The organism is Helicobacter sp. NHP19-012, from assembly GCF_019703325.1.
Classification (GTDB): Bacteria; Campylobacterota; Campylobacteria; order Campylobacterales; family Helicobacteraceae; genus Helicobacter; species Helicobacter gastrofelis.
This window is the reverse complement of the sequence record NZ_AP024819.1, coordinates 1,085,297-1,140,935: the sequence shown is the minus strand read 5'-3', so window position 1 is coordinate 1,140,935 and position 55,639 is coordinate 1,085,297. Positions and strand designations below refer to the sequence as shown.

The window sequence follows — 55,639 nt, the reverse complement described above, 5'->3', positions numbered from 1 at the left end:
CAACTCTTTAAACAGCTCTTCATTGTGCACGAACACCACAAGATAGTGCCATAGGCGGTAGTAAAGCGCCCTAGCGTGGATTAAATCAACTTCCATGCGGGCTCTCTAAATGGTTGTAAACGGGGTTAATTTGCCGTCGCACGCGGATAAAAATCGCCCTTTTAGGCAACTCCTCTAAGTTGGTCGCGCCCACATAGGCGCAGGTGGAGCGCAGTCCCCCTAAAATCTCTTGCAAACACGCCGCTACAGCCCCCCGAAAGGGCAAATAGACTTCTCTGCCCTCACTGGCCCGGTAAGAGCGCACCCCCCCGTGGTGCTCTTGGGCGGTGTATGAACTCATGCCATAAAACAAGGCATAGGGTTTGCCCTCTTTTTCTACGATTTTGGCCTCAGATTCAGCATGCCCTGCCAACATCCCCCCCAGCATCACAAAATCCGCCCCCCGCTATCGCCTTGGCGATGTCGCCCACACAGGCACAGCCCCCATCCCCACACACAAGAGCGCCTAAGGCGTGTGCCGCCTGGGCACACTCCACGATCGCCGAAAATTGTGGCACGCCCACGCCTGTCATTTTGCGCGTGGTGCACACACTACCCGGACCAATGCCCACCTTCACAATATCCGCCCCCGCTTGCACGAGTGCCTCGCTCATCTCTGCCCCCACCACATTGCCCGCCATCAGCACCTTATCCGGGAACTTCTCGCGCACCCTAGCCACATGGGGCAAGAAGTGCGCGCTGTAGCCATTGGCAACATCTACACAAATGTTTGTCAAGATGGGGATCGTTTCTAAAATACGCTCGAGATTTTCTAGCTCTGCCTCACTGGTGCCTATGGTGACGAACACATAGGGCAAGATTGCGGCATTATCCCTAGCAAACTCCACCCACTGCTCTAGGGTGTAGAATTTATGCAGGGCGGTGAACATTTTTTCTTGTGCAAGGGCTTTGGCCATGCTAAAGGTCCCCACCCCGTCCATATTTGCCGCCACCACCCCCACGCCATTTAACACAAGCCCACTTTTTGTTTTAAAAGAACGGGTTAAATCCACTTCTTGGCGGGAATTAATGGGGCTGCGCCTAGGCTTGATCAACACATCCTCAAAATCCAAATATTCATGTGTATCCATGTGCATGGCAAATCCTTAATACTCCAAAAAATACCGCTGGAGGGTTTTTAAGTCATGGGTCTTTGTGAGCCCCACCATTAAAAGGATGCGGGCTTTGGCGGGGTTTAAATTGTCGCTGGTCAAAAATTTATACTTGGCATCGTTGATTTCGCCCGGCTGGGTGATCTCCCCACTGCTCACCCGACTAGAGCGCACCACCACCACGCCATTTTCTGTAGCAGTGGCCAAGGCATTTAACACAGAGGGAAAGAGATTGCCATTGCCCATGCCAGCACTGATAAGCCCCTCAGCTCCCTTAGCCAACGCCGCTTGCACAAATTCGGGGCTGTCGTTTTCATGCGCATAGAGGATGTCCACTCTAGGCAGGCTTTTGATATTGGCGATGTTAAATGCGCTGTTAAAAGTGTGCTTTCTTAAGGGCTGCATGTAAAAGTGCACTTGCCCGTAAATCACAGAGCCGATAGGACCCGTGTTTAAAGATTTAAAGGTATCCGTGTGCGTGGTGTTGGTTTTGCTAACCTCCCTAGCAGCGTGGATCGCATCGTCCATCACCACTAAAACCCCCTTATCCTGCGCCTCTTTGTTCACCGCCACCGCCATGGCATTGTAAAGATTGAGCGGTCCGTCCGCACTAAGAGAACTGGCATTACGCATTGCCCCCACAAACACAATAGGCTTTTTGCTGTGCACCACAAGGTCTAAGAAATACGCACTCTCTTCCATTGTGTCGGTGCCGTGTGTGATGACAACCCCCTGCACTTCGGGCTTGTCTAGCAGGGCTTGGGTGCGTCTGGCCAGTTTCAACAAAGTGGCGTTGTCCATCTCTTGCGAGCCGATGTTGCTGATTTGTTCGCCCTTCAAAGTGGCGAGCTCTTGCAACTGGGGCACCGCCTTTAAAAGCACATCCACGCCCACCACCCCCGCTTTGTAAGCACTGCTTAAATGGCTGTTAGAGTTGCCCGCAATCGTCCCGCCTGTGGCAAGCACATAGATCAAAGGTTTTGCCCAACACACCCCCACAAACAGCAAAGACCAAAGCAAACGCATAAAAATCCTTCAAAAACACTAAATGCCCCGACTTTAGCGTGGTTTTCTACACGCTGGGTAAATGTGCCTAGATTAAGCTAAAAACACGGCTTATTTTGCTAGAATGGGCGGTTTAGACTTCAAGTAAGGACGCGCATGCAAACCCTATCTATCATCAAGCCCGATGGCGTGAAAAAACGCATCATCGGCAAAATCATCACTCGCTTTGAAGAGGCGGGGCTAGAGGTGGTGAAAATCAAACGCCTGCACCTAAGCCAAGCGCAGGCTGAAGAGTTTTATGCCATCCACCAAGATCGCCCCTTTTTCAACGATCTCATCGCTTTTATGACCAGCGGTGAGGTGGTGGTGATGGTGCTAGAAGGGCCCAATGCTGTAGAGAAAAACCGCGAGTTGATGGGTGCGACCGACCCCAAAGCCGCTAAACCCGGCACCATTCGGGCGGATTTTGCCGAAAACATTGATGCCAATGTTGTGCATGGCAGCGACAGCGAAGAAAACGCCCACAGAGAAATTGCCTTTTTCTTCAGCAAATAGTGCGCCTAGAAATGCAAAAAATCGGGCATTCTGCGAAATCCGTGGCGTGCGCCTTTGAGGGTGTGCGCTTGGAGGGGCAGGTGCGCCGAGTCGCCCCGAAGTTCTTTGTGCTCGAGGGGCGTTTGCACGGAGAGGTTGCCGTTGTGTGCGCTCGAAGTGCGCAAGTCTTTAACAAAACCATGTCCCAAGATTTAAAACTCCTGCTCTGCGATGGGGTGTTTGACCCTAAGCAGAGTTTGGAGGGCTGGGGCGTGGATGCTCTAGATGCCGTTGAGTGTTTCGGCGGTGTCATTGATTTAGAGGATATTTTGCGCTCGGAGGTGCAGAGTATCCAAGCCGATTATCACTATTTAGACCAAGCATAAAGGATGAAAAATGGCAGTACCTGATAGACGCGTGAGTAAAACAAGGGCGCGAAAACGCCGCACCCATTACACAGCCAAGTTGGCCACGCCTGTTAAGGGCAAGGATGGTAGCTGGAAATTGCCCCATTTTGTCAATCGATTCACAGGCAATTATAAATAGGTAGCGATGAAAATCGTTGTTGACATGATGGGGGCAGACCTTGGGGTCTTACCCATTATTGAGGGCGTTTCTAAGGCGTTAGCGAGCAGGGCGTTTGAGCCCATTTTAGTGGGCGATGCCAAGAAGGCAAAGGCGTTCATTTCTAAGGATTTGGCTTCTAAAGTGGAAGTCATTGACTGCCCCGACTTTATCCGCATGGAGGAGCAGGCCACCGAGGCACTCAAGCGCAAAGAGGCTTCGATCTTCGTGGGAATGGATATTTTAAAAAACGGGGCAGATGCCTTAGTCTCGGCCGGGCATAGCGGGGCGACAATGGGGCTTGCCACGCTCAAGCTCGGGCGCATTAAGGGCGTGAGCCGCCCCGCTTTATGCACACTCATGCCCTCCGTGGGCAAGAGGGCGAGCTTGTGCCTAGACGTGGGCGCGAACACCGATTGCAAGGCGGAGTATCTGCTGGACTTTGCCATTTTGGGCTATGAATATGCCAAAAGTGTGTTGGGCTATGACAACCCCACGGTGGGGATTTTAGCCAATGGTGAGGAGGACAGCAAGGGCGATAGCCTCACCAAAGAGGCGTTTAAGCTCATCCACGACTACCCCCTATTTGCCGAAAATACATCCATTTTCAAGGGCAATGTGGAGGGCAACGACATTTTCGTTAATAGCGTGGATGTCGTGGTGTGCGATGGCTTTGTGGGCAACATTGTGCTCAAAACCACCGAGGGGGTCGCCAGCGCGATCGGCAGCATTTTTAAGACCACGATTAAAGAGCATTTTAGCGCCAAAATCGGGGCGTTTCTCTTAAAAGAGGCCTTTGATACGCTTAAGCAAAAGACCGACTACGCTGAATATGGCGGTGCGCCGCTTTTGGGCGTGAATAAGGCGGTTGTTATCAGCCATGGTAAGAGCAATGCACGGGCGATTGAATGCGCCATTTATCAGGCGATTCGGGCGAAGGAAAGCGGCGTGGCACAGAAAATGGCGCAAGCCTTCAGCCATAAAAATGTGGGCACGCAAAGCCCCCCTGTCTCTTAAAGGAAATTTATGCCCTATGCAATGTTGCGCTCTGTAGCGGCTTATGTCCCCCAAAATTGTGTCCCCAACAGCGCCTTTGAGGGGCTTTTAGACACCACGGACGAGTGGATACAAAAGCGCACGGGGATCAAGACCCGCTATTTTGCGTCCCCAGAGGAAAAGAGCAGCGATTTAGGCGTGCAGGCGGCCAAGCTTGCCATTGAGCGGGCGGGCTTAAAAAAAGAGGACATTGATTTGGTTTTGGTGGGCACCTTGAGCCCGGATTATGTCGCCATGCCCTCTACCGCCTGCGGTCTTAGCGCGAAATTAGGCCTAGAGAACACGCCCAGCATGGACCTCATTGCCGCTTGTAGTGGGTTTATTTACTTGCTCGCCACCGCTAAGGCGTTTGTGGAGAGTGGGATGTATCAAAATGTGCTGATTGTGGGGGCGGAGAAGTGCAGCAGCGTTTTAGACTTTAGCGACCGCTCCACTTGCGTGCTCTTTGGAGATGGGGCGGGCGCATGCGTGATCTCACCCACGGATGACCTTAAAAAGAGTATTTTAGATGTGAAAATTGCGGCCAATGGCAACTTTGGCGACTACCTTTACACCCCAAGAAACATTAAAGCCAGTGCCTTTTGCCCCGGGTATGAGGACAGCCAAGCGTTGCACATGAAGGGCAATGAAATTTTTAAGCTTGCGATTAAAACCTTGCTTAAAGATGTGGAGGAAATCCTTCAGGCCAACACCATCACCCCCGAGCAGGTCGCTTACTTTATCCCCCACCAAGCGAATTTGCGCATCATCCAAGCGGTGCAAAACCAGCTCGCCTTCAAAGAGGAACAAGTGGTCTTGACCGTGCAAAAATACGGCAACACTTCAGCCGCGAGCATCCCTATGGCGATGAACGAAATTTACGAGCAGGGCAAGCTCAAAACGGGTGATTTAATGCTCTTGGATGCCTTTGGTGGCGGCCTCACTTGGGGCTCTGCGCTAGTGTATTTTGGAGAAAAGGCGTAGCCTTTCTCTAGCCAGCCTAGCTAGCCCTTGAAAGTGCAGACTCTTCTTGAGAGACTGCCTTTTTCTTAAGAGGTGTATTCTGCCCCATTGCGTGGTGAGCTCTAATTTCTCCATGTCTTATGGCTTTTTGTAGATACCCAAGACCTCTTGCAATGTTTTGCTTCACTCCCCTGCCACGCACATACAAGGCTGCCAGTTGATAGTATCCCCTAGCATCCCCAGCCTTTAAGGTTTAAGCATTGTGGCGGTTTCTATATAAATTTATTACTCTTACAAAAAATTAAGATTCTTATGCGCTTTTTGTGTTTTTGTGTGTATAAAAATACCCCGCTTAACCTAGCTTCATGCTAATCACTTCCTCCGTTGTTTTAGGTTTTTATCTTAGGTCTTTTAGCTTTTTCTTAATGTAGCTACTCCATAACCCATATTCTAAAAACTAATAACATAATCGATAAAAGCAGCTATATCACGCCTGAAAGTCAGGGAATCATTAAGCTCGACTTTAACAATGTTGTGTTCCAAAAAGGCACCCTTACTGACATAACCAGGAGTGTTGATGGTAGGGATACGCACCCCCACTTCAAGACCTTGGTGTTTAGTAAAATTAAACCTAAACCCAAGATTCACGACAGCTTGCACAAAAGCAAATGAGGAAGAGGTTTTAAATTCAGGGTAGTATTCGCTATCGGTGTGCAACAGCTGTTGGAAAAATTTATTGGTCGACACGCAACCCCCATCAAATCCACCAGGGCTATAAATAGCAGTCCCCGCACATTGCTTGCTCTCACCCATGGACCAAGAGTTCCACCCAACCATCAAACCTGCAAAGACTCCAAAAGAGCGGTTATTCTTGTCATAAAAGTTATAAAGTGCATCTACACCCCCAGCGTAGAAAAAAATTAGAAGTGGGTTGGTCTTTTATGACGAAGTTAGAATCTGGATCTTTGCTGTGGGTAGAATTAGCATTGCCTGCTTGCCCACTAAAGAACCCATAGAAACGCAATCCAAAGCGTCTTGTTTGGCCAAAGAATAGCTTAAAACCTGCTTGGATATTCCCTCCAAAAAGATTGCCCTTATAGAAGTTTGTGGATTGAACTACTAGACTGGGCACCCCTGGTATTGTGAATTGATCTGCTGCATATTATTTAAAAACCCCCGAACCATGCGAATACTCAAATCCACCCTCTATAAACACTCCACTCTTTTCTGCCTTCAAAGGGAGTAAAGAGAAAAACTCTAGGGTGCCAAATAAAAGCGCACTAGCTAGTTTTCGCTTAACAGCCATATCCACCTCCTTGCGAAGATTCGGTATGTGTCTGCCTAGTTTTACGACTCTCTAAACCTCTTTATGAACAACAGAGGAATCTAAGTCCCTCATGTTGCCGTTGCTATTTCTCAGCTAACAGATTGCCTAGGAATTATACACAAAATAATCCACACATACCGCTACATTGCTTTTATAAGTGGTCTCTAGGCTAGAACCACCTAATCCCCTTTGGAATAGCAGTTCATGGCTAGAGAAATATGCAAGCCCACTTCAAATCCATTGTGTTTACTCACATTGGTTCTAAACTCAATCCCAATTTGAGAGGGATTGAGAGAAAAGTAGAGTGTATTTACTTTTTATAAGATTATCAAATTGATTCATTTGTGTCTTTGCCTACGATGTAGTTGTTCTTAGTTGCTCTTACGATCCCCTACAACCGCTTTTAACTCTCAAACCACAGCTCAAACCTTTGAACTCCTAACCCCTAAACTTTCGCTCTATGACCACTCAAAAGCTCTCTAAACGCTATCTTTGTTTTATGGCTTCTCTCTATTTTGTTATCCAAAGATATAATTGTCCTAATTGACCAGTTTTTCACCCTCTCCCCAAGAGACATGGTTACACATTCATAGATACTTCAAGACCAAAAATCTAATCCTCACTTCAAAACCCTCTCTTGGGGGTTTGGTGGGCTTAAGCCGTGTTATGCTTTTGCATCTCATCCAAAGACTGCAACCCAAAACCCAATTTCTTTAAGACTCTTGCAAACTTAGGGGCATCCCCCTCAAAAGGGGGCAAGTCAATGCCTTTAGACTCGGCAATGACTGCTAAAGTATCTTTGAGTTCTGCCATGTCGCCATCCTCTAAAACGGCACTAAGATGACTTAAACGCACTTGATCGGAGTCTAAGAACTCGGCTGCATTAAAGGGTTTAAAGGTTACGGACATGGATAATCTTTTAAGATTTTTGTGCCTTGATTATATCTTTTTGCTGTGTGCTTTTGTCGCCTTAAGCGCGCCACTGTACGGCGCGCCACAGCAAAATCACCAACACCTCGCCCCATTTATCCATATACAAGCGGTAACTTGCACCCATGTGGATACGCATTTCAAAGATTTAACCCGTAATGTGTTTATGATCACCAAAGTGTCCGCTCTTTTTTAACTCTGTATGCGGCGTGTAAGTACACCTTTTCCGTTTAAATCTTTGAGGTTTTAGCCACTTTTTAAATTCGCTCGATGTCTGTATCTCCATACCCTATTTTAACGCAAAAACACCTACTACGGGGTGCTAAGGGGGTATGAAAGTAAATTCAAATATTTAAGCGACTGAATGGATAAACTAAAAGAGTTTAATGCACCTGAACTTGCAACAAATACTCTAAGTTTCCAGTCTGTCATCTCTTGCGCAAAGGAGGTTATCAAATTGTAGATTTACAAGCACAACAGACACAACAAACCAACCAAGCACCACAACCCACAGAAGTCAAGGTAGAGATGTAAAAAGGCAAGAATGGTTTCAAAACTTTTCTAGGCAGAGACATCTATATGGGCAATAATGGTGCGCCTGCTGTTCCCAAGATTCAAGACATCTATTTTACTGAGGATGGAAAGATTAGGGTAGATATTCAAGACATAGATAAGATCTACAAGATTCTAACTCTTTCATCTTGGATAATGCCAAGCACTTTAAAAGTTGGTTTAAGAAGCATATGGAGCGAGCCAAGGGTGTAGAAACACCTCGCAACACGCTAACCAAAGCACCACTAGCGATAAAAAGACGCTACATAGACTGCACAAAACAATGCAAGAGTGAATAAATTTTCACCACCCAAATAACCAAATATACCTAAACCTTCCTTTACAGAAAACCCTACAATCGCTTTGTGATCTAAAACATATACATTTATGTACACTGTCTCAAAAATCTTAGAATATTTTAAATTTAAATAATACATTTAGCCCCCGTGGCGTTTGAGTGGCAAATTCTCCAAGTGAATTATCCAAGTGAACTTGTGAGCGTCCTATCATAGACAGGTGGCTAAATTTCTTACCACCTACCACTACTATATGGTAGGACACAGCGCAAGTTTATTGAGCATGTTTGTATCATTAATTTTACATTTAAAAATTGAGAAAACATGTCCTCAATGATACACTTTAGAGTTTTTATGATGAAGGGGTGATGATGTATTGATAGGTTGTTCATATGGAGAGTAAAATGGTTGCAGGATAGTATAGTGATTTAATGCAGAATAAAAGCATTGGTTAGTTTGTTTTACAAGGAACAAATACACAAAAAAGCCCATTCTATGTATGAGTCTTTTGTATATATTTATTTTTTATGCTACTCGCACTCCCTTATAATCCATACACAACTCCATGTCGCTGTTGATTTTGGTAATTGTCTGTGCACACAACTAAAGCAACACTCGTAGCTGTTACGAACTGGTTTGACACAGAAGCTTAAATTTTCTGCTATAATCGCACTTTATCTTTGACCTGTTTTTGCCTAGGGCTATGTTATGCAAGATGTTTCTTATTTTTTACGCCATAAAAAACGCCTCAAAAGAGAGTTATTAACTGGGGGGGGGAACTCCTAAGAAAATAGCCCTCCTGGGGGCTCAAGCACCGCTGAACTTAAAGACCTTTTAGAGGTCTGCCTTTTAAAGGCGGGGATTGTGCCTAGCTTTTATGAGAGCGATTACAACCGCTACTACGAAGAAAGTGCGTTTGAAAACCCCGCTTTAAGGGACTTTGCTCCCGATCTCATCTACCTACACACTTCCAGCCTCAACATTGAGCGTTTTCCTGAGCTCAACGCCTCAGCAGAAGAGATCGCCAAACTTGTCCAGCAAGAGATGGGCAAATTAGAGATCATGCTTATCTCTTTAAAAACCTGCTATTCTTGCGCGGTCATTGTCAATAATTTTGACTTGCCCCAGCACCGTTCATTGGGTAATTTAGATGCCTTGAGTGGTAAAACCCACTTCATCAACACCTTAAATACTGCCCTTGTAGCTCTTGTCAAAGAACACCCCTCTGTGTATATACAAGATTTGCTGTATCTGTCCGCACAGGTGGGGCTGTCTAAGTGGTTTGATTCTAACTTATACTACCGCGCCAAATACGCCATGAGTTATGAAGGCCTGGCTTGTGTGGCTTTTAATCTCTCTAAAATTCTTTGCGCCCTCTTTGGGCTTTCTAAAAAAGTTTTGATCCTAGACATGGACAACACCTTATACGGCGGGGTGATCGCCGATGATGGCTTGGCCGGCTTGGTGATTGGGAGTGAGAGCGCTCTAGCAGAGAGTTACACCACTTTTCAGCGCTACATTTTAGAACTCAAAGAGCGGGGGGTGTTGCTCGCCATTTGTTCTAAGAACACGCATGAAAACGCGCTTTTAGCTTTATCCCATGAAAACATGCTTTTAAAGCCTGCGGATTTTGCGTGCATTAAGGCCAATTTTGAGCCCAAAGATCGCAACATTGTAGAGATCGCTAAAGAATTGAATTTGGGCTTGGATAGTTTCGTCTTTGTGGATGACAACCCGGCAGAGCGGGCTTTAGTTTCTGCACAATTACCTAGCGTGGCTGTGCCAGATATAGGGCAACCCGAGGAATACATTACGAGGCTAGATAAAGCGGGGTATTTTGAGCCCATTTCTTTAAGCCAAGAGGATTTAGCCCGTGCTGCCCAATACCAAGCTAATGCCCAGCGCCAAAGTGCACAGCAACAATTTGGATCTTATGCCGAGTTTTTACAAAGCTTAGAAATGCGCGCCACTATCGCCCCTTTTAACCCCAATATCTTTGAACGCTTGACCCAACTCATCAACAAGACCAACCAATTTAACTGCACCACAAAGAGATGTACCCTAGCGCAAGTGCAAGAGTGGGCGCAAAGTCCGGCTTATATCACGCTTTATGGACAGCTTGTGGATAAATTCGGGGACAATGGCATCGTGGCGATCAGCGTGGGGCGCATTGAGGGGGAGATTTGCCATTTAGAAATTTGGCTGATGAGTTGTCGGGTTCTTAAAAGGGATTTAGAATTTGCCATGCTCAACTTTTTAGCCAAGCGGGCTAAGGATTTGGGCATAAAAACCCTCAAGGGCTATTACCACCCCACGCCTAAAAATGCGATGGTCGCCCAGCTTTATGCCAGCTTTGGTTTCGCTTTGGAAAGCCAAAACGAAACCGGGAGCGTTTTTAGTTTGGATTTAGAGAAACACACAGACAAACCCCACTATATAAAGGTAAATGATGGAAACAACACAGATTTTTAGCCAGTTGCAAGAGATTTTTAGAGATATTTTTGACGACTCGAGTTTAGTCATCAATGAGAGCACAAACGCTAACGACATTGAGGATTGGGATAGCCTAAATCACATTAGTTTGATCAGTGCCATTGAGAAACATTTTAAAATCAAGTTCCACTTAAGCGAATTGCAAGGGCTTAAAAATGTGGGTGAAATGGTGGCGTTGATTGAACGCAAACTTGAGCATGCTTAAAACCTACCGCTTTGCCGACCTCTTTGAGGGCTTGGAAGAAAGTTTTAACCTCACCTTAAACCCACAAAACCTGCAAGAGTTTAGCGCACTCAGTGGGGACACCAACCCCCTACACACAGACCCCAGCTATGCCCAAGAAAAGGGCTTTAAAGATTGCGTGGTGCATGGAATGTTACACAGCGCATATTATTCCCGCTTGGTGGGGATGCATTTGCCCGGCAAATACGCCCTCTTTCAGGGGATCAAAGTGGCGTTTAAAAACCCTCTTTACGCCCCTGCAGATTTGCGCGTTTGGGGCAAGATCACCCATTGCAATGCAAGCTTTAAAACGATCGAGATCAGCGCAGGCATTGATGCCCTCATCGGGGGGGGGCTATGTGTGAGCCGCGCCAAATTACAGGTGGGGCTGTTGGTCTAAAGCATGCGTATAAGTTTCAAGAATTGCGTGTGGGCATGTGTGGCGGGTTTAGCGTTGTGGTGACTGCAGAAATGTTGGAAAAATTCAGGGTCCTAAGCGGCGATGATAGCCATTTGCACGCCAACACGGATTACATGCTTTCAAAGGGTTTTAAGGGGGTGCTCTTGCACGGGGCGGCACTGGGCATGTTTTATTCTAGGCTAGTGGGTAAGCACTTGCCCGGGGAATATGCCATGTCTTTAAGTTATGACCTACGCTTTAAAAAACCCGTCTATGTGGGGGATTGCTTGCAGGTGAGCGGGCGCATTGTGCATTTGAATGAGGCTTTCCAAGTGGCAAGTTTAAAAGCGCGCATTGAGAATATCAATGATGAACCCTTTTTAGTGAGCACTGCAGACATTTTAGCCAAGGTCTTAGAATGAAAGATACCTATTTAATCTTAGGGGCTTCCTCGGATTTGGGGCTAGCCCTTTTGGAGGCATTGCCAAGAGAAGCCATTATTTTAGCCCACAGCCACAAAAGCCCCCTGCCCAACAAGCCTAATTTACACCCCCTCAAGGCGGATTTAAGCTCTTTGCAAGAAGTGCAAGCCTTGATTGAAAACATTAAGGCTAACCACCCCACGCCTAATAAAATCGTGCATCTAGCCCACCCCAAGTATGCCTACACCCGTCTTAAAGACATCTCCCCCCAAGCCTTGCAACACGACTTTAGCGCCAGTGTGCAAAGCTTCTTTTTGATGTTGCAAGCTTTTTTACCCCCCCTCGCACGCCGAAAGCAGGGGGGTAAGGTGGTGGCGATGCTCTCAAGTTTTGTGTGCAACATCCCCCCCAAACACACCAGCGTTTATACCACGATGAAATATGCCTTGTTAGGGCTCATGCGTTCTATGGCAAGCGATTACAAGGAGCACAATATCCAAATCAACTGCCTTTCTCCCTCCATGATCGAAACCAAGTTTTTAGAAAGCATCGACCCTAAAATCGTGCAGGTGGCAGCTGAAAACCACCCTCTAAAGCGCAACGCTACCCCAAAGGACATTGTGCCCATGTTGCTCTTTTTGCTCTCTAGTGGGAGCGATTACATGACAGGGCTAAACATCCCCATCACGGGCGGGTTGGGATTTTAACAGAAAGGTTTTTATGCTTTTTAATTCTGTAGAGTTTATTTTTATGTTTTTGCCTTTGAGCTTTTTAGGCTATTTTGTTTTAAGCCGTTGGAGTGCTTTGGGGGCGAAGGCGTTTTTAGTGGGGGCGAGCTTGTTTTTTTACGCCTATTGGAATGTCAAATACCTCCCCCTCATTTTAATTTCCATTATTTTTAACTACGCCATTGTGCAAGCGATGTGGGTGCGCCCTAAGCAGGCTAAAGCGTGGCTTGTTTGTGGGATCATCGCCAATGTGGCTTTGCTGGGCTATTTCAAATACGCCGACTTCTTTCTTAGCAACTTCAACGCGCTCTTTAGCACCTCTGTAAATCTCTTGCATTTAGCGTTGCCTTTAGCCATTAGCTTTTTCACCTTGCAACAACTCACCTTTTTGCTCGACAGTTATGCCAAAATCGAAACAGAGAAAAAACCCCAAGCTGGCTTTTCTAATTTCTTAGACTATACCTTGTTCGTAACCTTCTTCCCTCAGCTCATCGCGGGTCCCATCGTCCACCACCAAGAGATGATGCCCCAATTTGCTAAAGACAGCAATAAACGCATCTCTTTAGATAACATTGCTAGTGGGATTTTTATCTTTGCCATCGGGCTTTTTAAAAAGGTGGTGATCGCCGACAGCCTCGCCAAAGTCGCCACTATGGGTTTTGACACCTCTAAGGTGCTCTCTGCTTTAGAGGGGTGGATGACTTCTTTAGCCTACACTTTCCAACTCTACTTTGACTTTAGCGGGTATACAGACATGGCAATCGGGGCAGCTTTACTCTTTAATATCCGCCTGCCCCAAAACTTCAACAGCCCTTACAAGGCAACGAGCATGGTGGAGTATTGGCAAAGATGGCACATGACATTGAGTCGCTTTATTTTTGATTATCTCTATGTATCTGTGGCGCGCATGTTTTCTCAAATCACTTTCCACACCTCAATGCTAGCTATTTTCATCGCTTTTTTGATCGCCGGGCTTTGGCATGGGGCGAGCTGGATGTTTGTTTTCTTTGGGCTCTTGCATGGGCTAGGCGTGGTGGTCAATCACTACTGGTCTAAGAAAGTGCGCAAAAAATACAAGCTTAAGCCCCTCCCCGTGTGGTTGGGGTGGTTTATCACCTTTAACTATGTGAACATTACAGAAGTGTTTTTTAGAGCAAAAGACTGGGGGGACGCGCTTAAAGTGCTTAAGGCGATGTTTTTGATGAGTGGATTTAAAAATTATTTCTTTAGTAGAGAGCTAGATTATACCAGCAAATATTTCATTGGAACTGCGGCTGTTTTAGCCCTTGTGATCACCTTTTGTTTTAAAAATAGTTGCCAAGTTTTAGAAAGTTTTAAACCCTCTTTATGGCGTTTAGGCTGGACCTATGCCACAATTTCTTTTATTGGGTATTATGTGCTGGTTTATGTCAACCGCGTGTCTGAATTCATTTACTTTAACTTTTAGGATAAATCGTGTCGGCTAAAACATATCTTTGGGCGGTGTTTGGGTTCATGTTGTTTGGATTTGGATCCGTCATGCTCTTTAACTATATTATGGATCCTTTTCAGCAATTTAGGAAAGCGACCATGTATGGAGTGGATTTCACAGGAGGCGATGAGCGCATGCTCATTGCAGGTATGGCTAGGACTTATGATTATGACAGCATCTTAACTGGATCGAGCACAGAAGAGAAGTTTAGTATAGATTTGCTTTCTTCAATTTTGCATCTAAAGAAACCACTTAAATTTGTCATGGCAGGAGAGACAAGTTATGATCTTTACCGCGCTTTGCGCCTGGCCTTTGCCGTACACAAGAACATTAAAACGGTTGTCTATGCGATTAATCCTCTAGCTTTAATGCCTAATTACAACCAAGCTGATCTTGAGATGGTAGGTAACATTTCCTTTTCTTTCCCTGATTATCTCTACAGAACCGACAATCGATTTACCCAACTCCTCACTTATCTTTTTAGTTCCAGAGTCTCAGAAAAATCCCTTTTTTATTGGCATTCCATAAGGGATCACAAGGATCGTCGTGGTCCTTGTAGCCACTACAATACGATGTTTGCTCCTTATTGCAAACCTGGAAAAGCTGATCTGAAGAATGTGATCTCTGATTACCTTAACTTTTCTAAACCTTCTTCATGGACACAACAAATTCTATTCTCCAGGCAAGTTGTGCTTCAAGAAACCCAAAAACATCTAGAAAGCCTTATTAAAAGCCACCCTAAAACCCATTTTATTTTTTACTATGTGCCCCATAGTGTCTTGTATTACTATGTCTACAAGGCTAAGAATACACCCTTTAAAGATTCCTTAGAAGAGATGTTCTTACAAACCCCACAAGCTGTTAGTTTGCGGCTTTTGAATTACCCTAATGTCGAACTCCATGATTTAAGGACAATGCCTATGGTAAGTAATCTCAATGCCTATAACGATCCTACACATTTTGATTTTGGTTATAGCGATGTTGTCCTAGAGGCCATAGCTAGTAAAAAATACCAACTCAATCCCTCTAATGTGTCAACTTATACGGATACTCTCAGAAAGCTTATTTTGGATTATCACATTCCTAAGGCACTTTCTAATCAGCTTTTAGAGAGAAAGAAATCGTTTTGAGTTTATTGTGTGGTGGAATTTATAAAAAATATACTTATTATGCTTGCTAGCTTCATTCACCTAATCTTTTTTCCACTCTTGGCTTCTTGGGTTTGGCTTATTGCTTGGTTTGCTGTGGATGTGTCTTTATGCTTTGCTTAGGCTTTCTTTCCCCTCTTCATACATGCGGATAACGCTATCCATGTCGTATAAGATTGTGCTTGCTTGATTGGGATCTATCCTGTTTATTTTAGTAATGAGGTCTAAAGTTTCTTTCTCCAATTCTGGCTCTAACACTATTGGTGCCATAAATTGCTCTCATTTAATCTCAAGAGCTCTAGGGGTAAGTGTGTTATACAAACAAAAAAACAAACTCTGTGGATTTGAGTAAACTCGAACGGGGCAAACAAGCCATAGACTGCACGGAGCACCCAAAGTTATGCAACAAGCTATTAAAATTGTCATTTACTTTTTCTAAATTGTCAAAGGACTAATGGGTGTCTTTGCGTTAAAATACACGCATGGAAATGCAGAATACAAACATTTTTGAAAAATGGCTAAAAAACCTCAAAGATTTAAACGAAAAAGGTGTGGCCACACACCGCATATAGAATTTAAAATAGTAGATACTTTGGCGATCATAGGCACATCACGGGCGCAATTTTGGGCTACGCACCCATACGGGATTGGGTTATCAAAGACACAACCATCCACACCATGTTAACCGCTCAGGAGCGAGAATTGAAGCGTGCCACAAACTTGGACTTTGATTTGGTTGTTTATGCTTTAGTGCACCCTATGCGTTTGGGTTTTTCAAAGAGTGCGCCGATCTGCTCCTTGATTACCAAGAGCCTATGCACTAGTCCCACTCAAAAGACATTGGATACACACCACCCGATCAAAGTTAGGACAAAGGATCAACAACCACCCAATCTAAACAGACCTAGAAAGTCAATAGCGTTTCTAGCCCTATATAAGGCTTATGAAACCCAATATTGACTCAATGGAGCTCCACCAAGCCCACAAAACCGATTGTAGGAAATCCTAGAGCGTTCTAGGGGCATTTTTATCCATCAGCCCTCCTTATGTTTGCCATAAAATCCAAAAAATCATATCATCATAATCTTGTTTTTAGCCATTTCAACCTAAGATTTTTTAAAAGCTGTTTTGGCATGTTCAAAAGTAATGGATGTAGTTAGCAAAGCATGAAGGATCTTTATAGCTGTTTGTGATCATCACATCATCTGTAAGGTGTAGGATGCGATCAAAGACAGGGACACGAACACCGATTTGAAATCCATCGCTATTAAAACGAAATTCTATCCCACCCACAGCATTGAGGTTAAAGTCGTGGGCAAAGTGTTGCCCTTGTATGTAATTATTCTCCATTCCAGCAGCTCCAGCAAACACCCCAAAACCAAAGAGATGACCGGGTGTGGTGTTGCTAATGAAATTGAGGGTAACATTTGCCCCTAAACCTACGGAAGCTCTAGAAAATAGTTCTTGCTGTGGCACGCTGTTTCTTACATTGTAAGCGTTGCTGACCATTCCATAAACACGAAAGCCTAGAATATTGTTTTGGGTGTGCACGGCATAGCCTACAACCAAATCAAAGCCTAAGTTTGTGGCGTGCCTTAATTCTCGCTCCTGAGAAGTTAGCATGGTGTGGATAGTTGTGTCTTTGGGCAGAGCAATGAGAGATTTTTCAAGAGCGGAGCGGTCTTTGTTATAGGCAGCTTGCAGCTGGGCTTGGGTTTGACTAGTGGCGTTTTTTATCTGTGCTTGGGCTTGCTGAGTGTCCCTGATGAGTTGATGGATACTAGAGGCATTGGGGAGGGTGGAGGGGTTAGGAGAAAATGTGGGGGGCTGATTTTGGGTGAAGGTATATTAGGCTGCGGGAAAGTGCTAGTCGTCACTACATTTGGCTCTAGCGTGCCATTGTAGCTTACCTTGATAGGAACAATAGTGCCATTGTTGCGAGAAACTTGCACCAATGCCGAGATTGTGCCATAGGGTGTTTTGGTTTGGAGGTGAAAATCAATAATCCCATTGCTAGAGACACTGTCTGTTTTATTTGTTTCAAAATCAGGCAACAAACACTTTATAAGAGTAGAAATTTCATTTTGTGGGAAGAAAAAGTGCAAAGCCATTTCTAGTTCCTGCTTTACCAAGGGTATAGGGTAACCACCAACAACCTTAGAGTAGTAGACATTGCCTAAAAAGGATCCTAAATCATCTAGTTCCTTTTGTCTATATTCCTTATCGTAGTTTTCCCATTGTGCCTTAGCATTGTTCCAATAACGCGTGATTTGGTCATTGTAGTTTTTTGCCACATCATTGTAGTTTTTGAGTTGTTGCTTGTAATTCTTAAGGATCTGTTGGGCTTTTTGGAGTTCTTGAGCTAGAGGGCTATCAGTATTGGCCCCGCTCTCTTTTTGTTGAGATAAGAGTTGGTTGATGGTGTTTTGGAAGTTTGATAATAGTTGTTGGTCGTTCTCTTGGTAGTTGGCAGGGATTGCAATTGCAGTGATGATGTTGGGGTTTATTTTACCTATAATTGGATTATCAGGTTTACTCTTACTATCAATTCTTAGTGGCTGACCAACGTTGGCTAAGTCCTGCAAGAGTTGTCTCTCTTGTGTGATTTGTTCTTTTAGCTGAGAGAGCATTTGCTGTTCTTGTGTAAGTGCATTGGCTCGAGCTTGTTGATAGTCGCCCTCGAGTTGCTGGATAATGGCTAGCTGTTGCTTATCATAGGCGGTAACCGCTTTAAGATTGGGACTAACGATAGTTTGGGCTGTGGGGGTTTGCTTTTGCGTGGTTACTGAACTAGATTGCGCACCTAAGACCAAGCCGCCTCCAAAAAACCACTCACCAGCTTGGGCTGTCGCAACAAAGGCACTAACTGAGAACAAAGCGAGCAAGAATCTAGGATGATATTTGTGTCGCTTATCTTGTCTTGACATCTCAACCCTATCCATTGGGACAAACCACACCCTAAACTCTAATGGTTAGGTAGACTAATACCCGAAAATCTCCCCTGGATTGTAGCACAAACATGGTAAATAAAAAGTAAAATATTGCCCTAGTCATAGTTATCACGCACACTAAAAGTAGATACAATAGGGCACGAGAGCTAAGCTTGTTAGAGCACTACCTTGACTTTCAAAGTTAGAGAATCCATAGCAGAAGCTAAAAGTTAGTTCTTTGAGATAGCAAAATAACTTACTGGCCATTCAAAACATTTGATCACAAACCTTCTCTTCTACTCAACAAGCGTTAGTGCTTATTTTGGAAATTATGCTCTTACCCCCAAACCGCTTTTAACTCCCAAACATAGTTCCTCCTGACCCCTAACTTTTCGCTCTATGACCCTTTAAAAACGCTTTAAACACCATGTGTGGTTGATCACCTCTCTTTGCTTACTCTCCAAAGACAAATTGTTCTATTTAATCAGTTTCTTTACTCTCCCAAAAGGCTAATCATCCCATGGTAATAGATACTCTCAACTAAACATCAAATTCTCACTACATGGAGCTCTTTCTTGGGGATTTGAGGGCTTTTTGGTATTACACCCACTCAACACCCCGCGCAATCTTTCGTTATTATAGGGTTTAAGTTTTATAGGGTTTGAGCGGTTTGGCATTTTGGCATCTCTAAAGACTGCAAACCCAATTTCTTTTAAACTCTTGCAAACTTAGGGGTATCCCCCTCAAAAGGGGGCAAGTCGATGCCCTTAGACTTAGCAATGACTGCTAAAGCATCTTTGAGTTCTGCCATGTCGCCATCCTCTAAAACGGCACCAAGATACGCCAAACGCCGTCCTTCTGTGTTTGAAGTTTTGTATTTGTCTTTTAAAGTATTGAGAGCTCGGAAGTTGTCTGCCTTGATAAATTCGTTATTCAGCACCGATTCTAAATCACCAAAGGAGTTTAAAAGTTTGTATTTAGTTTCTAAACTAAAGTGTTGTGTATCAAAGGGCAAAAATCGATACTTTTGCTCGGTTAAAAGGGTATCCAAACTGAAACTTTGATCGATGAGCTGTAGATCTTGCCACTCTTGAATTTGTGCGTTGATGCCCTTGTCTTGTAGCAAGGATTCTAAAATACGGGTGTTCTTGATGCAGTCTTAAGGTAAAGACATATGCGTATTCTTGGCAAATTTTGGCTCGAGTCAAAGAGCTTTGAGCTCATTTTCAAACCCCCATTAGATCAATCATGCCAAATATAATGTTTTTGATTTTTTGCAAACACTTTGATGGTACATATGTCCCATTCTTGCAAATCATTGCCTTTATAGAGATTAGCAAGCATATTATAAATCAAATTGTTAATTTAAAAACCCTTGGCATCTTTATGGATGAAAAAGTCCACTTCACTTTGTTTTTATAGGAAATAAAGATCTTTTTTAGTTCTTCTGTTTTGACTTTAATTTTCTGCTCTTTTTAAGGCTTTTAAAAGCTCTTCGCTAAACTCATTGGAAGCTTGTTTCAAAACATTTTTGAGATCACCAAATAGGTCTTTGCCCTTACTTACTTTGACATTGATCTTTGGTGTGGTTCTTGTCGTGTCTATAAAATCAAGTTTAAAAAACACATTAGTTTTTGCATTTTCTCTACTTGGCAGCACATCAAAAAAGGCGCTCCTGTTTCATTTAAGATAGCTGTCAAAAATGTAAAGAGCTTGTTGTAAATATCTTTTTCTTCCCACTCAGCATCTTTTGTGGATTCGATTTGTTTGTGCAGATAATTTTTAATTGACAAGTTAACATCTTTTAGCAGAAATCCCACTCGTCTTTAGCGGGTAGGATGAATGCCACTCATCCTTGATTTTCTATAATATCTTTTGATGGTTTCTTTTTAATGGTTTCTGGGTTAGCCTCTCCTATGGAACAAGCAAAAAATCCATCTGTCCAAAATATTTATTCTTTCTAAAAATGTTTGCGCAAGAACGGGATAAATCTTGGTTCTCTCCAAACTTTATAAGTAGTGATTTGTTTGATCTGTAAGATAATGGAGCTGATAGACACTCTAGGGGTATGTCTCAGTCATCAGGTATAGATAATCTTTATCTGCTTCCATTGCTATGATGGCAAAAATCTGAACTTTCCTCTATCTCATCAAACACAGACTTTATAAAAATAGCCACATCGCCTACGAGTAACTTTTTTCTGTATCTACGTCAGCTAAAATCAAATGGGCTTTTAGATTGTGTTTGCTCCTGTTGGTGGATAAATAGCCTTATAATTAAGGTGTAGCCGATTGCTTCGAACAATGAAGTTTAGAATTTATCCTACCACTGCACAAAAAACCTTGATACACAAGTACTTTGGCTGTGCTAGGGTGGTCTATAACTACTTTTAGAATACCGCCAAAAGCAATACGCACAAGTCACTAGAGAAAATTACTTTAGCATGCAAAAGGTGCTCATCACCCTTAAAAAACAAGAGCCTTACGCCTATCTAGGCGAATGCAACTCTCAAAGCTTGCAAATGGTATTAAGACAACTGACAACAGCCTTTGATCGATTTTTCTCTAAGTTGGCCAAAAACCACAAACTAGCTAAGAGTATTGTCAATGCAAGTTGGTCTAGGCTCATTAGTCTGCTAACCTATAAGGCTAATTGGAAAGGCAAAACTTTGCTAAAGATAGACCAATACTTCCGTTCAAATCCTTGATTTTGACAAATCCATCTCTAATCTTAGACCCACGCCCTGTTGAGGGTTCAGGTTTCTCTGTGTCCGTTGTCTTTGGATGATCTAGGATAGGTGTAGCTTGGGACTCTATGCCTTGTTGCTGTAAAACTTCTAATATGTTTTGTGTGGATTTTAATTCTCTCTTTGTGCCCTCAAGATCTACCTTTGTGGTCTTTAAATCTTTCTATGTGGTCTGTAGTGTGGCTTTTATGGTTTGCAACTCTGTTTTGGCTGTATTTAAGTCGCTTTTAAGACTTTGATTTTCGATGCCTTGTTGTTTAAAAGCTTCATTATTAGCCTTATTATCAGCCTTGCCCTTTCTACCTCTTGTTGATTGGTTTCTTGCTCTTGTTTCAGTTTAGCGACTTCATCTTGCAAACGCTCTTTATTTTTTTTCTAAGTTTTCTATCTGTCTTTTAGCCTGATTGAGTTCTGCCCCATACTCTGCACTGCTCTTAAACTCTGTGGCAAGATTGGTAATCTCATTCTTAATACTTTCTACAGCCCCTAAGATAATGGTGCAAGCTTGATTGCTGATAGATTGCACTGCTTGGCTGTGCTTATTAAGGATATTCTCTAAATCTTTTTTTATGGCTTGCTCTCTTCTATTGAGCTCTCTGTAATAGGTTCTGCCCCCACACACAAAACAAGCGGGGATACGATGTAAAAAGACCTTTTCAAAAGATAAGAATTATTTTAAAAGTTAGAATAAACGCTGAGCTGACTCAAAAATACACGATTTTTAGCTTTAATGGCTAAAGCAAATGTCCTCCTTTAAGTTGCATCACTCTTTCACAATATTCCTTAGCTAAAGCTTGGTCGTGGGTGATAAAAAGAATCGTGGTTTGCTTCTCTTGTTGGTAGGTGCGTGCCACTTGCATGACTTCATGTTTGAGTTTTTTATCTAGAGCACTTGTGGTTTCATCTAATAATAAAATCTCAGGGCAAACTAGCATCGCCCGCGCAATGCCAAGTCTTTGTCTCTCCCCTCCGCTAAGCTCCCTTGGATAACGCCCTAAAAGCTTGGGGCTGAGTTTCGCAAACTCCAAAGCCTCGTTTAACAAGGCGTGGGTTTGAAAACGCCGACACACGCTGCCTAATAAATCCCGCACCTTTTTAGCGGGGTTTAGGGCATTTAATTGGTCTTGAAAAACATATTGCAACGCCTGCCTAAAGGGTTTTTGCTCCATTTGTAAAATGTCTTGCTGCTCGTATAAGACCTGCCCACCGCTAAAAGGCTCTAGGCGGGCAATGCACTTAGCCAGCGTGCTTTTACCACATCCACTAGGCCCCATCAACGCCACCAATTCCCCCCTCTTTAAGCCAAAGTTCACCCTCTCTAGCACCTTTTGCGTCCCATAGGACTTAGACAACTCCAGCACCTCTAAGAGCATAAATACCCCCCCATTTCTCCAAAATACATCCCCCGCCCCCCATCAAGCACTAGCACCTCATCGCAGAGCTTCAGTGCCACTTCCTCATCATGTGTGATGACGACCCTTTGCACGGGCAGACTCAAAAGCAAATCCACCACGCCTTGCGTGTTTTCTCTATCTAAAGAGCTCGTAACCTCATCTAAAAATAAAATCTCTTTCTTTAGGGCTAAATTCAGCGCGATTTGTACCCGACTTGCCATCCCACGGCTGAGCTCATAAGGGTAAGAGCTCCACGCCTTTAAGGGGACATTTAAACTTGCCAACAAATCCTTGGCTTGGTTTGCACGCTCTTTTAACACCATGTCAAAGGTGTCCTTGATTTTAAGGTAGGGGTAAAAGCAGGCAATGCAGTCTTGAAACACATAGCCCGCCTGTGCGCTTAAAGTGAGTGCGCCATAATGCATCTTAAAAGTAGGCGGCAACAACCCACAAAACGCCTTAGCCAGCGTGCTCTTCCCGCTCCCGCTCACGCCCAAAATGGCTAAATGCCTTGTGGTGCTAAAGCTGATATTTTGTAAAACCGCCCCACTAGGGCTAAGCACGCTCAAATCCTGCACGCTAAGCACGCGAGCGCTCCCCTGCCCACGCCAAAGCAAAGACCACCACAAACACCGCCACCCCGGGTATGAGCACCAGCCACCACACCCCCGTAAAAATCGCCTGCGTTGCCTCGTTTAGCATGTTGCCAAGGCTTGCCTCGCCCACTTTAAGCCCTAGCCCAAAGAAGCTAAGCAGGGCTTCAGCGCTGATGGCATGCGCGCAAGTGTTGGCCAAGAGCACAAACACGCTGTTTTTAGCTAGAGGCAAGATCTCATAAAAGGCGATTTCTAAATTGCTAGCCCCAAGTGCGCGCTCATTGGCGACAAACTCCCTTGTGGCAATTTCTCTAAAGCTATCGGCGAGCACCTTTGCCATTTGTGGCCATAAAAAAAGTGATAGTAGTCCGCCTAGTCCCAAAAGCCCCAACCCCCGTTGGCTAAACGCACTAAAAAGCAAAATCAACAATAAATTGGGCAGGGCTAAAAAGCCATCTAAAAATCCCAAAAGCCCCACCCGCCCCCACTTAGGCGCAAACAACACCCCAAAGGCAAAAGCTAAACTTATGGCAAGCGCTAACAGCCCACTCACAAGCCCCACAAAGACCGAGTTTCTTAAGCCCACCAAGAGCCTTGAAAACTCATCCCTGCCTAAAAAATCTGTGCCTAGCCAATGCATGGCACTTGGGGGCAGTTTGAGGGCCTCTAAATGCACTTCATTAGGTGCAAAGGGGGCAAAAAGGGGCAGGCAAAAGATCAAGAAAAAGCCCCCCAACACCAGCGCAAACTTCACCATTTGGGATTAAGCCACCTAGCTAAAAGCTCTACAACCACATTCAGCCCCACCACAAAAAAGGCGCTGAGCATAATGATACTCAAGGCTAGGGGGTAGTCTTTATGCAGCAGGGCGTTGATGGTGCTTTGGCCTATCCCGCCGATAGAAAACACGCTCTCCACGACATAAGTCCCCCCCACAATCGCCCCCGCATTAGAGGCAAAATACCCCACAATGGGTAGAAAGCAAAAACGCAACACCAAGTAAAAGCGTTTAAGAGCACTCACACCCCACGCTTGATAGCTCAACACAAAGGGCTCTTGCAAGGTGTCTAGTACCACGGAGCGCACAAGGCGGGTGTAAATGGCTAAATGCGACAAGGTCAGCACACACACGGGTAAGAGCATGTGGCGGGCTAAATCGCTAAAGTTTGGCGTTGCGCCAATCTCGCCCACCCCTGAACTAGGCAGCCAGCCTAGTAGCACGCTAAAAAGCATGATCGCCACCAGTCCCAGCCAAAAACTCGGCACACTAAAAAAGCCAAGAGTGGTGTAAATGATGGTCTTATCCAGCCACGAGTCCTTAAAATACGCCCCTATTGTGCCTAGTACCAACGCAAAAATAAAGCTAAGAGCAAAGCTTGTTAAACCCAGCACCAGTGTATAAGGCAAGCCTTCTTTTAAAATATCTATGACGCGCTCCCCACTTGCTAAACTCACCCCCAAATCCCCCCTTAAAATGCGCCCCAGCCACTCCAAATAGCGCACCAAAAGCGGGCGATCTAAGCCCAAATTCTCTAGCAAACGGGCTTTAAGAAGGGGGTTTGCACTCTGCACGCTGTCCCCATAAATGCCTGAAAGCACGCTCCCACTTGATAAATCCAAAGCCACAAAGACCACAAAGCTAAAGACCAGCAAGAGCAAGAGTGCCCCCAAAATTTTTTTAAGCGCAAAAGGCACTAATCCTTGCTCCACTCAGCGACATCATAAGTAAAGCGCGCCCCGTGGTGGCCTAAAATCGTGGGTTTGATCCCGTGTATGTTGGTGCGGTAGGCTAAGGGGTAGCGCAGATACACCAAGAAGGCAAAGGGCGGGTTGTTGTGTAAATCCTGTATGAATTTGGCATACCACGTTTTACGCATCTCTTTATTTTTAGCGGTGCGGGCTTTTTGAAGGGCACGATCCACCGCCTCATCGCTGTAGTGGTTGTAATTCCACTCCATATTTGAGCCAAAAATGCGGTAGGTTTGTAGGTCCGGGTCTAGCGGGCTGCCCCAACCGATGATGAAGCTATCCACCTTGCTGATCTCAAACGCCCCATGGTTTTTAGCGATCGCACTCGCTTTGATCCCCACTTGGGCGAGCTCGCTTTGTAAGATATTGGCTAGCGTCACCCTTAGGGGATCGGTGTTGAAAGCGTAAATGTCAAAGGCTAAAGGCTTGCCGTTTTTGTAAAAAACCTTGTCTTTGAGCACCCAGCCGTCTTTTTCTAAAATCTCTTTGGCTTTGGCGGGGTCGTAGGGGTAGCCTTGTGCGTGCGGGTCGTTCGCCCAGCTTGCTTGGATGGGGTTGTTGGCGACAAAGCCATAGCCGTGTAGGATTTTTTGGGCGATGAGGGGGCGGTCAATGGCGTAGTTGATCGCTTCTCTCACGGCTAGGGATTTTAAAAGGGGGTTGTTGAAGTTAAACATTAAAGCCCGGTAGTCTGCGCTCTTGCAGTCTAAAATCTTAATGTGCGGGTCGCGCTCTAGGCTCTTGCTTAAATTGGGCTCGATCAGGGCGACATCGATCGCCCCACTTTTGATCTCATAGGTGCGGACATTGAAATCGGGGACAATCTTTAACACCGCCTTTTTAGCCTTGGGCGCGCCTCTATAAAATTTGTCATTAGCCACAAAGCTGATATACGCGCCCTTTTGCCAGCGCACAAATTTAAAGGGCCCCGTGCCGATGGGGTGTTGGTTAAATCTATCGGTGTTTAAATCCTTGCCCGCCAATAAATGCTTAGGTAAAATGCCCACACTCAGCACATCTAAGAGGGGGGGGAAGGGGGCTTTTAGGGTGATTTTTAAGGTGTAGGGGTCTAGCACCTGCACGCTTTTAATCTCGCTAAAGTTCGCCCGTGCGGGGGCGTTGAGCTTGGGATTTTGCGCCTGCTTGAGAGTAAACTCTACATCCTCAGCACTAAAGGGCTTGCCATCGTGCCATAAAACCCCTTTTCTTAAATGAAACACCCAGCTTAAGCCATCGGGGCTCACCTCCCAACTTGTGGCGAGGTCGGGCTGTATTTGCATATCAGGGCTAAAACGGGTCAGTCCGCTAAAGACAAAATCCAGCGCGCTGTCGTGATCCTCGTCAAAAAGCGAGTTGATGCGGGCGGTTTCGTTCTCCACGCCGATAACTAAAGTGTCCCTAGGTGTAGCGGCAAAAAGGGGGAGTGCTAACAAACAAGCAAGGAGAAATCTTAACATAGTATTCCTTTAGTGCTATGTTTGTATTATTAGTATGATTTTCTTAAAAAATGGTTAATAGGAAGTGTTTTTGTTATCAAAGCGTGCGCGCCAGCACGCAACCTTATTAAGCCGGGCTGTGCCGGTGCTGCACCCCTAAAGTTTAGAACACTTCTTTTAGGGCTACGCTGTGTGTTGGGGGGGGGGAGTTTGCGCCTTTTGGGCGTATTGTGCCCTAAGGGCGTTTAGGTGTGCCTTAGTGGCCTCGCATTCGGTTTGCAAGTGACCCAACTGCTTTTGCAAAGCGTCTAGTAGCAAGACAAGTTCAGCACTTCGCTGTGCGTCCATTTTCAATCCTTTCTTGGAAAAATCCATGCCTCAGACTAACACTTTTATTTAAATATTTACTTAATGTGTGCGTTCTCTCACGGAGTAGAAATAAACTGCAAAGATCAAGATATAGACATAGCACGCCATAGGCACCATGTAAGAGATCAAAATCCCCAGGTTATGTATGTCGGCGATGTAGCCTTGAATGAGCGGCACAACCGCTCCGCCCACAATCGCCATACAAATGATTCCAGAGGCTTGGCTGGTGAATCTGCCAAGCCCCTTTGTGGCTAGAGAGAAGATTGTAGGGAACATGATCGAGTTAAACAACCCAATAGCGAGCAAAAAGTAAATGCTTATAGGGCTATGCAGGGCTAGAGCAATGGCGAGCAAGAGGATGTTCATGCCAGCGTTGAAAGCCAAACAAGTGTTGGGCGCGATTTTTTGCATGGCCAAACTACCGATGAAGCGCCCCACCATCGCCCCGCCCCAATAGTAGATCAAATGGTGCGAGCCAACTTTTTCAGGGATGTGGGCGATTTCTTCCATAGTGAGGACTAAGAACGAGCCGATCGACACTTCGCCACCCACATAAAAGAAAATCGCCCCTGCCCCAAAGACAAAGTGGCGGTATTCTAAGGCACTCTTCTTCCCATCGTGGTTGTGTTCACTGATTTGCTCGGCTCTCTCGCGCACATCGGGCAGTTTGAGTAAATACACGATGATGGCCAACACAATGAGCGCTCCCGCAATCGTTAAATAGGGAATTTGCACGGACTGCGCCTCTTTGACCTTGTCAATGACTTTCTCCGTGTTGGAGGCAATCAAATGCGCCCCAAAGAGCGGACCTAAAGTGGTGCCTAGAGAGTTAAAGGCTTGCACGAGGGTTAGCGCGCTCGCCTCTTTGCCGGGGGCCAAGAGAGTTACAAAGGGGTTGCCCGCGGTTTGCAGCAACACCACTCCACTGGCGAGGATAAAAAGCGCACCTAGGAAAATAGGATAGGAGGCCGTGGAGGCGGCAGGATAAAATAAAATGCAGCCGATGGCACTCAGCAAAAAGCCTCCCACCACGCCGGTCGGATAGCCGATCTTCTCTAGCAATTTACCAAAAAGCCCACCTGTGATGAAGTAGGCCCCGAAGAAACAAAATTGCACCAAAACAGCTTCTGCGTGGCTGAGCTCAAAGATTTTCTTTAGATGTGGGATCAATACATCGTTTAAAACGGTGATGAAACCCATGGCAAAAAACAAAGCGGTGAGAGCTGCGAGCGCAAAAGTACTGCTCTTGGTTTGCATTAAACTCCTTTATTAAATGCGGTGTAGACCTCTACCAAGTGCTTTGTAGAGGAGTCTAGGGGTTTTGTGGGCGTAGCACCGCGTAGGCGTGCCAAAATGCCCGCCGCCAACTCTTTACCCAATTCCACCCCCCATTGGTCAAAACTATTGATGTTCCAAATCACTCCTTGTACAAAGATTTTATGCTCATAAAGCGCGATGAGCGCGCCTACACTCTTGGGGCAAATGGTGTCTAGCAAGATCACATTACTGGGTCGGTTGCCTGAAAACACCCGGTGGTGCGCGAGACTCTTGGCTTTTTCTGCGCTTTTGCCCATGTCTATGAGCTCTTGGTAGGCTTGGTTATAGTCCTTGCCCTCCATGAAGGCTTGGGCTTGGGCGAACATGTTGCTCACTAAGATGTCGTGATGTTCGGGTAAATGCCCCTCCTTGCTTAAGGACACAATGAAGTCGATTGGGCTGATGTGTGTGCCCTGATGTAAGAGCTGGAAGAAGGCATGTTGGGCGTTGATGCCTAAATCCCCCCAAATGATGGGCCCCGTGTCATAATCCACAGCCTGCCCCTCTAAAGTGGTGCTCTTGCCATTGCTTTCCATGTCTAATTGCTGGATAAAACGGGGGAAGTAGCGTAGGTATTGGTCATAGGGGGCGATGAGGTGGCTGCCCGCATCAAAGAGATTGATATACCAAATGCCAAGCAAGGCTAAAATCACGGGCATGTTGCGCTCAAAGGGGGCGTTTTTAAAGTGCTCATCCATTTCATACGCTCCGCACAATAAATCTTTAAAATTTTCTTTGCCTAAATAAATCATGATCGAAAGCCCAATTGCCGACCACAAGCTATAACGCCCCCCCACCCAGTTCCAAAAGCTAAACATGTTCTGTGTGTCGATCCCAAAGGCTTGCACGGCTTCTTTATTCGTAGAAACCGCCACAAAGTGTTTAGCAATGTGGGCTTCATTGAGTGCGTGGGCTAAAAACCACTGGCGCGCGCTTAGGGCGTTTGTCAGGGTCTCTTGCGTGGAGAAAGTTTTAGAAGCCACGATGAAGAGCGTGGTTTCGGGGTGGATTTTATCCAGCACGCCTTGTATTTGTGTCCCATCGACATTAGACACGAAGTACATATTCAGGCGTGGGCTGGCAAAGGGGCGTAGCGCCTTACACACCATCAGTGCCCCCAAGTCCGACCCACCGATCCCGATATTCACCACATCGGTGATGACTTGATTTGTATAGCCTAGCCACTCTCCACAGCGCACCATGTCGCTAAATTTCTCCATGCGCTCTAAGACTTGGCGTACTTGGGGCAGTACATCCACACCATCGACCTTAATGGGCTCTTGGTCTTGGTAGCGCAAGGCGGTATGCAAGGCGGCGCGCTCTTCGGTGCTGTTGATCTTCTTCCCGCTAAACATGGCGTTTATTTTTTCAGCTAGCCCACACTCTGTGGCTAAATCCCTCAAGAGCTTTAAGGTCGTGTCGTCTATACGGTTTTTGGAGTAGTCTAGGCTAATGGGGCCATTTTTTAAAAAGTAGCGTGTGGCGCGCTTGGGGTCGGCTTGAAACATGTCTTTCATGTGCTGCCCCTTTAAGATTTTAAAATGTTCTTGCAGGGCTTGAAAGGCACTCAGTTGTGTCAAGGTTTTCATGCGCTCTCTTTGCGTAAGTGGTTTTCTAGGGCGATGCCCACCCCATAGATGCCCGGATATTTTGCCAACACCACATACACGGGGATGGTGGCTAAATACGAATCAAAGCGCCCCTTGTCTTCAAAGCGCACGCGAAAAGGGGAGGTTTTGAAGTAGTCGATGAAGCGCGGGATGATCCCCCCACACAAATACACCCCACTGCGCGCGCCAAGCACCAGCGCCATGTTAGAAGCCACCGTGCCTAAAATGGTGCAAAAAATATCCAAGGTCAGGCGGCACAGCGCCGACTTGCCGCTTAAAGCCTGCTCCCCGATGAGTTCAGGTGTCATTTGCGAGGCCTTGATCCCCTCTCTGCTGGCTAAAGCCTCATGGATGAGCACCAGCCCCGCCCCGCTTAAAAAGCGCTCGGCGGACACATGCCCGTATTTTTTTTTAGCGTATTTCCACAGCATGATCTCGGTGTCGTCAAAGGGCGCAAAGCTCACATGCCCACCCTCACCCGCCAACGCCACATACGAGCCGTCATGGCAGGGGATGAGCGCGCTCACGCCTAGCCCCGTGCCAGGCCCTATCACTAATTTAGGTGCGTCAATGACGCACATTGTCCCCCCCACCTGCACCAATTCCTCATCTTGCAGTTGGGAGATGCCATAGGCTTGGGCGGTGAAGTCGTTGATGGCTAAAAGCGTGGTGAGCTTAAGTGCTTGGCGGGTGGTTTCCACAGAAAAGGCCCAATGGTGGTTGGTCATCTGTATCCAATCGCCCACTACGGGATTTGCCAGCGCAAAGGCGGCATGCGCCACGCTGGGATCACCTATGTCCTTTAAATAGCGCTTTGTAGCATCCACGATCGTGTTAAAATCGTGGCAAGCCAAGACCTCCACGGATTCTAATTGCCCGGGGGCGACCTCCAGCCCAAAGCGGGCGTTTGTCCCCCCGATGTCGGCTAAAAGGCGCGGGTAATCACTAGGCGCAGTAGACATGGCAAACCACCTTTTGAGAATGCAAAATGTAAGAAATGGGCAAGCTTGGCTCTAGGGCAAAGCACGCCCTTTCAAATACCGCCCTTTTTTGATCCCCGCTGATGAGTAAATACAGCATTTGGCAACTCTCTAGCGCATTTAAGGACATGCTAAGGCGCTTAAAGGGTGCGCTGGTAGGGGTTGTGGCGACAATGGGCTCTGGGCTCTTTAAGGCGTTTTCATACTCGGGCGCACAGGCAAAGAGCGAAGCCGTGTGCCCATCCTCTCCCATGCCAAGCACGGCTAAATCCGGCTGGGTGTAGCTCGCCCTCGCGTGTTTTAAGAGCTCCTCAGTGCCTACGCTCGCATCCAAAACTAGGGGCGCAAAGGGGGCGGCTTGGGCTTTGTTTTGTAAAAAATGCGTGTGGAGCAGTAGGGCGTTGTTCTCGGGGTCGGTTAGGGGCAACACCCGCTCATCCACCAGACTAATGCGGCACTTACCCCACTCTAGGGGCATTTGGCTCAGCTCTTGCAAAAACAAAATGGGCGACTTGCCCCCTGAAAGGGCAAGCCCTGCGTGCGCCTTCACGCTTAAAATCCGTCTTATCTGCGCGGCGATCTCAATGGCCAGAGCTTGCGCGCTCTCTTTGGGGCTGTTGAATGAATCAATTTTAAACATGGACAAACCACTCCCGGTTGTCTTGTTTTAAGAGATCAAAGGCGGCCTTGGGCCCGAAGCTACCAGCCGCATAGGGCAGTAGGGGGGTTAAATTTTCTTGCCAGCTCTGTAAAATGGGATCGACAAAGCGCCAAGCCGCCTCTAGCTCGTCTTGGTGGTTAAAGGGGGATTGGTTGCCCGCCACCACCTCTAAAATCAGCCGCTCGTAAGCGTCCATCCCAGAGTCTAGAGTGCTTTTTAACGCCCCCATGCCCTGTAGCTGCAACTCTAAAGAACATTGCGGTTGTATCGTATAAACCAGTGCCTGCGGGGGACCCTTAAACACAAAGACCACCTGCACCAAAGATGCGCCCATGCGCTTTCCCGTGCGCAAATAAAAAGGCACGCCCTGCCAGTTTTGGTGCTCTAACTCTAATTTGAGAGCCACAAAGGTTTCGGTTTGGCTGTGGGGGTTTACTTGCTCTTCCTCTGTATACCCCTTAAACCCCCCACCTGCCATGTATTGCCCCCGCACGACTTGGCTTTTTAGAGATTCTTGGTTTAAGGGTTTTAGACTTCTTAGCATTTCTAATTTGGCTTGGCGAGTGTGCTCTGTGGGAGTGTTGGCAGGAATGGTGCTTAAAGCGAGCATGGCGAGCATGTGGTTTTGCAGCATATCACGCAGCGCACCCATCGGGTCGTAAAAGCCCCCACGGCTCTCCACCCCTAAAGTCTCTAGCACGCTAATTTGCACATGGTCTAAGTAGTGTGCGCTAAGCAGACCGGCTAAAAAGGGGTTGTTGTGGCGCAAGTAAAAGAGATTTTGCACGCTTTGTTTACCCAAATAGTGGTCGATGCGGTAAATCTGCTCTTCTTTAAAATGTTTGCCAATTTGGGCGCAAATGTCCTTGCAAGATTGTAAGTTAGTGCCTAAAGGCTTTTCTAGCACGATTTTGATATTAGGGGCGTTTAAACCCACAGCGGCTAATTTTTGGCAAGCTTTGGCAAAAAACGCAGGGGCGATGGAAAAGTAAATGATGGTGTTTGGGTGGGTGGATTTGAGTGCCTTAAAGTCCTCTGGCTTGTTAAAGTCTAGGGGGGTGTAGCTGATATTAGCGGCAAAATCTGCCCACGCTTTGGGGTCTAGGTCTTTGATGTATTCTTTAGCCTTGGTGCTCAGTTTGTCTAAAAACTCCGGTGTACTTAAGGGGCTTCTGGCGCAAGCGGTGATGTTGGGTTTTAAGCCCGACAAGCTCGCTCTGTAGAGGGCGGGGAAGATCTTGCGCAAGGCCAAATCGCCCGTGGCCCCTAGTAAAATAAAGCGACACTCTTGCATGCCTGTCCTTTAGAAATTTTGAAAATTGTAGTATCATTGCGCCCATGAAAGGACTACACGGAGGTACACATGGCTAAAAAAGCCCTAGAGGACATTACCAAAGGTATCATTGAACGCTCTCAAGGCAGTAGAGAAGCCTACTTAGAGCGCACCGCCAAAGCGCAGCGCAAAATCCAACGCCAAGATTTAAGTTGTGCGAATCTCGCCCACACCTACGCCGGCTTGCCCGAACACATCAAGGCCAAAATCAAAAACAACGACAGACCCAACTTTGCGATCATCTCCGCCTACAACGACATGCTCTCCGCACATAAACCCCTCAAAGATTACCCTGATTGGATCAAAGAAACTTTATTGCAACACGGGGCGTTTGCCCAGTTTGCGGGTGGGGTGCCGGCGATGTGCGATGGGATCACCCAGGGCTATGCAGGCATGGAGCTTAGTTTGTTCTCTCGCGATGTGATCGCCATGAGCACGGCGATCGCGCTCTCGCACAATGTCTTTGACGGGGCATTTTACCTAGGCGTGTGCGATAAAATCGTGCCCGGGCTTTTAATCGGGGCGCTTAGTTTCGGGCATTTGCCCGCGATTTTTATCCCCGCCGGGCCTATGACAAGTGGGCTAGCCAACGCCCAAAAATCCAAGGTGCGCGAACTCTTTGCGCAGGGCAAGGTGTCTAGGCAAGAGCTTTTAGAGAGCGAAATGCAGTCTTACCACGCAGAGGGCACTTGTACTTTTTATGGCACCGCCAACTCCAACCAAATGATGGTGGAGCTGATGGGCTTGCACCTACCAAACTCCGCCTTTATCAACCCCAACACCCCCCTAAGAAAAGCCCTCGTGCACAAGGCCGCCGCCTTAATGGCAACCAAGACACCTAAACCCATTGGGGAAATGATCAGTGAAAAAAACATTGTCAACGCAATGGTGGGGCTTATGGCGACCGGGGGCTCTACCAACCACACCATCCACCTAGTCGCCATCGCCAAGGCCGCCGGGATCATCATCAACTGGGACGACTTTGCCGCCATTTCTAAAATCACCCCCCTGCTTGCCAAGATTTACCCCAATGGGCAGGCCGATGTGAACCAATTTGAGGCGGCGGGGGGGTTGGCCTTCGTGGTGCGCGAACTTTTAAACGCCGGCTTACTGCACGCAGATTGCGACACGATCATAGGGCAGGGCTTAGAGGCTTACAGCCAAAACCCCTATTTGGAGGGGGATCAAGTGGTCTACAAAGAGGGCGCAAAAGAGAGCCAAAACACCGACATTTTAAGGGGTGTGCAAGAGCCCTTTTCGCTAAATGGAGGGCTGGAGATCCTTAAGGGCAATGTGGGACGGGCGGTGATTAAAGTGTCTGCCATTGATGCCAAGCACCACACCATCAAAGCTCCCGCCATCGTCTTTGAATCCCAACAAGACTTGATCGAGCGTTTCAACCGCCAAGAACTGCAAAGGGACTTCATCGCCATTTTGCCCTATCAGGGGCCACGCGCCAATGGTATGCCCGAATTGCACAAACTCACCCCCATTTTAGGCTCTTTGCAAAATCAGGGCTTTCAGGTCGCCTTGGTGACAGACGGGCGCATGAGCGGGGCATCGGGCAAGGTGCCCGCGGCTATCCAAGTGAGCCCTGAAGCCCTTTTAGGCGGAGGGATTGCCAAAATTAAAGACGGGGACATGCTGCTTTTAGACGCAAGAGAGGGCGTGTTGCAAGTGTTAATAGAAGATCAAGAGTGGGAGGCGCGTCTGCCCTCCGTGCCCTTTTTGCGTGAACCCTTTGGGAGCGGGCGTGAACTCTTTGCTGGGCTGCGCCTTTTAGCTGGCAGTACTGAAACGGGTGCTGTGATCTTTGGAGAATAACCATGCAAGCTTTTGACATTTTAAACGCTGGGCCTATCATCCCCGTGATGGTCGTTGAAGAGGCAAAAGATGCCGTGCCTTTAGCTAGAGCGTTGGTGCAGGGAGGGATTAAGGTGCTCGAGATCACTTTGCGCACCAAAGAAGCCCTAGAGGCGATTAACAACATTGCCCAAGAAGTGCCCGAGGCGATTGTGGGGGCGGGCACGGTGTTAAACCCCACGGACTTGAAGCGCGCAGAGCAAGCGGGAGCCAAGTTTGCCATAAGCCCCGGGCTCACCTTAGCCCTAGCCAACGCCTCTAAAGAGAGTCCAATCCCACTTGTCCCTGGGGTGGCCAGCGGCAGCGAGGTGATGTTGGCTTTAGAGCATGGCTTGAAACATTTAAAGTTTTTCCCCGCACAAGTGGCTGGGGGGGTGGCGATGTTAAAATCCTTTGCGGGCCCCTTTTTAGAGGCATTTTTCTGTCCCACGGGGGGGATTTCTTTAGAGAACATGGGCGATTACCTCAAGTTGCCTAATGTGCTCTGTGTGGGGGGTTCGTGGCTCGCCCCTAAAGAGTTGGTGCAGGCCAAAGAGTGGGCGAAAATCACGCAAATTGCGCAAAAAAGCGTGGCGGCGGCTAGGGGTATTTAGGGCTCTTTAACTTTTTGGGTTTATAATGAGCGTTTAAATTCTTTGAAAGGATTGCGGATGCGCGCATTGCTTTTGGTGGGGATTTTAGCTTTCTTATACACTGCTTGCAGCGAAACCAAACAACAAATCTTAGAGGATGAAAAAGATTACACCCCCTCAGAAAAAACCATTTGGCAACCCGAACAAAAATAACCCCCTAGAGCCATGCCTTCTTTAAAGCCATGCTTTAATGTGGTGGGCTAAGATGTAAATGACAAAGACGCCGAAGAACAAGGTACAGAGGTGATCGGCGGTCTTGTAGTGCTTGGCATAGAAAATGCTGCAAAAGTAGAGCATGGCTTTAGGGTTTAGGACATTGGTGAGAAACCCGCTTAAAAAGGTCTACCTGGTGCTCGCGGACTTGAACTTGATGGGCGAGGCTTTAGGCACAAAAAGCCAAGTAGAGCAGATAACACGCCCCCGAGAGGACTAAAAGCGTTTGCAGCAGTGGGAAAGCGGCAAACAAACCTTTTAAGCCGAATAAAGATAGCACAATCCACACAAAATTGTCCGGCACCACGCCCAAGACCGCCTTAAAAGCGTGTGCGGAGCGGGTTTTTAGGGCGTAGGAACTGATAAGCAAAAAGTCCGGACCCGGGGTGAGCAGTGCTAAAAGGTGGACACCTAAAACCAACCACGAACCCACATAGACCTTTATTTTTTACTAAATCATAGCATTTTGTGCACTTGTAAAACCTTTATGCTTTAGCAATGCATTTAAATGTTTTCTCAATACAGGGCATAGGTAGAACATTGTAAGCTGACTAAAAGTTCTAAATAAGTTTCTAACTCTCAAAAAGCATATTCAGCAATTTTTGGTTGATAAAGAGTCTGTGTTTTTCTAGGGACTTAACAAAGGTTTCAAGTTATGCAGATGAGACAAAGCTCCCCAAGAATCCCACAAGCCTAGACAAGCACGCCAAACTTTACAATCTACACCTCAACCTGCTCCCCAACAACAACCATCGCAACAATACCCAACAACCCCAAAACCCAAACCCAAATCAGTAAAAAGCAACTCACACACACCCCTACTTATTTTTTCAACTCTAAAACATAGGAGGCATTTATGCGGGACATATCAGGTATCACAATCCTACCAAGAGAAAACCCCGTCCAAGAACACCACAACAACAGCTCCATTGCCCCATTTATCTTTTATCTAAATAACACCGCATGGGTAGAGGCGTAGAGATTGATAAAAATGCCAAGAGGCGGTAGCTTTACGAGAACAATGGACGAGCGAGACAATTAAGAATCACGACAAACACACGGGACAAAAGTTTCAATCAAAAAGTTTTCTCAAAAGCGCAGTCATTAATCTCAAACCCACGCACACTATGTAAGACTTAGAACGGGTAACCAAACACCTTGAGACAGATACGGGTTACGGTACTATCAAATCAATCCATAGAGATGAGGGGTTTGTTGATGAAAATGGAATTGCCCGTATCAATCACTACGCCCACTTAAAGCTTTTTACCTTGTATAAAACAACTGACAGAAACAACGGGCGCAAAATCAATTACGGTAAATTCATCATTATGCAAACCGAAATAGCCAACATCTCGCAAATGCAATGGGGCAGACCTACCAAAGAAACCGGACCCAAACACATCACCCATAAACAGTACCGGGCCATCGCCAAAGAGACTAGATAAAAAGTGATGACGGACGCATAAGAACAGCAGCACAACATCTTAAAGACCTAAACCAAACCCACGCCCAAGAGGTGCAGAACTTAAAAAAGATAACAAACAAAAATTACAGAACGAGCGTGAGCGAACAGAGAAAGCAACCGAAACTATTGGCAATTTTGAGAGGCATAGATACGAACTTATAGATATGGATATGAGCTTATTAAAGAGTAGGGGGATAAATTTGCGGCACAAGATGAGGAAATGCAACAATTTCATAGCATTGTCAAAAGTGGTGTTTATGAAAGTGATATTGTGGGATTGAGTAATCAAGACCAATATGAACACCACTAAGTAAGTTGGCATCTTATCCTCTTGTTTAAATATATTAATACTTTGATAGTAAAACTATCAAAACACAATCCTTTTAATAAAACTTATTAACCCATATCAAACGGGCAATGAAATATTAATTATTATGTTTAATACAATATTTATTGTTTAAAAACACAGCTTGACAAACGGGCTTTCATCTTACATGTAAAAATTCCTACCTCCGTTTTCTCTTGTTGGGGTGTTTTTATGAGAAAAAAGTAACTATATTGTGTTTGTTAGAGGTAATAACGGCAAAAATGGAGCTTGATTTTTTATGAATTAATCTGCTTAAAAGCTAGGGATGATGAAATAAAACACATTAATAAAATCTTACTAGACCAAAGAAAGCCTTTAAGCCTAGCACTAAAAGTAAGAACCTACTCGAACGCTGCAAACTAGTCAGTCTCAAAAAATATAGTCAGATTCAAAGACAATAAAAGACAAGAAGTAGAAAGCCTAAGCAAGGCACAAAAGATACACTGTAGCAAAACAAATGGCAAACCAATCCCAAGAGGCTAAGGATGTAGACAAAGATGAAACAGAATGAAAGATAGGAGGAGACACGCGATGGATGAAGTATTCGACAAGCGGAACACGCAAAAGAAAAAACTTGATAAAAACCCACCGCACAAGGTGGTGGCTGGTAATATCTACTGGCTATGCATCGGGCAAAATATCGGACATGAGGTCTATGGCAAGTCTGCAAACTTCACACGCCCCGTGTTGGTCATTAAACTTTTATCTAACAAGCTATTTCTAGGCGTGCCTCTTATACACTTTTAAAGACAACAACACAGAGCAGGTTGCTCTATTGCACCAAATTAGAGTCTTTGACACAAAACGCAGACGGACTAAAGTCGCCCAAGTGAGCGGTGCAACACTAAAGAATATCAAGGATGAGATTAAAAGTGCAGTCATTGATTGATATTCTCTGCAACTAGGACAGGGCAACTTGCTGACGGTAGCAAGCTCTGGTCTCTAGCAAAAACTAGAGATATGGATCGTTCTATCACATATAGGCATTAAAAGTCCACAATCTACTGCAATGGAATTTTTATGCCGTGTATGTAATTTATCAAGATGCTAGAGATGAGATAGGTAGAGACCATTATAAAGTGGTGTCTTGCATTAAATAATTCGAGCAATCGAGCAATAAATACAACTTTAAATAATATTTAATATATTTAATGGTTTTTTAAATATTCATTATATGTGTTTTACATGTTATTTTGGAAGACGATTTGGAGGAGATTAACGAGAATTTGCTAGAATCCGGGGTTATCGCAGTAAATCCCTCTAGAAAACTTCAAAAAGCTAGTGGGTTATACTTTTTGTAAAGGGTTGTTGTGGAGAAAATTATGTGGCATCAAGAGCAAAAACAAACATTTCAAGGGCTGCTGCAAGAATTTGTAACTTTGATAGATGAGGCAGTGGAGGAATGGGAGACAAAAGGAAAAACTCCAGCTCCAACAGCTCCAAAGGGTGCATGCAGCGCACTTCAAAGAAGAATAAATACTTTTTTAGAAAGATGGGGCTATGTATGTGTCATAAGCCCGGGATTTGGAAACCTAGCTAATGAGCCTGCAATTGCCTTTTTTAGACAAAATATCTTAGGAAAGAGTTTTGTTAACTCTGAAAAAGCGACTCCCCGAAAGGGTTTTTATATCTGGTTCACATACTTCCGCAAAAAACAACCCAAAATATTCGACCTCTATATAGGTCGATCTACAGAAACCTTAGAAGAATGTAGGAAGTGCGCTGCCTTTCTAAAATTGTTTGACAGCGAAGGTTACTTGCTTTATGGCTATGTAAACCGCAATTTAAACACCCTTACAAAAGAAATCGCAGATTACTTTTTGAATTTAGTGGCTGTATTCAACACGATTCCACAAGATGATTTTAGGGTTACAAGTCGTCCTAAAATTGCCCTAGAAGAGATGACAAATGAAGAAGTGCTACCACTAGCACCACCGGTTGAAAATATGCATGTGGCAAAAGAACATACACACGCAAAACAACAAGCATCTTCTACGCTAAAAATTTATGGAAGATATGAAAATTACAAAGAAAGCGATCTACACTCTCTCTTAACTTGTTTTGCATTTCACAAAATGGGCCTATATACCAAGACTATTTATGATAGGAGGAGTCTAAAAGGTCTAAAGGGCGAAAATGAAGGGCTACACCCGGATATGGTTGGCGTATTTCTTGACAGAAACATGATTGGTGTATCTTTTGAGCGCAAAAGTTTTAACGTAAATTCTGAAGCCTTAGAGGATGTTTTAAAAAGCCTTGATAAGCTACCCATCAGGATAGTCTCTTTTGAACTCAAAAAAGAAATCAAACTTAGTAATTGCGATGAGTACTATAAGCAAGCCATTGGTAACAGCTCTTGGGCACATGAAGGCTATTTAGTAACCGGAAGAATTGATCTAAATGATACAAAGTTAATAGACTTACTTGAACTCCAAAATTCTAGCCACGGGATTGGGGTTATATTGCTTAACATGCAAGACATTAATAACAGCAAGGTACTTTTTAAAGCCAAAACTAAAGAATTAAATGACAAGATGTGTACAAAGTTACACCGTATAAATCCAGATTTTAGGGATTTTTTTTAAGGCAGTCAAAACCTTAATACAAAATCCAGATTCTCCTGATTGGAGTATTTTTGATCCAATACCAATAATAGAAAAAGACAAGAATTAAAGAGCTACACTTTGCTCGAGTTTTTAGGACTTTTGAGAGGGCAAGTTAGGATGGGCGTTTTAGCCTCAAAACTGCCCGATGGCTACTTTAGCCTGTGCCTCAAAGCCCTAGCTTGTGACTCTGAACCCCTATTACACTTACGCAAAAAAATCAGTCAAGAGCTGCTAGGGCGGTTGTGAGTTTGCAAATGGCCCAAAGGGGAAGAGCAAACTACTCAAAGGGCTACAAGTAAAGAGCCCGAAGGGGCTATTTACTCCCACTCTCCACAAGCCTTTTTAAGATATTCAAATGCCTTGAGGGGGTCGGGCGTTACACCCAAGCCCTTGTCATAGATTTTGCTTAACCTACGCAAAGCCTCATCGTAACAAGGCTCTTCGCAATCCGCCCCGTTGGCGACTAATGTGTAATACTCTAGAGCTTTGGTGTAGTCTTGCTTAACCACCTCACCGCCATCAAAATACAACTCGGCTAAATTAAAGTAGGCGTAGTAATTCTTATCATCATCTACCTCTATTGCCTTTTGGAAGTATTCTAGGGCTTTTCTCTCATCTTTAACGCACCCACTGCCCGTAACATACCTTTCTGCCACATAGCCATAAAGGCGCGTGTTGCCTAGCTCTATGGCTTTTAAACACCACTCTAAAATTTGGGTCTTGTCATGCGCCCAGCCCATAGACACTAGGCGATCATAAGCCTCTGCCCCAAAGACTTCTTCAGCAAGAGCAAGTGATGGCAAACAAGCTTTTTATCGCGCTGCTGGTGTGTTGTGTCGCCTTGGTCTTTGTGGCTGGGTATATGGTTTTTAATGCCTTTGAGGGAGTGGAGTGATTAATGTTGTTTTTATCTAGGAGCAGATACAATAGCCCCCGTGGTGAAGCCCGCCTTAACGGCGAGCCCCCCTTTCGGGTTAGTGTAATGGAGTGGCTAAAACCATTAACACCACAAAGGCTACGAATAGTTTCATACCGGTTCTCCTTTCTAAGGAGACACCCACTTCTTTCCTCGCGCCTGAAACAAAGTTACACACTTTGCCATACGCCAAATAGCCAAAAAGAAAACCGGCACAATATCCGCTCAAAACACAAGGGTGCCCTAAAACCTGCCTTTAAGGTCTCTTGTGTTTAGCATCGACACCAAGAGTATTGGCATTGCCCTAGCTTTAGCGGTGCTCTTAGGCGCGCTTGGCACTTGTGGCTGGTATCTTAAAAAGCTCTTGGTGGAGCGTGAAACCTGCAAAGCCTCCATTGAGGCACAAAACAAAGCCATTTTAGAGCAAAACCTCGCCACAGAAACCTACATTGAGAACTTGGAAAAGAGCAAGGAAGCCATTGCCCAAAAATACAAGCTTGCAAGCCAACACGCCAAAGCTTTAGAGCACACACAGCACACACACCACGCCTTTACACCACACCCCACACACCCCACAGCCCCTACACAAGCGCATGCGTGCGCCCAACAAAAGCAAGAGTTAGAGCAAATCCAAAGAGATTTGAATGTGTTTAGAGGAGGGCGTTAATGTTTTTTTTAGACTTTGCAGGATACAATAATCCCCGTGGCGGGAACACGCCCCTAAAGGGCGCGTCCCCCTTTCTGCTTAGTGTAATGGTGAGGCTAACACCATCAACACCACGAGGATTATCAGCAATCTCATGTCGGTTCTCCTTTCTAAGGAGAAACCCGCTTCTTTCCTTGCCCCTGAAACAAGATAAAAAACCTTGCCATACGCCAAATAGCCAAAAAAAGAACCGCCATGGCATCCACTCCAAGTATAACATAAAAGCCTCCATTGCCTTTTTAGGGTTCTTATTTTGTGGCTGTATGCGCGTCTACAAACCCGTGTATATCCCCGTCAAATGCAACATCCCCAAATTAGAGCGCCCGCCACTTTCTAGCCCCTCTTTGAGTGCCAATGTCCAAGCCTTGATGATCTACACCGAGCTCTTAGAGCAGGATTTAAATTTTTGCCGCAATGGGGCAGCGCCCCAAACCCAAACAAAGGAGTCTTATGGCAAATAGCAAATACGGCATCAATATAGAATTTAAAAATTTAGCCCCACAGCCCGTTAAAATCAACAATTCTAAGCCCATTGCTCTTATTGGAGATGATACAGAGCTTAGAGGCGTGCATGTGGCAAACAATTTAGAGAAGGCGTTGAGTCTTGTCAAAGAGGGCAGCATTTTAGAAGCCCTAAAGGACATTGAGGCTACGGGGCTTGAGAGCCAATTTATCCTAAGCGCGTTTGAAAAACCCCACGAGCACAGCGAGGAACACCCCGCCCTAGAGGCGATTAACGTGCTTAAAAAGGTCGAACAAGAACATAAAATCCGCCCTAAATTCTTTCTAGCCGTTCTTACAAACCTATAAAACCGCATAAAATCCTATAAAATCCTATCAATAGAAAAAAATTTTAAAGATTGCGGTTTTTGTTGTATTCCTGTTTCAACCATGCTAGTTACTAGCTGATTCTTTGACAAATCAACCAATAGAGCCGTCATGTCCGCAGGCGTGAATTCAGTGGGAACTCCACTTACTAAATGCCTCACTAGATTGACACTTGCGTTAAAATCTCTATCGACCACAACACCGCAAACACCGCACTTATAAACTCTATCGTTTAGTGTTAAGTCCGCCTTTTTATTGCCACAGCTAGAGCAGGTTTTAGAGCTCGGGTAAAAGGCATCGGCTCTTAAAATTTTCCGCCCATAATACTTTGCCTTATACTCTAAGAGCGTGTTAAAGGCGGAGATGCTGACATCGCTCAAAGCTTTAGCTAGTTTAGAGTTTTTAAGCATATTTTTGACTTTTAAACTCTCTAAACAAAGGGTTTTAGCGTGCCGCACTAGGGCGGTGCTCAGTTTGTGTAAAAGTTATTACGGGTGTTGGCTATACGGGTATGCAATCGATTCAGCCGCAAGCTGGCTTTAAGAAAATTAGCGGACTTCTTAATCCCGTCATTCTTGGTTTTCGAATGCCGTTTTTTGCTAAGTTGTCTGCTAAGTCTTTTGAGCCGTCTTGCGAGCCTATTTAAGGGCTTGGGGGCGAAAATCTGTAAGCCATTAGATAGACTAGCAAAAGCCTTTATTCCTGTGTCAATACCTAGAGTGTGGTTGTTTGCTATGGGCTTATGGGTGCGGTGAAACTCCTCTTGTGTGGTGTCTGTTTGGATTGAAACATAGAATTTATTGCCTCTTTGCGTGATGGTCGCCCCATTAACTTTACCTTTAAAGCGTAGTTTTTCAGTCATTTTAATCTTAGGCAAGTTAGGGATTTTGAGATAATCCTTTTGTCGCCTTGAATGATTTTTACTTGGTCGCCCCCAATATAAAAGCTCCCTTGATATTCCCTTTTGCGTTTAAAGCGAGGGTAACTCACCTTGCCTAACTTTAAATCTTTAAAGAATTTTTGAAATGCTAGGTTTAAATGTGTAAAGGGGCGCGCTGTGGCGTATTTCGTAACTTCATAGACAAAGGGAAACTTCTCTTTTTGCAAGCGTTAAACTCTTTCTTTAGGGCAAAGTGGTTAGATTTTATGCCATTTTCGTAGTTTTCTCTCCACTTGGCTAGTCCCCAATTATAGGCTAATCTAGCACAGCCAAAGGCTTTTTTAAAGTGGGTCTGTGTCTTATTGTTGGGCGTTAATTCAATCTTGTGGGTCAGCTGTAACATTGTTTTCTACCACTTCTTGCATTTGCTCTAAAAGCTGCTTGTTTTTCTTTGAACGAGCACCATAAAGTCTAGCTGAGAATACTGTGATAATTTCCAACACATTTTTGGCTAACTCTTCTTCGAAACGGACATTTTCATCGCCTTGATTAATGATAATTACCTCCACGCCTTTAGCCTCGCAAATGGCAAACACTAGCTCCGCTCCAAAACGCAATAAGCGGTCTTTATGGGTCAAAACAAGCCTTTTTACTTGGCTCTCTAGGATAAGGTTAAGAAGTTTAGTTAATCCCTTTTTGTAGTAATTCATCCCAGAGCCTAAGTCCTGTATCACTTCGTAATTAAAGCCCAGTTTCGAACAATACAGCTCCAAAACCTGCACTTGGCGGATTAAATCCTCTTTTTGGTCGGCACTAGAAACACGGGCATAGGCGATGGTCTTGCGGTTATCGTTATGAAAAACAATGTTTTTGTTGATATTTTTAAGGCTCTCTAGCTTGTATCTCCGCTCCCCACCTTTTGTGTAATTGTCGGGTTTTAGTAAGCCTCTTTTCTCCCAGTTTCTCAAAGTTTGGATACTGACACCTAAAATTTTGCTTGCTTGACCTATTGATAGTAAATTATTCATGCCAACATGGTAGCACCGATAAACTTAGAAATATATAAAAAATTTATAGAGAATTATAGGATTTTATAGGGTTTATCTTGCTGTTTCTAGCCCTAAAAACAGAGCTTGAAACCATCACCACGCACAGAGGTTGCCCTGTATGCGCACTGGCAAACAGAGGAAGTGCAGTTTTTAGTGCAATTCATTAGAAAATCTTTAGAAACCATCGCCCACACAGACGGCAAAAAGGAGAGCTAATGCCCTTAAAACCGATACAACTTAATAAGCAAGAATTTCAGTTTAGAGACGGGCAAAAGGTGGAGATTTATGAGCCCACGCTTTACCAAATCCAAAAAGCCATGAAAGCAGGCGATGATGTGGCGCAGATCAAAAGCCTTTTGCTGGATTGCTCTGTGGGCGAATTGGACGAGCCCTTTTTAAACGCCTTGCCCTTAGAGGAGTTTGAGAAATTAGCCCAAGTGGTGGCAAAGTTTCGAGGCGTGGATGAAAAAAACTAAGAGAGGGCGTGGCACTGCTTGGCTACGCCCTGCATTTTTCTTACACAGAGAGCCTACACATGCAACTTAGCGAGTTTGTGGCTTATACACAGATTGCTAAGGACATATTGGAAAAAACGCATGGGCTGTAGGTTAAGTTTTGGTTTAGCTAGACTGGATACTATAGTGCTGTGGTGGGGACGCGCCCCAAAAGAGCGCGCCCCCGTTTCTCAGTATAGCGGCGTGGCTAGCACCGCAAATACCACAAGCACTATAAAGAACTTCATGGTGGTCTTCCTTTCCGGAGTGCCACCCACTGCAACCCCCGACCCTCAAAAGATGATACGCCAAATTTGTAGCCAAAAAGGCGACCGCCATGGTATCCGTGCGCCTATTCTAACACAAAGACCCCCCCAATGCAGACTGAGCTATCTGTAAGAATACGCCCACAATTAGACACCTTTAGAGCGAGCATGCGGGGCGCACGGCGCGCTCTCTCTGCTGAAACCTCTAATGGGGTGTTAGAGGGCGTGCAAGCCTCTATGCGTAACTTGACCCGCCAATAAGCGAGATTGGCAAATTCTTACGCAAGGATTCAAAGCCCACGTACAATTTAAGGAGATTTTAATAAATTTTGGGGCGCACTGTGGCCAACAGCACGGGCGTGAATCGAGACGAGTAGATCGCCAAAGAGATGATCTTACTCACGCTTTGTAAAATCTACGATGAGCGTTTTACTTTAATGTTGTAGATCTCTTCGTGCGCATTGATGGTCCTAAGGCGGATGATGTGCCATTATTGATGGTTTCCTCGTCAAACTCCCTAGGACTGCGTAAAAACACACAATAATCCTTATATTTCACTCATAAAATAGCGGCATTTAAACCTGTTTAACAATCTATGTAGCCCACACCCATCTACTATTTGGTGTAAGGGGGTTTTAGATGTCTTTAGAGTTAGAAGCCTATGTTAAAGACTATAAAATTTTCTTGGATGTGCGTCAAATCTTCAATACGAACTACAAGGATTTTTGCTTAAAAGTCGCTCCACTTTTGCACTGCAATGGGTGTAAAATCTACACCTCCGCCCTATGTGCCCAAGAAGCTTAGGAGATGTTAGACGGGCTAGCCACAGCAGGCACGCCCCCATCCTCAATCAAAAAATACGCATCCACATCCACAAGCCGACCAAACCACCTAATGAACTTCAGCGGGGGCCTTTTATTGTTTTTCAAGTGGTTTAGATAGAGCAGAAACGCCGATTCGCTAAGACCTAAAGCGATCGCCATCTCCTGCCAAGTGCCAAAGCAAAAATGCGGGCGCAACTTCTCCACAAAGCCCAAGAACGCCGCACAAAAGCCCTCACTATCCTCTGCAACCCTCTCGTCCAATGGAGGCGGGGGCTGGGGCAGTGTCCTTTTGTCTTGGGCGGCAAGTTTGAGATAAATCAGCTTAAAGGGCGCACCAGCTAAAGCGGACAAAAAAGACTCCCCTCAAAGAGCCTACGCCTCAAAATAAAGTGTCGTTTAAACAATGACTACCCCATGTTTTCAATAAACCCCAACACCTCGAGGCTCACTTGGAGTTTATGCCCCTTGTGGGTGGTGTAGGTGGTGTGGGGGGTTAAGAGTGTGAGCTGGTTAGTGCTTGCGCCTAGCGCGCTTGTGTTATTCAGGCACACGAGCTTACAGCCCTTGCCCTGTGGTGTGGGCTCTAAAAGTTTCTTGGCATTTTCTAGGGCGTGTTTAGGGTCGCTCTCGGCTTTAAAGCCCACTTTGTAAAAGCCCTCCACTGACTGCAAAATATCCACATTTTGCACGCACTCTATGCTCCAAAAGGGCCCCAAATCCTGCTTTTTAAGTTTGCCCTTATAGGGGTGCTTGGGTTTGTAATCGCTGATGGCAGCGAGCATGAATAAAAAGGGGGGATTTTCGTGGTTTTCGTGCGCTTTTAAAGCCTCTAAATAATCTTGTGCGCTTTGCACCTGCACGCGCTCTATGCCACTGGGCAACTCTAAAGCGTTTTTGCTAGAGATCAAGACCACTTGCGCCCCTTTAAGCCACAACGCTAATGCCAAAAAATGCGCCTGCAAGCCGCTAGAAAAATTAGAAATGCAACGCACCGAGTCGATTGCCTCAATGCTCCCCCCCCCTGTAATCACCGTCTTTTTACCCGTCCAAAAGCCGTTAGACAAGAGTTTACGACTACAAATACTGGCAATTTCGCCCACCTCTGCCATTGCCCCCACGCCTACGGCATTGCACGCCAAAAGTCCGTCTATGGGGGCAACCACCTCATAGCCCAAAGCCTTGAGGTGTCTTAAGTTGTGCTGGGTTTGCTTGGCTAAGAACATTTGCGTGTTCATGGCTGGGGCTAGGATTTTGGGCGCATTGCTGGCTAAAAAGGTCGCTGTCAGGGCATTGTCGGCAAGCCCATTTGCTAATTTAGCTAGGGTGTTTGCACTGGCCGGGGCGACTAGGATAAGGTCGGCACTCTTGGCGTAGCTAATGTGGTTCGCGCAATCTTTATCTAGCAGAGCCCACTCTTCGTTATTATCCGTGAGTACCTTAAAATGGCTCAACGCTTCAAAGCTCAAAGGCTGCACGAATTTACACGCCCCCCTACTCATCACAACTCTAACGCTTGCCCCCATTTTTTTGAAAAGGCGCACTAACTCTAGGGCTTTGTAGGTAGCGATCGAGCCGCTCACTAAGAGTAAAATATTTTTGCCCTCCAAAAGGGGGATTTGGCTTAAGCTAGATTGCATGCATCATCTTTAAGAGCTCGTTAGGGGTGAGCCTTTGGGGGTTGTCCTTGCTATTGTAGCTAAAGCCCTCGGGTGTGGGCGTGCCGCACTCGCCTAGTAGAGTCTTGGTGTAGTTGATCGGGGTTTGGAAAGTGATGGTGGGTTCTAAGATATAAAAACTCTCAAATTCTAGGGCTTTGTCATCGGCACTAATCATCACCTCGTGGAGTTTCTCGCCGGGGCGAATACCTATAGTTTTTAGGGGGATATTAGGGGCTAGGGCTTTGGCTAAATCCACAATCTCCATGCTAGGGATTTTAGGCACAAAAATCTCCCCCCCGTGCATGCGCTCCAAACTCTTAAGCACAAACGCCACGCCCTTTTCTAAAGTGATCCAAAAGCGCGTCATGCGGGTGTCTGTAATGGGGATGAAGGGGGCGTTTTTGGCGGCTAAATCTTTAAAGAAGGGCACGACACTGCCCCTAGAGCCGACCACATTGCCATAACGCACCACGCTGAATTTCGTGGGGGATTTGCCTTTCATGTTGTTGGCACTGGTGAAGAGTTTATCGCTGCATAACTTGGTCGCTCCATAAAGATTAATGGGGTTGCTCGCCTTGTCGGTGCTAAGGGCAATGACATAGCTTACTTGCGCTTGCAAGCACGCCTCTATGACGGCACTCGCCCCTAGAATGTTCGTTTTAATACACTCTAGGGGATTATACTCGGCAGTGGGGACTTGTTTAAGGGCGGCGGCGTGGATACAAATATCCACCCCCTGCAGGGCACTAAAAAGCCGCTCTTTGTCCCGCACATCGCCGATAAAATAACGCATGCTCGGGCTGTTGTAGGTCTGCGCCATCTCCCATTGTTTCAGCTCATCGCGGCTATAGACAATGATTTTTTTAGGCTGGTGCTGTTCTAGTAAAATTTGGACGCATTTTTTGCCAAAACTGCCCGTCCCGCCCGTGATTAAAATGCTCTTGTTTGAAAGTTGCACGCTAAAATCCTTTGCAAAATGCCTATTTTAGCAACTTTTAGCCCTCTTGCAACAAGACTTCCCGCCAAGTCTCAGGGTAAGCCTGCATGAGGGCTTGCAGCCGTTTGACATGGGCGGCGTTGGAGTTGAAAATGCGTAAATGCGTTCCTAAGTCTTGTAAGTCTACATGGATGATGTTTGAGCTGCCCTCTGCCATGTTTTTCACCAAAACTTGCTTGGCGGTTAGGGGGGTGTTTTCTAAAAAGTGCGCTTCCATGTAGCTTAGCTGGATGCCTAAATCCTTGCTAAGTAAGGTGCTGTCTATGTGCTTTTGGGGATAAAAAATCAAAGTTCCCATGTTTTTAACGAAACTTGCCGCCTCGGGAATGCTAGCAAGCTGGTTTGTATCTTGCAAGGCGAGCACCACGACCCCATTCGCCTTTCTAGCTTGCGTGATTAAGGTGTTGATGTGGGTGTTTAGGGTTTCATTTTGTGCATAGCTTTTAAACTCGTCCACAAAAAGCAAAAAGCCTTCTTGTTTTTCTAGGGCACGGTGTAAAATCTTATAAAAAATGTAATACGCCAAAAGCCCCAAATCTTTAGGGTTGGCACTGATCGCATCCATGTTTATGGCAGCAAGCGGAGTGTCAAACTCTAGGCTGTCTTCTAGGGCATTGAAGAGGGGGTTTTGCAGGTAAGACTCAAGGCTTAGGTGCAAATTAGGGGCGTTGGTGATGGCTTCTTTGAGATCTTGCAGATTAAAGCTCTTTTGCGGCAGGGTGGCGTGTAGGCTCTTTAGGGCTTTTAAAAGGGCGTGGCTGGCGTGGATGTCTTCTTTATTTTGTGGGTGGGCACTCAAATGACATAGGCTAGAGTAAAAGCTGTGTAAAAAGTCTTGGTTACTGGGCGTGAGCTCTAAAGTTAGGGGGTTGATTTTAAAATCCTTGCCAGAGTTATACACCCCACCAAAGTAATTTATACACGAAAACAGCCCATAGGCACGATCTAAAGCCAAAATGTTGAGCTTGTCGTATTTGAGCGCATTTGCCATTAAAAAGCCCATTAAGGTGGTCTTGCCCGCCCCTGTTGCCCCGATGATCATCGTGTGCCCGTTGGTGCGTGGGCTATTGGGGTTTGGGTCGCTCTCTTGGTTGTGGAAGTTGAAGAGATAGGGGGAATGGTCTAAATTCTTAAACACGCTTAAGGGCTGGTTGCCCCAAGGGTTGCTTTTAAAGCCGCAATTTGGTTTTTCAAAGAGCATGAGCGTGGCTAGGGCTTGTGCGCTTTGGCAGCGCAGGCGGGGGTTTAAATGCAAACGCCCGGGAAATAGAGAGAAAAAGGCCGGTCTTAGCCCCAAAGTCTCCACCACCCCCACCAAGTGGGCGTTAGCAAGCACGCTTAAAACTTCCTTGGTGTGGGCGTTGAGGCTTTGTAAATCGGGGGCTTTGAGAATGATATTTAAGGCGGCTTTTTGCAAGCGTAGGCGTTTGGCTTGGATCTGCTCGTAATAGCTTTGCAACTCTTGGCGCACAAGGCGGGCGAAACTTAGGCGGATTTTCTCTTGCACGAAGGCTAGGGCGGCTTGGGTGCTTAAGGGCTCCAAGCTTAAAAACACTTCGCATGCGAGCTCTTGATGCAACAAAGAGAGCAGGGCGAGCGAGCTTAGAGTCTTGCTCGCATAGGCTTTCACGCCCAAAATGCGGTTGTAGGTCGTGTGGGTGGCGTGCTCTTGGATGTAGTGGTCTTTGTTAAAATGGATGTTCGTGGCGATGTAGCTGTCTTCTAAAAAGCCTAGGGTGGGGTTTAACTTTGTGGGGTGTCCGTTGATGAAGGAGGCATAAAAGTTTAGAACTTCCTTTGCGCTTAGGGGGGTGGGCTTGAAGGCACTTAGGGCGTGCGCCATTTGCTCCATGCTCGCGCTTAAGTGCTGGGCTAGGTGTTGGTGCGTTTTGTGGTCTGTTATGAGTTCTAGTTTTTTCTGCTCTAAAAAGTCCTTTAGGGGGCTTTGCGTGGTTTCAAAAATGAGCGTGTAGGTGTTCTCGTATAAGTCTTTGGGCTGGGACAAATCAAGTAGGGCTTGCACTTGGGGGTTTTGCGGCTTACTTGGGGGCTCTAGCTGGATTTTGGCGCGCTTGGTGTGGATACGCAGCACCACGCCCTCGAGTTGCTCTAGGGCGTTTTGCTTGCTAGAGAAGTGGGTTTGCAAATCCTCTTGCAAGAGGGCGTTTACGCTCAAACCCTCAATGTTTAAGAGCCCCACAAGCTGCTCGCTCTTGGTGAGCAAAAAGCGTTCGTTGTAAAGCCCGAGAATGTTGTTCTCTTCTGCCATGGAGTGGGTTTTTGGCAACGCACCGGCCAAGAGATCTAGGGCTTTATGCCGCCAAAACTCTAAGCCAAATTTCAAAGAAAACCCTAGAGCGTTGCTAAATCCACGGCTAAAGTCGCCCCAAGTGAGGGCAAGGTTAGGCTCAAGTGCGTACTACCGCCTTTGATTTTGAGGCGCGCTTTTGCATTGGGTGCGGCGAGTTTGTAGCGCCCTTTTAAAATGATGGTCGTTTCTTGCAGGGTTTGCGTGGGGTCGGCAATGCTCAAGGCTAATCCATGAGGGCGTTGCACCTGCAAGAGCGAGAGGGGGTCTTTAAGCTTTAAACCCTGCAGTTTTTGCCACCCGGGGGCGTATTTATTGATGGCTAAGAGGTGTTTAGAGACCACAAACACGGCGTGCAAGGCGGGGGTTTGGGCGAGGATTTGCAAGTCCTCTAGGGGGTAGTTTTGCACTTCTTTGGGGCTAAAGTTTGGCAAAATCACGTAGGCGTAGCGGGCTTTTAGGGGGTGTAGGATTTGCATCTCTAAAAAGGGGGCGGATAAAGTCTTGTAACTCTTGCCCCCGATGGCTTTGTAATTGCCGCTCCTAGCGACTTCTTGTAATTTAGTGTTTTCATCCTCTAAGAGTATGTAGCCTATGTTGGTGTGGGCGTTGGTGTTGGTGAAGTTGATGAAATCGCCCCTATGCACTAGGGTGGCTTGCTGGCTAAAGGGGGCGTTGTTGATGAACACTTGTGTATCCGGGCTTAGTTTGCGGTTGTCTAAAATGGTGGTGGTGGGCTTGTCGCCTACAATGCTGCCCAGTGCCACCACCTCATCGCCCAAAAAGAGATAGGACTTTTGCGCCCGAAACTCCGGCTTTTGTAAATCAAGCCCCACAAAGCCAACACGCCCATTACTCGCCCCCCCCGCAAAGTCGTTCAAGCCCAAAGAACCCCTATGCCACACCACCACCTCCTGGTTTTGCACCTCTGTGGTGCCGGGCAACTTTGTGGAATCCACCAGTGGCCAAAAATCCACAAATGCCCTAGGACTGCCATAGATATAAGTCATGCCATCGGAGGTGTCAAAGCCCTTTAAATTCTCCCCGTTCATGGTTTCATAGTCTAGGATACGGCTAGAGTGCATGGCAAGCACCACCCGCCCGCCATGTGCCCCGATTTGTGCCGCGCGGTCCATCGCCCCAAAGACATGCACGGGGGGTAAGTGGGCTGTGTCGCCTTTGAGTAAAGGCTGTAGGATAGGGCTATCTAGCGTGGCTAGAGCTTTTAAAAGGGCTTTGCCCCGTGCGAAGTCGCTCTCTTTATCCCGACTGATGCTGCGCCCACACACCGAGGCGTTTAACCCGCCCTGGATGAGTAAATAGGGGTAGCCTTGCAAAACGCTGGCATACAAGATAGGGTCTATGAGGTTGTGCGCTAGGGGGGTGTTGCCTAAAGTCGCTTTAAATTGCGCCAAACCCTTTAAAAGCACCACGCCATAAGAGCCATTAGAGGGCACATGCTCGTGCTGGATAAACGAGCCGTCCGCGTAAAAACCATTGCCGCTTGTTACGATCTTTGACGCGCTTTTGACGGCTTCTAGGGCTTGTAACACCTCCCTTTCATTGCGCTTTAATATCCCCCTGGCGAGGCTGATGAACGCCGTATCCACCCGATTAGCCCCCTGACTCTCGCGCGATTCGGGGTTCGTGCTCGCCCTTGCCCCTGCGCTTAAGCCCGAATATTTGGGGTTGGGTTGGTAGTATTCTTGGGCTTGTAAGAGGGTGGCTTGTAGGCTTTTTGGCAAGAAGGGGGCGAGGGCTAAAATCGCATTGAGGGCTTTGGGGATGCCAATTTCATAGGGCCACCAATTCCCCCGCTCTAGCCCCCCCACGCCGTAATACTGGCTAAAGTCTTGCAGGGCATTGATGATCTCTGCCTTGTTTAAGGGGGCGTTGCTCGTGGCGTGGGCTTTAAGCTGCTCTACAATCGCCCTTAGCTGGTGCAAGAGGTCCTTGCCGCTGGGCTCAAAGGGCAGGGGCTGAAGGCGTGCTGTTTTCAAGGGTGCATTGCCCTCTAAAAGCGTGTGTGTGTAATTGACCTTTAACTTGGTAAAGTCTAGCGGCGTGGCTTGCAAAAGGGATAAACAAAGCAAAAAAGGGGTTAGTTTCATCATCATCCTTAACCATTTAGACTAGGATACAATGAAAACCCCACAATATAGCCACAATGTAGCAAAAACCCATAGAATCCTATCAAACCCACGCCACTAAGACGCCCGATTTTTATGTGAAACAAGAGAGGAAGTGTAAAAACTTAGGGCTAAAAGCAAACAACACAAATACCCTTTAAAGGGCGTTAGGCGTAATCGGGCAGAGTTGAATTATGCACAAAGGAGGCTTTAGAAATGGGAGTGGGAACAGTTTGAGAAGAGGTGTTTTGTGCCTGGGATTGGGGGTGGTTGGGGTTTGGGGGTTTGCACTTGGGGGTGAGGGGGCTGTTGTTGGCCTTGTTGTTGGGGGTTGTGCTGTTGTTGGTTGAAGTTGTGGTTACCCCCGCCTTGATACGCGGTGTTTTCGCTGTTTGTGGCACTAAAGCGCAAATCTATATTGTTAAAGCCCATTTGGGAGAGATGTTGGCGCAACTCGCTTTGGTGCGCCACAAGTAGGGCACTGACCGGTGCGCTGGAGGCTAGGCTCACTTGCAAATTTTGCCCCACTTGTTGGATCACCACCTCTACCTTGCCAAGCTTATCGGGGTTGAGCTCCATAGACAACTTCGTAATAGGAGGCTTGAAGTCTAGTAATTCTTGGCGTAAATTTGTGGCTAAATTTCTAATCGTCTCTTTGATTTGGGGGGTTTCTAGGGTGCTTTTTTGCTCTGTGTGGGCGGTGTGGGCGGTGTGCGTGGGGCTTTCTATGGCGCTCGTGCGGGTGTCCTCTTCTTTGCTAGCAACAATGGGTTTAGCCGGGCCTTGTAAGGGTATGCGGTTAGGGTCAAAGGAGAGGGGGATGAAGGTTGGTTTTGGCTTGAGCGGGCCGTCAAAGGCTTCTTGAAACGCCTGCTTGATTTCTCTGTCGTTGTCGTGGCTGTCCTTCACATGGGGCAGGGGATTGGGCTTGTTTAAGAGTTGATTTAAAGGCGTTTTTGTGTTGGCATTTAGGGGGAGCTCTTTAGCGTTGGCGTGGGCAAGTTTAGTACTACTTGCCTTGTGCTCTGTGGGGAGGGTGGTGGGGGTTTGGGGTTTTTTAAGGCGAGCAGGTCAGCGGTGGACATTTTAGCGGGGGTTGTGCGCCTTGTGGGGTTGGTGTCGCGCCCTTAGCCGTATCCACGCCCTGTGGCAACTTGTCTAGATTGGGTGCGCCCGGCGTGGCCTTAGCGGCTAGATCTGTTGCCTTTGCATTTGCACCCTTAGGGGCGATCTGTGCACCCTTGGCTAGGTCGGTGGGTTTGCCCGCTTTGCTCTCGTGTTGGAGTTTGCTTAGGTTTAACGCCTTTGCATTCTCTAGGTTTTTAATGTCGCTTAATTTCGCGCTTTGGGGGGTGTTTTTAGCCCCCTTTGCCCCCTTTAATGCCATGGCTTGGCTAAAGGGGTCTTGCTTGTTTTTGGAGTGTTGCAGCTTCGCCTCTTCTTTTGCCTGCGCCTTTAATCCCTTTTCCTGCTTGGGGGTGAGTTTTTTATCCATCAGCTGGGCTAGGGGGCTGTTTGGGGCGATGTGGGGGGATTTTTAGAGTGATCTGCTCCTTTTTCTTCTTTTTTAGCTTTAGCGTCCTTGCTGTTTAAATGGGCTCTCTTTTGGTCTAATAAGGCTTTGAACGCCTCCTTGTCTTCTTTAGGCGTGTGCTTCTTGGTGTGGGCTTTGGGGTTGCCCTTGGCATCCAATGCCTCTAAGCCTTTAATGTGGGTCGCCACAAGCGTCCTTTGCAATGGTTTATCAAACCAAGTCAAGCAAATTCAGTTCCCCTAGTTTTAAGACAAGATTGTTAATTTTGGGCTAATATGGTTTTTTTCAACACGGAGCGTTTTGTATGTTTATGCGTCTTTTTGTGTGCTTTTTGGCGACTTTCATGGCTAATGGCGTGGCGCGGTTTGGGTATGTGGTGTTGATCCCGCTGCTCATTTTATCGGGCAAGCTCACAGAAAACCAAAGCATACAGCTTGCCATTGCCGTGATGGTGGGCTATGTCTTTGGGAGCGCAGCCCTAAGCTCTTTGCAAAAGCGCATGTCTTTAGAGGGCATTGCCAAAATCAGCTTTTTAGTCATTGCCCTAAGCTTTTTTGCCTGCTATTTGGATCGCCTACCCTTTGCGTGGGCATGGATTTGGCGTTTTTTAGCTGGCGTGGCGGCCTCTTGTTTAATGGTGCTCTCTGCCCCGCTGTGTCTAAGCCTTGTGAAAGAGCAGCACCGCTCCTATGCGAGCGGGTTTATTTTTAGCGGGATTGGGGTGGGGGTGGTGTGCAGTGGGTTTATTCTGCCCCATTTTGCAAGCGACATTGACATGGCGTGGATTTTCCTAGGGGCGGTGGGTTTGGTGGCGTTTCTCTTATCTTGCGTATTTTTAAAAACCCTGCACCCACCCAAAAACAGCACCCACAAAGAAGCCCCCTTTAAAATCTCCACCTTTTTTGCCCTGCTCTTGGTGTCGGTGGTGCTTAACGCCATTGGCTACTTGCCACACACGCTCTTTTGGGTGGATTATTTGGTGCGTTCACTGCACTTTAGCAAGGCGGTGGCGGGGGCTTCTTGGGCGTTCTTTGGCTTTGGGGCGGCAAGTGGGACGATTTTAAGCGCCACTTTGGCTAAGACGCTAGGGCTGAAAAACGCCTCTAGCATTGTGATTTTAATGAAAAGCATCTCTTGCGTGATTGCGATGTACAGCACCGACATAACATGGCTCAATCTGTCTATCTTTTTAATGGGCTTTGGGACCACGGGCAATTTAACGATCACAAGCACGATGGCATACCATATCATGGGGCGAGAGCACTTTGTGCAAGCCTCAAGCCTTGTAACCCTCGCCTTTGGGATTTTTCAAGCGGTGTTTTCCTTTGTTTTCACTTGGGCGTTGGGGCACTTTAGCTTCTATGAAATGTTTCTTGTCAGCGGCGTGGCGCTGTTTTTAGCCTTTGTCGTGTTGTTGCCTGTGCCTAAAAGCACTTTTAAAAATAATTAAGCCATGCTAGAATAGGGGTTATTTGTTTTTGCAAGGATGAGTGATGGGTTTTGCGGATTTCTTAAAAAATCTTAAGAAAACAAGGGTG

62 protein-coding genes and 4 pseudogenes (2 of these 66 cut by a window edge) are annotated in these 55,639 nt (G+C 46.2%); 31 read left to right on the top strand and 35 right to left on the bottom strand.

The genetic code is table 11. From position 1 onward, the window contains the following. The 3 genes and pseudogenes from K6J74_RS05840 to K6J74_RS05830 all read right to left on the bottom strand — a co-directional run. Positions 1-96: the start of a molecular chaperone TorD family protein gene (locus K6J74_RS05840; protein WP_221271356.1), read on the bottom strand. It extends 507 nt beyond the left edge of the window; 96 of the gene's 603 nt are visible here — the first part of the coding sequence; the start codon lies at positions 94-96; its stop codon lies off the left edge, out of view. Next, positions 86-1,130: pseudogene (locus K6J74_RS05835) on the bottom strand (GMP reductase). Before K6J74_RS05835 ends, K6J74_RS05840 begins: the two are co-directional and overlap by 11 nt. A 15-nt stretch (positions 1,131-1,145) precedes the next feature. Beyond that, positions 1,146-2,177 (bottom strand): type II asparaginase, encoded by a 1,032-nt coding sequence (locus tag K6J74_RS05830; protein WP_221271354.1) that lies wholly within the window; start codon positions 2,175-2,177, stop codon positions 1,146-1,148. Between the two features lie 135 nt (positions 2,178-2,312). Here K6J74_RS05830 and ndk point away from each other — a divergent pair, with 135 nt between their 5' ends. Genes ndk through K6J74_RS05805 form a run of 5 tightly spaced genes read left to right on the top strand, consistent with a single transcriptional unit; the run spans position 2,313 to position 5,273 of the window. Further along, positions 2,313-2,711 (top strand): nucleoside-diphosphate kinase, encoded by a 399-nt coding sequence (gene ndk, locus K6J74_RS05825; RefSeq protein WP_221271352.1) that lies wholly within the window; start codon positions 2,313-2,315, stop codon positions 2,709-2,711. Then, positions 2,711-3,076, top strand: a complete 366-nt coding sequence (locus tag K6J74_RS05820; protein WP_221271350.1) for a hypothetical protein — start codon at positions 2,711-2,713, stop codon at positions 3,074-3,076. Before ndk ends, K6J74_RS05820 begins: the two co-directional genes overlap by 1 nt. Positions 3,077-3,086: 10 nt before the next feature. Next, positions 3,087-3,236 carry a 50S ribosomal protein L32 gene (gene rpmF, locus K6J74_RS05815; RefSeq protein WP_221271348.1) on the top strand — a complete coding sequence of 50 codons (150 nt, stop codon included), beginning with the start codon at positions 3,087-3,089 and terminating at the stop codon, positions 3,234-3,236. 6 nt (positions 3,237-3,242) lie between these two features. Continuing rightward, complete coding sequence (plsX, locus tag K6J74_RS05810; protein WP_221271346.1) at positions 3,243-4,271, top strand: phosphate acyltransferase PlsX; 1,029 nt, start codon at positions 3,243-3,245, stop codon at positions 4,269-4,271. Between the two features lie 9 nt (positions 4,272-4,280). Beyond that, positions 4,281-5,273: a beta-ketoacyl-ACP synthase III gene (locus tag K6J74_RS05805; RefSeq protein ID WP_221271344.1), complete on the top strand. Its 993-nt coding sequence runs from the start codon at positions 4,281-4,283 to the stop codon at positions 5,271-5,273. Positions 5,274-5,702: 429 nt separating this feature from the next. Here K6J74_RS05805 and K6J74_RS08685 read toward each other — a convergent pair whose 3' ends face one another. From K6J74_RS08685 to K6J74_RS05795, 4 genes are all read right to left on the bottom strand, one after another. Beyond that, positions 5,703-6,173, bottom strand: coding sequence for an outer membrane protein (locus K6J74_RS08685; RefSeq protein ID WP_260321721.1), 471 nt, complete (start codon positions 6,171-6,173; stop codon positions 5,703-5,705). After that, on the bottom strand, positions 6,136-6,384 hold the full coding sequence (locus K6J74_RS08680) for an outer membrane protein (RefSeq protein ID WP_260321552.1): 249 nt from the start codon (positions 6,382-6,384) through the stop codon (positions 6,136-6,138). Before K6J74_RS08680 ends, K6J74_RS08685 begins: the two co-directional genes overlap by 38 nt. 30 nt (positions 6,385-6,414) lie before the next feature. Continuing rightward, complete coding sequence (locus K6J74_RS08675) at positions 6,415-6,558, bottom strand: hypothetical protein (protein ID WP_260321551.1); 144 nt, start codon at positions 6,556-6,558, stop codon at positions 6,415-6,417. Between the two features lie 675 nt (positions 6,559-7,233). After that, positions 7,234-7,488, bottom strand: coding sequence for a helix-turn-helix domain-containing protein (locus K6J74_RS05795; protein ID WP_221271342.1), 255 nt, complete (start codon positions 7,486-7,488; stop codon positions 7,234-7,236). Between the two features lie 1,733 nt (positions 7,489-9,221). Between K6J74_RS05795 and K6J74_RS05785 the strand changes: the two genes are divergently transcribed. From K6J74_RS05785 to K6J74_RS05755, 7 genes are read left to right on the top strand one after another with little or no spacing between them, the layout of a single operon-like run. After that, on the top strand, positions 9,222-10,829 hold the full coding sequence (locus K6J74_RS05785) for an HAD-IIIC family phosphatase (RefSeq protein WP_260321550.1): 1,608 nt from the start codon (positions 9,222-9,224) through the stop codon (positions 10,827-10,829). After that, the gene (locus K6J74_RS05780; RefSeq protein ID WP_013470075.1) at positions 10,807-11,055 is read left to right on the top strand and encodes an acyl carrier protein; all 249 of its coding nucleotides are present in this window, start codon (positions 10,807-10,809) and stop codon (positions 11,053-11,055) included. Before K6J74_RS05785 ends, K6J74_RS05780 begins: the two co-directional genes overlap by 23 nt. Further along, positions 11,030-11,473: a MaoC family dehydratase gene (locus tag K6J74_RS05775; protein WP_221271340.1), complete on the top strand. Its 444-nt coding sequence runs from the start codon at positions 11,030-11,032 to the stop codon at positions 11,471-11,473. Before K6J74_RS05780 ends, K6J74_RS05775 begins: the two co-directional genes overlap by 26 nt. Continuing rightward, positions 11,431-11,895, top strand: coding sequence for a MaoC/PaaZ C-terminal domain-containing protein (locus tag K6J74_RS05770; protein ID WP_041302930.1), 465 nt, complete (start codon positions 11,431-11,433; stop codon positions 11,893-11,895). The genes K6J74_RS05775 and K6J74_RS05770 overlap by 43 nt, the downstream gene beginning before the upstream one ends. Beyond that, the gene (locus tag K6J74_RS05765; RefSeq protein WP_221271338.1) at positions 11,892-12,602 is read left to right on the top strand and encodes an SDR family NAD(P)-dependent oxidoreductase; all 711 of its coding nucleotides are present in this window, start codon (positions 11,892-11,894) and stop codon (positions 12,600-12,602) included. Before K6J74_RS05770 ends, K6J74_RS05765 begins: the two co-directional genes overlap by 4 nt. A 13-nt stretch (positions 12,603-12,615) precedes the next feature. Beyond that, complete coding sequence (locus tag K6J74_RS05760) at positions 12,616-14,070, top strand: MBOAT family O-acyltransferase (RefSeq protein ID WP_221271336.1); 1,455 nt, start codon at positions 12,616-12,618, stop codon at positions 14,068-14,070. Positions 14,071-14,078: 8 nt separating this feature from the next. Continuing rightward, positions 14,079-15,224: a hypothetical protein gene (locus tag K6J74_RS05755; protein ID WP_221271334.1), complete on the top strand. Its 1,146-nt coding sequence runs from the start codon at positions 14,079-14,081 to the stop codon at positions 15,222-15,224. A gap of 1,155 nt (positions 15,225-16,379) precedes the next feature. On the opposite strand, the gene K6J74_RS05750 is transcribed toward K6J74_RS05755, so the two are convergent. The 5 genes and pseudogenes from K6J74_RS05750 to tnpA all read right to left on the bottom strand — a co-directional run. Continuing rightward, on the bottom strand, positions 16,380-16,865 hold the full coding sequence (locus tag K6J74_RS05750) for an outer membrane beta-barrel protein (RefSeq protein WP_221271332.1): 486 nt from the start codon (positions 16,863-16,865) through the stop codon (positions 16,380-16,382). A 110-nt stretch (positions 16,866-16,975) separates the two neighbouring features. After that, positions 16,976-17,827 (bottom strand): hypothetical protein, encoded by an 852-nt coding sequence (locus K6J74_RS05745; RefSeq protein ID WP_221271329.1) that lies wholly within the window; start codon positions 17,825-17,827, stop codon positions 16,976-16,978. Between the two features lie 1,057 nt (positions 17,828-18,884). After that, complete coding sequence (locus tag K6J74_RS08670) at positions 18,885-19,298, bottom strand: helix-turn-helix domain-containing protein (RefSeq protein ID WP_260321548.1); 414 nt, start codon at positions 19,296-19,298, stop codon at positions 18,885-18,887. Between the two features lie 475 nt (positions 19,299-19,773). Further along, on the bottom strand, positions 19,774-19,965 hold the full coding sequence (locus K6J74_RS05735) for a hypothetical protein (RefSeq protein WP_221271327.1): 192 nt from the start codon (positions 19,963-19,965) through the stop codon (positions 19,774-19,776). 56 nt (positions 19,966-20,021) lie between these two features. After that, positions 20,022-20,442: pseudogene (gene tnpA, locus K6J74_RS05730) on the bottom strand (IS200/IS605 family transposase); the annotation flags it as partial. A 21-nt stretch (positions 20,443-20,463) separates the two neighbouring features. On the opposite strand from tnpA, the pseudogene K6J74_RS05725 reads away from it, so the two are divergent. Then, positions 20,464-20,792, top strand: a pseudogene (locus tag K6J74_RS05725) (helix-turn-helix domain-containing protein); the annotation flags it as partial. 860 nt (positions 20,793-21,652) lie between these two features. Here K6J74_RS05725 and K6J74_RS05720 read toward each other — a convergent pair. The 11 genes from K6J74_RS05720 to K6J74_RS05670 all read right to left on the bottom strand — a co-directional run bounded on the left by K6J74_RS05720 (position 21,653) and on the right by K6J74_RS05670 (position 32,324). After that, the gene (locus tag K6J74_RS05720; protein ID WP_221271325.1) at positions 21,653-22,291 is read right to left on the bottom strand and encodes an ABC transporter ATP-binding protein; all 639 of its coding nucleotides are present in this window, start codon (positions 22,289-22,291) and stop codon (positions 21,653-21,655) included. Next, the gene (locus K6J74_RS05715) at positions 22,282-22,899 is read right to left on the bottom strand and encodes an ATP-binding cassette domain-containing protein (protein WP_221271323.1); all 618 of its coding nucleotides are present in this window, start codon (positions 22,897-22,899) and stop codon (positions 22,282-22,284) included. Before K6J74_RS05715 ends, K6J74_RS05720 begins: the two co-directional genes overlap by 10 nt. Then, positions 22,892-23,665, bottom strand: a complete 774-nt coding sequence (locus K6J74_RS05710) for an ABC transporter permease (RefSeq protein WP_221271320.1) — start codon at positions 23,663-23,665, stop codon at positions 22,892-22,894. Before K6J74_RS05710 ends, K6J74_RS05715 begins: the two co-directional genes overlap by 8 nt. Then, positions 23,659-24,603: an ABC transporter permease gene (locus tag K6J74_RS05705; protein ID WP_221271318.1), complete on the bottom strand. Its 945-nt coding sequence runs from the start codon at positions 24,601-24,603 to the stop codon at positions 23,659-23,661. Before K6J74_RS05705 ends, K6J74_RS05710 begins: the two co-directional genes overlap by 7 nt. Further along, positions 24,603-26,114 (bottom strand): ABC transporter substrate-binding protein, encoded by a 1,512-nt coding sequence (locus tag K6J74_RS05700; RefSeq protein ID WP_221271316.1) that lies wholly within the window; start codon positions 26,112-26,114, stop codon positions 24,603-24,605. The genes K6J74_RS05705 and K6J74_RS05700 overlap by 1 nt, the downstream gene beginning before the upstream one ends. A 162-nt stretch (positions 26,115-26,276) precedes the next feature. After that, positions 26,277-26,441 carry a hypothetical protein gene (locus K6J74_RS05695; protein ID WP_221271314.1) on the bottom strand — a complete coding sequence of 55 codons (165 nt, stop codon included), beginning with the start codon at positions 26,439-26,441 and terminating at the stop codon, positions 26,277-26,279. A 60-nt stretch (positions 26,442-26,501) separates the two neighbouring features. After that, entirely contained in the window at positions 26,502-27,719 is a 1,218-nt protein-coding gene (locus K6J74_RS05690; protein ID WP_221271313.1) for a sugar MFS transporter, read from the bottom strand. After that, complete coding sequence (pgi, locus tag K6J74_RS05685; RefSeq protein WP_221271312.1) at positions 27,719-29,368, bottom strand: glucose-6-phosphate isomerase; 1,650 nt, start codon at positions 29,366-29,368, stop codon at positions 27,719-27,721. Before pgi ends, K6J74_RS05690 begins: the two co-directional genes overlap by 1 nt. Continuing rightward, entirely contained in the window at positions 29,365-30,351 is a 987-nt protein-coding gene (locus K6J74_RS05680) for a glucokinase (protein ID WP_221271311.1), read from the bottom strand. The genes pgi and K6J74_RS05680 overlap by 4 nt, the downstream gene beginning before the upstream one ends. Further along, complete coding sequence (gene pgl, locus K6J74_RS05675) at positions 30,335-31,009, bottom strand: 6-phosphogluconolactonase (RefSeq protein WP_221271310.1); 675 nt, start codon at positions 31,007-31,009, stop codon at positions 30,335-30,337. The genes K6J74_RS05680 and pgl overlap by 17 nt, the downstream gene beginning before the upstream one ends. Beyond that, entirely contained in the window at positions 31,002-32,324 is a 1,323-nt protein-coding gene (locus K6J74_RS05670; protein ID WP_221271309.1) for a glucose-6-phosphate dehydrogenase, read from the bottom strand. The genes pgl and K6J74_RS05670 overlap by 8 nt, the downstream gene beginning before the upstream one ends. Before the next feature lie 69 nt (positions 32,325-32,393). Between K6J74_RS05670 and edd the strand changes: the two genes are divergently transcribed. Genes edd through K6J74_RS08665 form a run of 3 tightly spaced genes read left to right on the top strand, consistent with a single transcriptional unit; the run spans position 32,394 to position 35,011 of the window. Next, a complete protein-coding gene (edd, locus tag K6J74_RS05665; RefSeq protein ID WP_221271308.1) occupies positions 32,394-34,187 on the top strand; it encodes a phosphogluconate dehydratase in 1,794 nt (597 codons plus the stop codon). A gap of 2 nt (positions 34,188-34,189) precedes the next feature. Further along, positions 34,190-34,819, top strand: coding sequence for a bifunctional 4-hydroxy-2-oxoglutarate aldolase/2-dehydro-3-deoxy-phosphogluconate aldolase (locus K6J74_RS05660; protein WP_221271307.1), 630 nt, complete (start codon positions 34,190-34,192; stop codon positions 34,817-34,819). A gap of 57 nt (positions 34,820-34,876) precedes the next feature. Then, entirely contained in the window at positions 34,877-35,011 is a 135-nt protein-coding gene (locus tag K6J74_RS08665) for an HP0135 family lipoprotein (protein ID WP_015107642.1), read from the top strand. Positions 35,012-35,240: 229 nt separating this feature from the next. Here K6J74_RS08665 and K6J74_RS08660 read toward each other — a convergent pair whose 3' ends face one another. After that, the gene (locus tag K6J74_RS08660; protein ID WP_260321547.1) at positions 35,241-35,504 is read right to left on the bottom strand and encodes a LysE family transporter; all 264 of its coding nucleotides are present in this window, start codon (positions 35,502-35,504) and stop codon (positions 35,241-35,243) included. 423 nt (positions 35,505-35,927) lie between these two features. Here K6J74_RS08660 and K6J74_RS08655 point away from each other — a divergent pair, with 423 nt between their 5' ends. The 5 genes from K6J74_RS08655 (at position 35,928) to K6J74_RS05635 (ending at position 39,758) form a co-directional block, all read left to right on the top strand. Next, positions 35,928-36,050 carry a hypothetical protein gene (locus K6J74_RS08655; RefSeq protein ID WP_260321546.1) on the top strand — a complete coding sequence of 41 codons (123 nt, stop codon included), beginning with the start codon at positions 35,928-35,930 and terminating at the stop codon, positions 36,048-36,050. A gap of 292 nt (positions 36,051-36,342) precedes the next feature. Continuing rightward, positions 36,343-36,519, top strand: coding sequence for a hypothetical protein (locus tag K6J74_RS05650; RefSeq protein WP_221271306.1), 177 nt, complete (start codon positions 36,343-36,345; stop codon positions 36,517-36,519). A gap of 918 nt (positions 36,520-37,437) precedes the next feature. Further along, a complete protein-coding gene (locus K6J74_RS08650) occupies positions 37,438-37,653 on the top strand; it encodes a hypothetical protein (RefSeq protein WP_260321545.1) in 216 nt (71 codons plus the stop codon). Positions 37,654-38,216: 563 nt separating this feature from the next. Further along, positions 38,217-39,491 (top strand): hypothetical protein, encoded by a 1,275-nt coding sequence (locus tag K6J74_RS05640; protein WP_221271305.1) that lies wholly within the window; start codon positions 38,217-38,219, stop codon positions 39,489-39,491. A gap of 99 nt (positions 39,492-39,590) precedes the next feature. Next, positions 39,591-39,758 (top strand): hypothetical protein, encoded by a 168-nt coding sequence (locus tag K6J74_RS05635; protein ID WP_221271304.1) that lies wholly within the window; start codon positions 39,591-39,593, stop codon positions 39,756-39,758. A 71-nt stretch (positions 39,759-39,829) separates the two neighbouring features. Here the strand turns inward: K6J74_RS05635 and K6J74_RS05630 are convergent, their stop codons facing one another. Continuing rightward, positions 39,830-40,315 (bottom strand): tetratricopeptide repeat protein, encoded by a 486-nt coding sequence (locus K6J74_RS05630; protein ID WP_221271303.1) that lies wholly within the window; start codon positions 40,313-40,315, stop codon positions 39,830-39,832. Between the two features lie 381 nt (positions 40,316-40,696). Here K6J74_RS05630 and K6J74_RS05625 point away from each other — a divergent pair, with 381 nt between their 5' ends. The 3 genes from K6J74_RS05625 (at position 40,697) to K6J74_RS05615 (ending at position 41,944) form a co-directional block, all read left to right on the top strand. Beyond that, positions 40,697-41,095: a hypothetical protein gene (locus K6J74_RS05625; RefSeq protein ID WP_221271302.1), complete on the top strand. Its 399-nt coding sequence runs from the start codon at positions 40,697-40,699 to the stop codon at positions 41,093-41,095. 173 nt (positions 41,096-41,268) lie between these two features. Then, on the top strand, positions 41,269-41,595 hold the full coding sequence (locus K6J74_RS08915; protein WP_347709902.1) for a hypothetical protein: 327 nt from the start codon (positions 41,269-41,271) through the stop codon (positions 41,593-41,595). Beyond that, positions 41,585-41,944 (top strand): hypothetical protein, encoded by a 360-nt coding sequence (locus K6J74_RS05615; RefSeq protein WP_221271301.1) that lies wholly within the window; start codon positions 41,585-41,587, stop codon positions 41,942-41,944. Before K6J74_RS08915 ends, K6J74_RS05615 begins: the two co-directional genes overlap by 11 nt. Positions 41,945-41,958: 14 nt before the next feature. On the opposite strand, the pseudogene K6J74_RS08645 reads toward K6J74_RS05615, so the two are convergent. Beyond that, positions 41,959-43,245 (bottom strand): annotated as a pseudogene (locus tag K6J74_RS08645) (RNA-guided endonuclease InsQ/TnpB family protein). Then, complete coding sequence (locus K6J74_RS05600; protein ID WP_221271299.1) at positions 43,220-43,870, bottom strand: IS607 family transposase; 651 nt, start codon at positions 43,868-43,870, stop codon at positions 43,220-43,222. The pseudogene K6J74_RS08645 and the gene K6J74_RS05600 overlap by 26 nt, the downstream one beginning before the upstream one ends. Before the next feature lie 105 nt (positions 43,871-43,975). On the opposite strand from K6J74_RS05600, the gene K6J74_RS08640 reads away from it, so the two are divergent. From K6J74_RS08640 to K6J74_RS05585, 5 genes are all read left to right on the top strand, one after another. Continuing rightward, positions 43,976-44,107, top strand: coding sequence for a hypothetical protein (locus K6J74_RS08640; RefSeq protein ID WP_260321544.1), 132 nt, complete (start codon positions 43,976-43,978; stop codon positions 44,105-44,107). Then, positions 44,107-44,367 carry a hypothetical protein gene (locus K6J74_RS05595; RefSeq protein ID WP_221271298.1) on the top strand — a complete coding sequence of 87 codons (261 nt, stop codon included), beginning with the start codon at positions 44,107-44,109 and terminating at the stop codon, positions 44,365-44,367. The genes K6J74_RS08640 and K6J74_RS05595 overlap by 1 nt, the downstream gene beginning before the upstream one ends. A gap of 8 nt (positions 44,368-44,375) precedes the next feature. Further along, complete coding sequence (locus K6J74_RS08635) at positions 44,376-44,498, top strand: hypothetical protein (RefSeq protein ID WP_260321543.1); 123 nt, start codon at positions 44,376-44,378, stop codon at positions 44,496-44,498. Between the two features lie 264 nt (positions 44,499-44,762). Continuing rightward, positions 44,763-44,912, top strand: a complete 150-nt coding sequence (locus K6J74_RS05590) for a hypothetical protein (RefSeq protein ID WP_221271297.1) — start codon at positions 44,763-44,765, stop codon at positions 44,910-44,912. 378 nt (positions 44,913-45,290) lie between these two features. Further along, complete coding sequence (locus tag K6J74_RS05585) at positions 45,291-45,455, top strand: hypothetical protein (protein ID WP_221271296.1); 165 nt, start codon at positions 45,291-45,293, stop codon at positions 45,453-45,455. On the opposite strand, the gene K6J74_RS05580 is transcribed toward K6J74_RS05585, so the two are convergent. The 8 genes from K6J74_RS05580 to K6J74_RS05545 all read right to left on the bottom strand — a co-directional run bounded on the left by K6J74_RS05580 (position 45,452) and on the right by K6J74_RS05545 (position 54,289). Next, positions 45,452-45,826 carry a hypothetical protein gene (locus K6J74_RS05580; RefSeq protein WP_221271295.1) on the bottom strand — a complete coding sequence of 125 codons (375 nt, stop codon included), beginning with the start codon at positions 45,824-45,826 and terminating at the stop codon, positions 45,452-45,454. The genes K6J74_RS05585 and K6J74_RS05580 overlap by 4 nt on opposite strands. A 56-nt stretch (positions 45,827-45,882) precedes the next feature. Next, the gene (gene coaBC / locus K6J74_RS05575) at positions 45,883-47,112 is read right to left on the bottom strand and encodes a bifunctional phosphopantothenoylcysteine decarboxylase/phosphopantothenate--cysteine ligase CoaBC (protein ID WP_221271294.1); all 1,230 of its coding nucleotides are present in this window, start codon (positions 47,110-47,112) and stop codon (positions 45,883-45,885) included. Further along, the gene (gene pseB / locus K6J74_RS05570) at positions 47,102-48,091 is read right to left on the bottom strand and encodes a UDP-N-acetylglucosamine 4,6-dehydratase (inverting) (RefSeq protein ID WP_221271293.1); all 990 of its coding nucleotides are present in this window, start codon (positions 48,089-48,091) and stop codon (positions 47,102-47,104) included. The genes coaBC and pseB overlap by 11 nt, the downstream gene beginning before the upstream one ends. A 37-nt stretch (positions 48,092-48,128) precedes the next feature. After that, positions 48,129-50,474 carry a VirB4 family type IV secretion/conjugal transfer ATPase gene (locus K6J74_RS05565; protein ID WP_221271292.1) on the bottom strand — a complete coding sequence of 782 codons (2,346 nt, stop codon included), beginning with the start codon at positions 50,472-50,474 and terminating at the stop codon, positions 48,129-48,131. A gap of 8 nt (positions 50,475-50,482) precedes the next feature. Next, positions 50,483-52,549 carry a polysaccharide lyase family 8 super-sandwich domain-containing protein gene (locus tag K6J74_RS05560; RefSeq protein ID WP_221271291.1) on the bottom strand — a complete coding sequence of 689 codons (2,067 nt, stop codon included), beginning with the start codon at positions 52,547-52,549 and terminating at the stop codon, positions 50,483-50,485. 228 nt (positions 52,550-52,777) lie between these two features. After that, positions 52,778-53,476, bottom strand: a complete 699-nt coding sequence (gene fliK / locus K6J74_RS05555; RefSeq protein WP_221271290.1) for a flagellar hook-length control protein FliK — start codon at positions 53,474-53,476, stop codon at positions 52,778-52,780. A 148-nt stretch (positions 53,477-53,624) separates the two neighbouring features. Next, positions 53,625-54,062 carry a hypothetical protein gene (locus tag K6J74_RS05550; protein WP_221271289.1) on the bottom strand — a complete coding sequence of 146 codons (438 nt, stop codon included), beginning with the start codon at positions 54,060-54,062 and terminating at the stop codon, positions 53,625-53,627. 8 nt (positions 54,063-54,070) lie between these two features. Further along, positions 54,071-54,289 (bottom strand): hypothetical protein, encoded by a 219-nt coding sequence (locus K6J74_RS05545; protein WP_221271288.1) that lies wholly within the window; start codon positions 54,287-54,289, stop codon positions 54,071-54,073. A gap of 122 nt (positions 54,290-54,411) precedes the next feature. Here K6J74_RS05545 and K6J74_RS05540 point away from each other — a divergent pair, with 122 nt between their 5' ends. Next, positions 54,412-55,551 carry a YbfB/YjiJ family MFS transporter gene (locus K6J74_RS05540; RefSeq protein WP_221271287.1) on the top strand — a complete coding sequence of 380 codons (1,140 nt, stop codon included), beginning with the start codon at positions 54,412-54,414 and terminating at the stop codon, positions 55,549-55,551. A gap of 43 nt (positions 55,552-55,594) precedes the next feature. Continuing rightward, positions 55,595-55,639, top strand: the 5' portion of a protein-coding gene (gene accD / locus K6J74_RS05535) for an acetyl-CoA carboxylase, carboxyltransferase subunit beta (RefSeq protein WP_221271286.1). The gene runs 807 nt beyond the window's last position; 45 of the gene's 852 nt are visible here — the first part of the coding sequence; it begins with the start codon at positions 55,595-55,597; its stop codon lies off the right edge, out of view.

Excerpts from the sequence above, each read along its gene's own strand:
- K6J74_RS05805 (WP_221271344.1), top strand. The coding sequence starts at position 4,281 with ATGCCCTATGCAATGTTGCGCTCTGTAGCGGCTTATGTCCCCCAAAAT.
- edd (WP_221271308.1), top strand. The coding sequence starts at position 32,394 with ATGGCTAAAAAAGCCCTAGAGGACATTACCAAAGGTATCATTGAACGC.
- K6J74_RS05670 (WP_221271309.1), bottom strand. The coding sequence starts at position 32,324 with ATGCAAGAGTGTCGCTTTATTTTACTAGGGGCCACGGGCGATTTGGCC.
- K6J74_RS08655 (WP_260321546.1), top strand. The coding sequence starts at position 35,928 with ATGCGGGACATATCAGGTATCACAATCCTACCAAGAGAAAACCCCGTC.
- rpmF (WP_221271348.1), top strand. The coding sequence starts at position 3,087 with ATGGCAGTACCTGATAGACGCGTGAGTAAAACAAGGGCGCGAAAACGC.
- K6J74_RS08675 (WP_260321551.1), bottom strand. The coding sequence starts at position 6,558 with ATGGCTGTTAAGCGAAAACTAGCTAGTGCGCTTTTATTTGGCACCCTA.
- K6J74_RS05770 (WP_041302930.1), top strand. The coding sequence starts at position 11,431 with ATGTGTGAGCCGCGCCAAATTACAGGTGGGGCTGTTGGTCTAAAGCAT.
- K6J74_RS05560 (WP_221271291.1), bottom strand. The coding sequence starts at position 52,549 with ATGAAACTAACCCCTTTTTTGCTTTGTTTATCCCTTTTGCAAGCCACG.
- K6J74_RS05795 (WP_221271342.1), bottom strand. The coding sequence starts at position 7,488 with ATGTCCGTAACCTTTAAACCCTTTAATGCAGCCGAGTTCTTAGACTCC.
- K6J74_RS05720 (WP_221271325.1), bottom strand. The coding sequence starts at position 22,291 with ATGCTCTTAGAGGTGCTGGAGTTGTCTAAGTCCTATGGGACGCAAAAG.
- K6J74_RS05765 (WP_221271338.1), top strand. The coding sequence starts at position 11,892 with ATGAAAGATACCTATTTAATCTTAGGGGCTTCCTCGGATTTGGGGCTA.
- K6J74_RS05830 (WP_221271354.1), bottom strand. The coding sequence starts at position 2,177 with ATGCGTTTGCTTTGGTCTTTGCTGTTTGTGGGGGTGTGTTGGGCAAAA.
- K6J74_RS05600 (WP_221271299.1), bottom strand. The coding sequence starts at position 43,870 with ATGAATAATTTACTATCAATAGGTCAAGCAAGCAAAATTTTAGGTGTC.
- K6J74_RS05695 (WP_221271314.1), bottom strand. The coding sequence starts at position 26,441 with ATGGACGCACAGCGAAGTGCTGAACTTGTCTTGCTACTAGACGCTTTG.
- K6J74_RS08650 (WP_260321545.1), top strand. The coding sequence starts at position 37,438 with ATGGATGAAGTATTCGACAAGCGGAACACGCAAAAGAAAAAACTTGAT.
- pgl (WP_221271310.1), bottom strand. The coding sequence starts at position 31,009 with ATGTTTAAAATTGATTCATTCAACAGCCCCAAAGAGAGCGCGCAAGCT.
- K6J74_RS05550 (WP_221271289.1), bottom strand. The coding sequence starts at position 54,062 with ATGGATAAAAAACTCACCCCCAAGCAGGAAAAGGGATTAAAGGCGCAG.
- coaBC (WP_221271294.1), bottom strand. The coding sequence starts at position 47,112 with ATGCAATCTAGCTTAAGCCAAATCCCCCTTTTGGAGGGCAAAAATATT.
- K6J74_RS08665 (WP_015107642.1), top strand. The coding sequence starts at position 34,877 with ATGCGCGCATTGCTTTTGGTGGGGATTTTAGCTTTCTTATACACTGCT.
- K6J74_RS05660 (WP_221271307.1), top strand. The coding sequence starts at position 34,190 with ATGCAAGCTTTTGACATTTTAAACGCTGGGCCTATCATCCCCGTGATG.
- plsX (WP_221271346.1), top strand. The coding sequence starts at position 3,243 with ATGAAAATCGTTGTTGACATGATGGGGGCAGACCTTGGGGTCTTACCC.
- K6J74_RS05590 (WP_221271297.1), top strand. The coding sequence starts at position 44,763 with ATGCAGACTGAGCTATCTGTAAGAATACGCCCACAATTAGACACCTTT.
- pgi (WP_221271312.1), bottom strand. The coding sequence starts at position 29,368 with ATGAAAACCTTGACACAACTGAGTGCCTTTCAAGCCCTGCAAGAACAT.
- K6J74_RS05595 (WP_221271298.1), top strand. The coding sequence starts at position 44,107 with ATGCCCTTAAAACCGATACAACTTAATAAGCAAGAATTTCAGTTTAGA.
- K6J74_RS05780 (WP_013470075.1), top strand. The coding sequence starts at position 10,807 with ATGGAAACAACACAGATTTTTAGCCAGTTGCAAGAGATTTTTAGAGAT.
- K6J74_RS05615 (WP_221271301.1), top strand. The coding sequence starts at position 41,585 with ATGGCAAATAGCAAATACGGCATCAATATAGAATTTAAAAATTTAGCC.
- K6J74_RS05710 (WP_221271320.1), bottom strand. The coding sequence starts at position 23,665 with ATGGTGAAGTTTGCGCTGGTGTTGGGGGGCTTTTTCTTGATCTTTTGC.
- K6J74_RS05690 (WP_221271313.1), bottom strand. The coding sequence starts at position 27,719 with ATGCAAACCAAGAGCAGTACTTTTGCGCTCGCAGCTCTCACCGCTTTG.
- K6J74_RS05700 (WP_221271316.1), bottom strand. The coding sequence starts at position 26,114 with ATGTTAAGATTTCTCCTTGCTTGTTTGTTAGCACTCCCCCTTTTTGCC.
- K6J74_RS05760 (WP_221271336.1), top strand. The coding sequence starts at position 12,616 with ATGCTTTTTAATTCTGTAGAGTTTATTTTTATGTTTTTGCCTTTGAGC.
- ndk (WP_221271352.1), top strand. The coding sequence starts at position 2,313 with ATGCAAACCCTATCTATCATCAAGCCCGATGGCGTGAAAAAACGCATC.
- K6J74_RS05680 (WP_221271311.1), bottom strand. The coding sequence starts at position 30,351 with ATGTCTACTGCGCCTAGTGATTACCCGCGCCTTTTAGCCGACATCGGG.
- K6J74_RS05540 (WP_221271287.1), top strand. The coding sequence starts at position 54,412 with ATGCGTCTTTTTGTGTGCTTTTTGGCGACTTTCATGGCTAATGGCGTG.
- K6J74_RS05750 (WP_221271332.1), bottom strand. The coding sequence starts at position 16,865 with ATGCTAACTTCTCAGGAGCGAGAATTAAGGCACGCCACAAACTTAGGC.
- K6J74_RS05585 (WP_221271296.1), top strand. The coding sequence starts at position 45,291 with ATGTCTTTAGAGTTAGAAGCCTATGTTAAAGACTATAAAATTTTCTTG.